61 protein-coding genes are annotated in these 55,013 nt (G+C 75.2%); 30 read left to right on the top strand and 31 right to left on the bottom strand.

From position 1 onward, the window contains the following. The first annotated feature begins 7 nt into the window (after positions 1-7). The 5 genes from ABD994_RS18625 (at position 8) to ABD994_RS18605 (ending at position 5,705) form a co-directional block, all read left to right on the top strand. Positions 8-1,036 (top strand): 3-oxoacyl-ACP synthase III, encoded by a 1,029-nt coding sequence (locus tag ABD994_RS18625; protein ID WP_345418224.1) that lies wholly within the window; start codon positions 8-10, stop codon positions 1,034-1,036. Then, complete coding sequence (locus ABD994_RS18620) at positions 1,033-1,929, top strand: alpha/beta fold hydrolase (RefSeq protein ID WP_345418221.1); 897 nt, start codon at positions 1,033-1,035, stop codon at positions 1,927-1,929. Before ABD994_RS18625 ends, ABD994_RS18620 begins: the two co-directional genes overlap by 4 nt. Further along, positions 1,926-3,566, top strand: a complete 1,641-nt coding sequence (locus ABD994_RS18615; RefSeq protein WP_345418218.1) for a fatty acid CoA ligase family protein — start codon at positions 1,926-1,928, stop codon at positions 3,564-3,566. The genes ABD994_RS18620 and ABD994_RS18615 overlap by 4 nt, the downstream gene beginning before the upstream one ends. Next, a complete protein-coding gene (locus tag ABD994_RS18610; protein WP_345418215.1) occupies positions 3,563-4,558 on the top strand; it encodes an NAD-dependent epimerase/dehydratase family protein in 996 nt (331 codons plus the stop codon). The genes ABD994_RS18615 and ABD994_RS18610 overlap by 4 nt, the downstream gene beginning before the upstream one ends. Before the next feature lie 127 nt (positions 4,559-4,685). Next, entirely contained in the window at positions 4,686-5,705 is a 1,020-nt protein-coding gene (locus ABD994_RS18605) for a DUF1206 domain-containing protein (protein WP_345418212.1), read from the top strand. Here ABD994_RS18605 and ABD994_RS18600 read toward each other — a convergent pair. From ABD994_RS18600 to ABD994_RS18590, 3 genes are all read right to left on the bottom strand, one after another. After that, positions 5,702-5,875 (bottom strand): hypothetical protein, encoded by a 174-nt coding sequence (locus tag ABD994_RS18600; protein WP_345418209.1) that lies wholly within the window; start codon positions 5,873-5,875, stop codon positions 5,702-5,704. The two genes, ABD994_RS18605 and ABD994_RS18600, sit on opposite strands and share 4 nt — an antisense overlap. 17 nt (positions 5,876-5,892) lie before the next feature. After that, entirely contained in the window at positions 5,893-6,432 is a 540-nt protein-coding gene (locus tag ABD994_RS18595; protein WP_345418206.1) for a DUF6790 family protein, read from the bottom strand. A gap of 420 nt (positions 6,433-6,852) precedes the next feature. Continuing rightward, positions 6,853-7,383, bottom strand: a complete 531-nt coding sequence (locus tag ABD994_RS18590) for a hypothetical protein (protein ID WP_345418204.1) — start codon at positions 7,381-7,383, stop codon at positions 6,853-6,855. 195 nt (positions 7,384-7,578) lie between these two features. Between ABD994_RS18590 and ABD994_RS18585 the strand changes: the two genes are divergently transcribed. Genes ABD994_RS18585 through ABD994_RS18575 form a run of 3 tightly spaced genes read left to right on the top strand, consistent with a single transcriptional unit; the run spans position 7,579 to position 8,815 of the window. After that, the gene (locus tag ABD994_RS18585; protein WP_345418201.1) at positions 7,579-7,794 is read left to right on the top strand and encodes a DUF7455 domain-containing protein; all 216 of its coding nucleotides are present in this window, start codon (positions 7,579-7,581) and stop codon (positions 7,792-7,794) included. Positions 7,795-7,817: 23 nt separating this feature from the next. Continuing rightward, positions 7,818-8,351, top strand: a complete 534-nt coding sequence (locus ABD994_RS18580) for a glutathione peroxidase (RefSeq protein WP_345418198.1) — start codon at positions 7,818-7,820, stop codon at positions 8,349-8,351. A 47-nt stretch (positions 8,352-8,398) separates the two neighbouring features. Next, positions 8,399-8,815, top strand: a complete 417-nt coding sequence (locus ABD994_RS18575; RefSeq protein ID WP_345418195.1) for an SRPBCC family protein — start codon at positions 8,399-8,401, stop codon at positions 8,813-8,815. Positions 8,816-8,821: 6 nt separating this feature from the next. Here the strand turns inward: ABD994_RS18575 and ABD994_RS18570 are convergent, their stop codons facing one another. Together ABD994_RS18570 and ABD994_RS18565 are read right to left on the bottom strand one after the other, a co-directional pair. Then, positions 8,822-8,953: an SbtR family transcriptional regulator gene (locus ABD994_RS18570; RefSeq protein ID WP_345418299.1), complete on the bottom strand. Its 132-nt coding sequence runs from the start codon at positions 8,951-8,953 to the stop codon at positions 8,822-8,824. 47 nt (positions 8,954-9,000) lie between these two features. Further along, entirely contained in the window at positions 9,001-9,585 is a 585-nt protein-coding gene (locus ABD994_RS18565; protein WP_345418192.1) for a TetR/AcrR family transcriptional regulator, read from the bottom strand. Between the two features lie 109 nt (positions 9,586-9,694). Here ABD994_RS18565 and ABD994_RS18560 point away from each other — a divergent pair, with 109 nt between their 5' ends. Continuing rightward, on the top strand, positions 9,695-10,249 hold the full coding sequence (locus tag ABD994_RS18560) for a hypothetical protein (RefSeq protein ID WP_345418189.1): 555 nt from the start codon (positions 9,695-9,697) through the stop codon (positions 10,247-10,249). A 1-nt stretch (position 10,250) separates the two neighbouring features. Here ABD994_RS18560 and ABD994_RS18555 read toward each other — a convergent pair whose 3' ends face one another. From ABD994_RS18555 to ABD994_RS18535, 5 genes are all read right to left on the bottom strand, one after another. Next, positions 10,251-11,429 (bottom strand): RNA polymerase sigma factor, encoded by a 1,179-nt coding sequence (locus tag ABD994_RS18555; RefSeq protein WP_345418297.1) that lies wholly within the window; start codon positions 11,427-11,429, stop codon positions 10,251-10,253. A gap of 9 nt (positions 11,430-11,438) precedes the next feature. Further along, positions 11,439-11,786 (bottom strand): YciI family protein, encoded by a 348-nt coding sequence (locus ABD994_RS18550; RefSeq protein ID WP_345418186.1) that lies wholly within the window; start codon positions 11,784-11,786, stop codon positions 11,439-11,441. Between the two features lie 114 nt (positions 11,787-11,900). Further along, the gene (locus ABD994_RS18545) at positions 11,901-12,215 is read right to left on the bottom strand and encodes a hypothetical protein (RefSeq protein WP_345418184.1); all 315 of its coding nucleotides are present in this window, start codon (positions 12,213-12,215) and stop codon (positions 11,901-11,903) included. Between the two features lie 49 nt (positions 12,216-12,264). Then, positions 12,265-12,675 carry an NUDIX domain-containing protein gene (locus ABD994_RS18540; RefSeq protein ID WP_345418295.1) on the bottom strand — a complete coding sequence of 137 codons (411 nt, stop codon included), beginning with the start codon at positions 12,673-12,675 and terminating at the stop codon, positions 12,265-12,267. 17 nt (positions 12,676-12,692) lie between these two features. Then, positions 12,693-13,634, bottom strand: coding sequence for an NADP-dependent oxidoreductase (locus tag ABD994_RS18535; protein ID WP_345418181.1), 942 nt, complete (start codon positions 13,632-13,634; stop codon positions 12,693-12,695). A 96-nt stretch (positions 13,635-13,730) separates the two neighbouring features. On the opposite strand from ABD994_RS18535, the gene ABD994_RS18530 reads away from it, so the two are divergent. The 7 genes from ABD994_RS18530 to ABD994_RS18500 all read left to right on the top strand — a co-directional run bounded on the left by ABD994_RS18530 (position 13,731) and on the right by ABD994_RS18500 (position 20,414). Continuing rightward, positions 13,731-14,225 (top strand): MarR family winged helix-turn-helix transcriptional regulator, encoded by a 495-nt coding sequence (locus ABD994_RS18530; protein ID WP_345418178.1) that lies wholly within the window; start codon positions 13,731-13,733, stop codon positions 14,223-14,225. Positions 14,226-14,329: 104 nt separating this feature from the next. Beyond that, the gene (glnT, locus tag ABD994_RS18525; RefSeq protein WP_345418175.1) at positions 14,330-15,685 is read left to right on the top strand and encodes a type III glutamate--ammonia ligase; all 1,356 of its coding nucleotides are present in this window, start codon (positions 14,330-14,332) and stop codon (positions 15,683-15,685) included. A 24-nt stretch (positions 15,686-15,709) separates the two neighbouring features. Further along, positions 15,710-16,579: a class II glutamine amidotransferase domain-containing protein gene (locus tag ABD994_RS18520; protein WP_345418170.1), complete on the top strand. Its 870-nt coding sequence runs from the start codon at positions 15,710-15,712 to the stop codon at positions 16,577-16,579. After that, complete coding sequence (locus ABD994_RS18515) at positions 16,567-17,244, top strand: glutamate synthase (protein WP_345418167.1); 678 nt, start codon at positions 16,567-16,569, stop codon at positions 17,242-17,244. Before ABD994_RS18520 ends, ABD994_RS18515 begins: the two co-directional genes overlap by 13 nt. Continuing rightward, positions 17,244-18,584, top strand: coding sequence for an FMN-binding glutamate synthase family protein (locus ABD994_RS18510; RefSeq protein WP_345418164.1), 1,341 nt, complete (start codon positions 17,244-17,246; stop codon positions 18,582-18,584). Before ABD994_RS18515 ends, ABD994_RS18510 begins: the two co-directional genes overlap by 1 nt. Then, the gene (locus ABD994_RS18505; protein ID WP_345418161.1) at positions 18,577-19,755 is read left to right on the top strand and encodes an NAD(P)/FAD-dependent oxidoreductase; all 1,179 of its coding nucleotides are present in this window, start codon (positions 18,577-18,579) and stop codon (positions 19,753-19,755) included. The genes ABD994_RS18510 and ABD994_RS18505 overlap by 8 nt, the downstream gene beginning before the upstream one ends. Beyond that, positions 19,752-20,414, top strand: a complete 663-nt coding sequence (locus tag ABD994_RS18500; RefSeq protein ID WP_345418158.1) for a helix-turn-helix domain-containing protein — start codon at positions 19,752-19,754, stop codon at positions 20,412-20,414. The genes ABD994_RS18505 and ABD994_RS18500 overlap by 4 nt, the downstream gene beginning before the upstream one ends. A gap of 9 nt (positions 20,415-20,423) precedes the next feature. Here the strand turns inward: ABD994_RS18500 and ABD994_RS18495 are convergent, their stop codons facing one another. Next, entirely contained in the window at positions 20,424-21,707 is a 1,284-nt protein-coding gene (locus ABD994_RS18495; RefSeq protein ID WP_345418155.1) for a hypothetical protein, read from the bottom strand. A 410-nt stretch (positions 21,708-22,117) separates the two neighbouring features. Between ABD994_RS18495 and ABD994_RS18490 the strand changes: the two genes are divergently transcribed. Continuing rightward, the gene (locus ABD994_RS18490; RefSeq protein ID WP_345418152.1) at positions 22,118-22,273 is read left to right on the top strand and encodes a DUF6131 family protein; all 156 of its coding nucleotides are present in this window, start codon (positions 22,118-22,120) and stop codon (positions 22,271-22,273) included. Positions 22,274-22,316: 43 nt separating this feature from the next. Here ABD994_RS18490 and ABD994_RS18485 read toward each other — a convergent pair whose 3' ends face one another. The 8 genes from ABD994_RS18485 to ABD994_RS18450 form a co-directional block, all read right to left on the bottom strand. After that, positions 22,317-23,060, bottom strand: coding sequence for an LLM class flavin-dependent oxidoreductase (locus ABD994_RS18485; RefSeq protein ID WP_345418149.1), 744 nt, complete (start codon positions 23,058-23,060; stop codon positions 22,317-22,319). A 4-nt stretch (positions 23,061-23,064) separates the two neighbouring features. Then, positions 23,065-23,886 (bottom strand): LLM class F420-dependent oxidoreductase, encoded by an 822-nt coding sequence (locus ABD994_RS18480; RefSeq protein ID WP_345418145.1) that lies wholly within the window; start codon positions 23,884-23,886, stop codon positions 23,065-23,067. 60 nt (positions 23,887-23,946) lie between these two features. Continuing rightward, positions 23,947-24,378: a DUF6069 family protein gene (locus ABD994_RS18475; protein WP_345418138.1), complete on the bottom strand. Its 432-nt coding sequence runs from the start codon at positions 24,376-24,378 to the stop codon at positions 23,947-23,949. Positions 24,379-24,476: 98 nt separating this feature from the next. Next, positions 24,477-25,118 (bottom strand): DNA-3-methyladenine glycosylase family protein, encoded by a 642-nt coding sequence (locus ABD994_RS18470; RefSeq protein WP_345418132.1) that lies wholly within the window; start codon positions 25,116-25,118, stop codon positions 24,477-24,479. Then, positions 25,115-26,077: a molybdopterin-dependent oxidoreductase gene (locus ABD994_RS18465; protein WP_345418129.1), complete on the bottom strand. Its 963-nt coding sequence runs from the start codon at positions 26,075-26,077 to the stop codon at positions 25,115-25,117. Before ABD994_RS18465 ends, ABD994_RS18470 begins: the two co-directional genes overlap by 4 nt. After that, complete coding sequence (locus ABD994_RS18460) at positions 26,074-26,709, bottom strand: response regulator transcription factor (RefSeq protein ID WP_345418126.1); 636 nt, start codon at positions 26,707-26,709, stop codon at positions 26,074-26,076. Before ABD994_RS18460 ends, ABD994_RS18465 begins: the two co-directional genes overlap by 4 nt. Continuing rightward, positions 26,685-27,815, bottom strand: a complete 1,131-nt coding sequence (locus tag ABD994_RS18455) for a GAF domain-containing sensor histidine kinase (protein WP_345418122.1) — start codon at positions 27,813-27,815, stop codon at positions 26,685-26,687. The genes ABD994_RS18460 and ABD994_RS18455 overlap by 25 nt, the downstream gene beginning before the upstream one ends. After that, positions 27,812-29,326, bottom strand: a complete 1,515-nt coding sequence (locus tag ABD994_RS18450; protein ID WP_345418118.1) for a class I adenylate-forming enzyme family protein — start codon at positions 29,324-29,326, stop codon at positions 27,812-27,814. The genes ABD994_RS18455 and ABD994_RS18450 overlap by 4 nt, the downstream gene beginning before the upstream one ends. 85 nt (positions 29,327-29,411) lie before the next feature. Between ABD994_RS18450 and ABD994_RS18445 the strand changes: the two genes are divergently transcribed. From ABD994_RS18445 to ABD994_RS18435, 3 genes are all read left to right on the top strand, one after another. Next, complete coding sequence (locus tag ABD994_RS18445; protein WP_345418115.1) at positions 29,412-30,866, top strand: linalool dehydratase/isomerase domain-containing protein; 1,455 nt, start codon at positions 29,412-29,414, stop codon at positions 30,864-30,866. Further along, the gene (locus ABD994_RS18440; protein ID WP_345418112.1) at positions 30,863-31,366 is read left to right on the top strand and encodes an SCO family protein; all 504 of its coding nucleotides are present in this window, start codon (positions 30,863-30,865) and stop codon (positions 31,364-31,366) included. The genes ABD994_RS18445 and ABD994_RS18440 overlap by 4 nt, the downstream gene beginning before the upstream one ends. Positions 31,367-31,561: 195 nt before the next feature. Further along, on the top strand, positions 31,562-31,924 hold the full coding sequence (locus ABD994_RS18435; protein ID WP_345418109.1) for a hypothetical protein: 363 nt from the start codon (positions 31,562-31,564) through the stop codon (positions 31,922-31,924). A 6-nt stretch (positions 31,925-31,930) separates the two neighbouring features. Here ABD994_RS18435 and ABD994_RS18430 read toward each other — a convergent pair whose 3' ends face one another. Both ABD994_RS18430 and ABD994_RS18425 read right to left on the bottom strand, forming a co-directional pair. Then, the gene (locus ABD994_RS18430; RefSeq protein ID WP_345418106.1) at positions 31,931-32,869 is read right to left on the bottom strand and encodes a cytochrome c oxidase assembly protein; all 939 of its coding nucleotides are present in this window, start codon (positions 32,867-32,869) and stop codon (positions 31,931-31,933) included. Between the two features lie 43 nt (positions 32,870-32,912). Next, positions 32,913-33,509 (bottom strand): hypothetical protein, encoded by a 597-nt coding sequence (locus ABD994_RS18425; protein WP_345418103.1) that lies wholly within the window; start codon positions 33,507-33,509, stop codon positions 32,913-32,915. Between the two features lie 112 nt (positions 33,510-33,621). Between ABD994_RS18425 and ABD994_RS18420 the strand changes: the two genes are divergently transcribed. Next, on the top strand, positions 33,622-35,673 hold the full coding sequence (locus ABD994_RS18420; protein WP_345418101.1) for a transglycosylase domain-containing protein: 2,052 nt from the start codon (positions 33,622-33,624) through the stop codon (positions 35,671-35,673). A gap of 30 nt (positions 35,674-35,703) precedes the next feature. Next, a complete protein-coding gene (locus ABD994_RS18415) occupies positions 35,704-36,462 on the top strand; it encodes a YhjD/YihY/BrkB family envelope integrity protein (protein ID WP_345418098.1) in 759 nt (252 codons plus the stop codon). A gap of 306 nt (positions 36,463-36,768) precedes the next feature. Here ABD994_RS18415 and ABD994_RS18410 read toward each other — a convergent pair whose 3' ends face one another. The 3 genes from ABD994_RS18410 to ABD994_RS18400 are packed head-to-tail and all read right to left on the bottom strand — an operon-like array spanning position 36,769 to position 39,285. Continuing rightward, a complete protein-coding gene (locus ABD994_RS18410; protein ID WP_345418095.1) occupies positions 36,769-36,969 on the bottom strand; it encodes a hypothetical protein in 201 nt (66 codons plus the stop codon). A gap of 28 nt (positions 36,970-36,997) precedes the next feature. Then, on the bottom strand, positions 36,998-38,761 hold the full coding sequence (locus ABD994_RS18405; protein ID WP_345418092.1) for a BCCT family transporter: 1,764 nt from the start codon (positions 38,759-38,761) through the stop codon (positions 36,998-37,000). Continuing rightward, positions 38,758-39,285, bottom strand: a complete 528-nt coding sequence (locus tag ABD994_RS18400) for a nitroreductase family deazaflavin-dependent oxidoreductase (protein WP_345418089.1) — start codon at positions 39,283-39,285, stop codon at positions 38,758-38,760. The genes ABD994_RS18405 and ABD994_RS18400 overlap by 4 nt, the downstream gene beginning before the upstream one ends. Positions 39,286-39,491: 206 nt before the next feature. Here ABD994_RS18400 and ABD994_RS18395 point away from each other — a divergent pair, with 206 nt between their 5' ends. The 3 genes from ABD994_RS18395 (at position 39,492) to glxA (ending at position 43,449) form a co-directional block, all read left to right on the top strand. Further along, positions 39,492-39,671 carry a hypothetical protein gene (locus ABD994_RS18395; RefSeq protein ID WP_345418086.1) on the top strand — a complete coding sequence of 60 codons (180 nt, stop codon included), beginning with the start codon at positions 39,492-39,494 and terminating at the stop codon, positions 39,669-39,671. Positions 39,672-39,983: 312 nt separating this feature from the next. Further along, positions 39,984-41,330, top strand: a complete 1,347-nt coding sequence (locus ABD994_RS18390) for a DUF1996 domain-containing protein (RefSeq protein WP_345418083.1) — start codon at positions 39,984-39,986, stop codon at positions 41,328-41,330. 259 nt (positions 41,331-41,589) lie between these two features. Beyond that, the gene (glxA, locus tag ABD994_RS18385) at positions 41,590-43,449 is read left to right on the top strand and encodes a radical copper oxidase GlxA (protein WP_345418080.1); all 1,860 of its coding nucleotides are present in this window, start codon (positions 41,590-41,592) and stop codon (positions 43,447-43,449) included. Positions 43,450-43,456: 7 nt separating this feature from the next. Here glxA and ABD994_RS18380 read toward each other — a convergent pair whose 3' ends face one another. From ABD994_RS18380 to ABD994_RS18370, 3 genes are all read right to left on the bottom strand, one after another. Continuing rightward, positions 43,457-44,068 (bottom strand): MmpS family transport accessory protein, encoded by a 612-nt coding sequence (locus tag ABD994_RS18380; RefSeq protein WP_345418077.1) that lies wholly within the window; start codon positions 44,066-44,068, stop codon positions 43,457-43,459. Between the two features lie 201 nt (positions 44,069-44,269). Then, positions 44,270-45,985 (bottom strand): glycosyltransferase, encoded by a 1,716-nt coding sequence (locus ABD994_RS18375; protein ID WP_345418075.1) that lies wholly within the window; start codon positions 45,983-45,985, stop codon positions 44,270-44,272. Between the two features lie 137 nt (positions 45,986-46,122). Further along, complete coding sequence (locus tag ABD994_RS18370; RefSeq protein ID WP_345418072.1) at positions 46,123-47,118, bottom strand: LLM class flavin-dependent oxidoreductase; 996 nt, start codon at positions 47,116-47,118, stop codon at positions 46,123-46,125. Between the two features lie 192 nt (positions 47,119-47,310). On the opposite strand from ABD994_RS18370, the gene ABD994_RS18365 reads away from it, so the two are divergent. After that, positions 47,311-48,372: an alcohol dehydrogenase catalytic domain-containing protein gene (locus tag ABD994_RS18365; RefSeq protein ID WP_345418069.1), complete on the top strand. Its 1,062-nt coding sequence runs from the start codon at positions 47,311-47,313 to the stop codon at positions 48,370-48,372. Here ABD994_RS18365 and ABD994_RS18360 read toward each other — a convergent pair. Genes ABD994_RS18360 through ABD994_RS18350 form a run of 3 tightly spaced genes read right to left on the bottom strand, consistent with a single transcriptional unit; the run spans position 48,369 to position 52,084 of the window. Further along, the gene (locus ABD994_RS18360; protein WP_345418066.1) at positions 48,369-49,193 is read right to left on the bottom strand and encodes a sulfite exporter TauE/SafE family protein; all 825 of its coding nucleotides are present in this window, start codon (positions 49,191-49,193) and stop codon (positions 48,369-48,371) included. The genes ABD994_RS18365 and ABD994_RS18360 overlap by 4 nt on opposite strands. 18 nt (positions 49,194-49,211) lie before the next feature. Beyond that, positions 49,212-50,288: a glycosyltransferase gene (locus tag ABD994_RS18355; protein WP_345418063.1), complete on the bottom strand. Its 1,077-nt coding sequence runs from the start codon at positions 50,286-50,288 to the stop codon at positions 49,212-49,214. Between the two features lie 20 nt (positions 50,289-50,308). Beyond that, positions 50,309-52,084 carry a diguanylate cyclase domain-containing protein gene (locus ABD994_RS18350; protein WP_345418057.1) on the bottom strand — a complete coding sequence of 592 codons (1,776 nt, stop codon included), beginning with the start codon at positions 52,082-52,084 and terminating at the stop codon, positions 50,309-50,311. A gap of 138 nt (positions 52,085-52,222) precedes the next feature. On the opposite strand from ABD994_RS18350, the gene ABD994_RS18345 reads away from it, so the two are divergent. Together ABD994_RS18345 and ABD994_RS18340 are read left to right on the top strand one after the other, a co-directional pair. Then, on the top strand, positions 52,223-52,537 hold the full coding sequence (locus tag ABD994_RS18345) for a hypothetical protein (RefSeq protein WP_345418054.1): 315 nt from the start codon (positions 52,223-52,225) through the stop codon (positions 52,535-52,537). Between the two features lie 67 nt (positions 52,538-52,604). Next, the gene (locus ABD994_RS18340) at positions 52,605-52,928 is read left to right on the top strand and encodes a putative quinol monooxygenase (protein WP_345418051.1); all 324 of its coding nucleotides are present in this window, start codon (positions 52,605-52,607) and stop codon (positions 52,926-52,928) included. A 10-nt stretch (positions 52,929-52,938) separates the two neighbouring features. On the opposite strand, the gene ABD994_RS18335 is transcribed toward ABD994_RS18340, so the two are convergent. Continuing rightward, positions 52,939-53,697 carry an SDR family NAD(P)-dependent oxidoreductase gene (locus tag ABD994_RS18335; RefSeq protein WP_345418048.1) on the bottom strand — a complete coding sequence of 253 codons (759 nt, stop codon included), beginning with the start codon at positions 53,695-53,697 and terminating at the stop codon, positions 52,939-52,941. Between the two features lie 53 nt (positions 53,698-53,750). Between ABD994_RS18335 and ABD994_RS18330 the strand changes: the two genes are divergently transcribed. Together ABD994_RS18330 and ABD994_RS18325 are read left to right on the top strand one after the other, a co-directional pair. Then, a complete protein-coding gene (locus ABD994_RS18330; RefSeq protein WP_345418044.1) occupies positions 53,751-54,176 on the top strand; it encodes a MarR family winged helix-turn-helix transcriptional regulator in 426 nt (141 codons plus the stop codon). 100 nt (positions 54,177-54,276) lie between these two features. Then, complete coding sequence (locus ABD994_RS18325; protein ID WP_345418041.1) at positions 54,277-54,924, top strand: hypothetical protein; 648 nt, start codon at positions 54,277-54,279, stop codon at positions 54,922-54,924. The last annotated feature ends 89 nt before the right edge of the window (positions 54,925-55,013 follow it).

The following is a 55,013-nucleotide window of genomic DNA, read 5'->3' as shown; positions in this document are numbered from 1 at the left end:
CGATCCCATGAGGGCAGCGCGACGGTACGACGACGTGGTGATCACGGGGCTGGCGCACGTCGACGCGCCGCACGTGGTGACCTCCGGGGAGCTCGAGGAGCAGCTCGGGGCCATGTTCGCCCGGCTGCGGATCGCTCCCGGGCTGCTCGAGCGGCTCTCCGGCATCCGCGAGCGACGGGTGTGGAACGCGGGCACGATGCCCAGCGAGGTCGCCGCCGAGGCCGGGGAGGCGGCACTGGAGCGCAGCGGCGTCCCGCGCTCGGAGATCGGCGCGCTGATCAACACCTCGGTGAGCCGGGACCACCTCGAACCGTCGACGGCGAGCATCGTCCACGGCCGGATGGGTCTGCCCCCCGAGGCGGTGAACTTCGACGTCGGGAACGCGTGCCTCGGATTCCTCGACGGCATGAACGCCGTGTCGGCGATGATCTCCCACGGCGAGATCGACCACGGCCTCGTCGTCGCCGGCGAGACGAGCCGCGCGGCCACCGAGGGCACGGTCGCCCGGCTGGCCTCGGACGCGGCGACCCGGCAGATGTTCCACGAGCAGTTCGCCACGCTGACCGTCGGCTCCGGCGCGGTCGCCATGGTCCTGTCGCGCGCCGACGGGCCGGGCGGGCACCGCTACCTCGGCGGGCTCGGCCGCGCGAGCACGGTCGGCAACGCCGGGCTGTGCGTCGGGCAGGGCGACGAGATGCGCACCGACAGCAAGGGCCTGCTGATGGCCGGCATGGAGCTGGCCGGGCGGGTGTGGAAGGAGGCCGTCGCGGCCTTCGACTGGGACCCGACCTCCTTCGACGCCTACTGCCTGCACCAGGTCAGCAAGGTCCACACCCAGGCTGTCGCCGACCAGTTCGGGCTCGACCGCGACCGGTTCCCCTCGCTCTACCCGCACTTCGGCAACATCGGCCCGGCCGGGGTCCCGACGGTGCTGAGCAAGGCCGTCGAGGACGGCACGGTCACCGAGGGCTCCTCGGTGATGCTCATGGGCGTGGGCAGCGGCATCAACGCCGCCGCCGCGGAGGTGCGCTGGTGAGCACCGCGACGGCGCTCGAGGGCTACCCCTTCGCCCCGCACGCGCTCGACGTCGGCGGGCACCGCATGTCCTACGTCGACGAGGGCGAGCGCGACGCCCCGCCGGTCCTGCTCGTCCACGGCAACCCGACCTGGTCGTTCTACTACCGCAGCCTGCTGCAGGCCCTCCCCCTGCGCGGGCGGCGCGTGATCGCCCCCGACCACATCGGCATGGGCCTGTCGGACAAGCCGGCGGAGGACACCTACCCGCACACCCTGGCGCGGCGGGTGGCCGACCTGACCGCGTTCGTCGACGCGCTGGACCTGCGCGAGCCGGTGTCGCTCGTCGTCCACGACTGGGGCGGGCCGATCGGCCTCGCCTGGGCCGCGGACCACCTCGACCGGGTGCGCGACGTCGTCGTCATGAACACCGGCGCGTTTCCGCTGCCGCCCGACCACGGCCTGCCGTGGATGCTGCGCGCGGCGCGGCTGCCCGTGGTCGGGGATGTGCTCGTGCGGCGTCTCGGGGCGTTCTCGCTCGGGGCGCTGGTGCTGGGCACCGGACGGGCGTGGCTGCCGGCCGAGGCACGCCGCGGCCTGCTCGCGCCCTACGACCGCCCCGAGCACCGCGTGGCGGTCAACGCCTTCGTCCAGGACATCCCGCTCGGGCCCGGCGACCCCGCCCACCCGGTGCTCGCGCGCCTGGCCGAGCGTCTGCCCGCGCTCGACGCGCTACCGGTCCAGGTGCACTGGGGCATGAAGGACCCGGTGTTCGACGCTGACATCCTCGCCCACGTCGAGCACCACCTCCCCCACGCCGAGGTGCACCGCTACCCGCACGCCGGCCACTACGTCCTGGAGGACGCGACGCCGGCCATCGTCGACCGGGTCGGCACGTTCCTGGACCGCCGGTGACGGCCCGCACGGCGCCTCCGACCGCCCTCGACGGGTGGCTCGCCGAGCACGCGCGGGCGCGGCCCGACGCCCCGGCGCTCGTGCTGCCCACCGCGGGCCGGTCGTGGCTCGAGCCGCTGCTCGCCGACCGGGCCACCCACGAGGTCACCTTCGGCACCCTCGAGCGGCGGGTCAACGACGTGGCGGCCGGGCTGCGCAGTGCGGGCGTCGGCCCCGGCACCCGCGTCGCCCTGCTGGTCCCGCCGTCCGACGACTTCTTCGTCGTCGCCTACGCGCTGGTGCGGGTCCGGGCCGTGCCCGTCGTCGTCGACCCCGGCATCGGCCTGCGCCGCGTGGGGCGCTGCCTCGAGCAGGCCGCCCCCGAGGTCTTCGTCGGCACCGCGCAGGCGCACCTGGCCCGGCGGGCGCTGGGCTGGTGCCCTGGCGCGCGCCTGGCGGTCGGGATCGGTCCGGTGCCCGGCACGACATCGCTGCGCCGCGTCGAGCGCGCGGGCCGGCGGTACGGTCCGGCGGACCCCGTCGAGCGGCCCGCCGGCTGCCCCGCCGCGATCGTCTTCACCAGCGGCAGCACGGGCCCGCCCAAGGGCGTCGAGCACGACGACGAGGGGCTGCTCGCGCAGGCCGCGCTCGTCCGCGACCTCTACGGGCTGGTGCCCGGGGACGTCAGCCTGGCCACGTTCCCGCCGTTCGCGCTGTTCGGCCCCGCGCTCGGCATGACCACCGTCGTGCCCCGGATGGACCCGACCCGGCCGGCGCGCGTCGTGCCCGCCCGGCTGGTGCGGGCCGCGCGCCGCACGCGGGCGACGGTCATGTTCGGCTCGCCCGCGGTGCTCGACCGCCTCGGGCGCGGCGCGCCGCGGGGCACGATCCTTCCCGACCTGCGCCGGGTGATCTCCGCCGGCGCACCGGTCCCCCGCGACGTCCAGCGCCGGGTGCTCGCCCTGCTGGGGGCCGGGGCCCAGGTGCACACCCCCTACGGCGCGACCGAGGCCCTGCCGGTCACCACGATCGGCAGCGACGAGCTGCTCGCGCTGCCCGACGACGGCATCTGCGTCGGGCGCCCCGTGCCCGGGGTCGACGTGACGCTGGTCCGGGTGGTCGACGGGCCGATCGGCGCGCTGACCCCGGAGCTCGACGTCCCGGACGGGGAGGTCGGCGAGGTGGTGGTCCGCGGCCCGGTGGTCAGCCCGCGCTACGCCGACCGCCCCGACGCCACCGCGGCCGCGACGGTCGACTGGGACGGCGTCCCCGCGCACCGCATGGGCGACCTCGCCGCGGTCGACGCCGACGGGCGGCTGTGGTTCGCCGGGCGCGTCGCGCACGTCGTCGCCACCGAGGACGGGCCGCTCTACAGCGTGCCGTGCGAGGAGGTCGTCAACCGGCACCCGGCGGTCCGGCGCAGCGCGCTGGTCGGGGTCGGGCGCGAGCCGGTGATCGTGGTCGAGCTCGCCGACCGCACCCGGCTCACCGACGACCTGCGCGCGGAGCTCGTCGAGCACGCCGCCACCGACGCCCGGACGCGCACGATCACCACCGTGCTCGCGCACCCGCGCCTGCCGGTCGACCCGCGGCACAACTCGAAGATCGACCGCGAGGCGCTGGGCCGGTGGGCGGCGACGCAGGGAGCCGTGCGGTGAAGGCGCTGGTCACCGGCGGCGGCGGGTTCCTCGGCGGTGCCGTCGTCGACGCCCTGCTCGCCCGCGGCGACGAGGTCACCAGCCTCGCCCGCGGCGACTACCCCGCCCTCGCGGCGAAGGGCGTGCGGGCGCTGCGCGGGGACCTCGCGGACCCGGACGCGGCGACCGCGGCGGTCACGGGCCAGGACGTCGTCGTGCACGTGGCGGCGAAGGCCGGGCTGTGGGGCAGCGACGCGGAGTTCCACCACAGCAACGTCACCGGCACCCGCACGCTGCTCGCGGCCTGCCGCGAGGCCGGCGTGGGGCGGTTCGTGTTCACCAGCACGCCGAGCGTGGTGCACCGCGGCGGCGACATCGCCGGCGGCGACGAGTCCCTGCCCTACGCCGAGCACCACGACTCCGCCTACCCGCGCACGAAGGCCGAGGCCGAGCGCCTGGTGCTGGCCGCGGACGGGCCGGATCTCGCGACCACCGCGCTGCGGCCCCACCTCGTCTGGGGACCGGGCGACACCCAGCTCGTCCCCCGCATCCTCGCCCGGGCCCGGGCGGGCACGCTGCGCCTCGTCGGCGACGGGTCCGCGGTGATCGACACGACGTACGTCGACGACGCCGCGGCCGCCCACCTCGACGCCGTCGACCGCCTCGCCCCCGGCGCGGCGTGCGCCGGGCGGCCGTACTTCGTGACCTCCGGCGACCCGCGGCCGGTGCGGGAGCTGATCAACGGCATCCTCGCCGCCGGCGGCCTCGGCCCCGTCGACGCGACCGTGCCGCGTCCCGTGGCCGTGGCCGCGGGCGCCGCGGTCGAGGCGACCTGGCGGGTGCTGGGCCGCGTCGTCGACCTGGGCGAGCCGCCGATGACGCGCTTCCTCGCCCGGCAGCTGGCGACGACGCACTGTTTCGACATCTCCGCGGCCCGCCGCGACCTCGGTTACCGGCCGCGGGTCGACCTCGACGAGGGCTTCGCCCGCCTCGCCCTCGCCCTCGCGGGCTGAGCGCGATCTTCAGCAACGGCTCAGCCCGGTCGCACGGCCGGACTCGGCCCCGCGTGCGACGCTGCTCGCGGCGACCGCGAGGGCGCCGCCGGCCCGACCGGCCCGCCGTGCCCACGCCCGGAGTGTCATGCCCGAGCCCACGCTGCCCCGCCCACGCCTGCCGCGCCGGCGCGTGGTGACGCGGCTCCCGGCGGCCCCCGCCGCCCCGGCACGCCCTGTGACGCCGACGCCGGTCCCGGAGCCGGTGACCAGCCCGCCGGCGGCGGCCGAGCCCGCCCCGGCGACCGCGCCGGTCGCCCGCCGGCTCTGGGCCTGGGCGACCCGCCGCGGCGGCGGCGCCGGCGCCCTCGGCGTCGAGGTCCTCGGCCGCGCCGGGCTCGTCGCCTACGGGGTGCTGCACCTGCTCCTCGCCGGTCTGGCCGCGCGGCTGCTGTGGGGCGCCCGCGGGGTGCGGGCCGACCAGGACGCGGCGATCGCGGTGGTGGCGGGGATCGGACCGGCGGGGGCGGCCCTGCTCGGGGTGGCCGTCGTCTGCCTCGTCGCCTTCGCCGTCTGGCAGATCCGCGCCGCCTGCTGGGGCTTCCGCTGGACGGGCGGGGGCGAGCGGTTCCGCAAGCGGGTCGGCGCGGCCGCCAAGGCCATCGCGATGCTCTCGGTCGCCACCCTGGCGTTCCCGCCCGCCGTCGGCCCCCTGCGGACGCCGCCGCCGGGACCGCCGCCGGCCCCGCCGCAGAACGGCACCCGGACCCTCGTCACGACGATGCTCGGGCTCCCGGAGGGCCGTCTGCTCGTCGCCGCCGTCTCGCTGGTCGCCCTCGTGATGGCCGCCGCCATGGTCTACACGGGCGTGCGGGCCACCTTCCTCGGCGACCTGCACCACGGGCACCTCACCCCCGCCTGGCGGCGCGTCGCGGTCGCGTGCGGCAGCTACGGCAACCTCGCCCGGGCCGTCCTCGTCGGCGCCGTCGGGCTGTTCTTCGGCGCGGCCGCGGTCACCGACGACGCCCGCCGGTCCGGCGGCCTGACCCAGGCCCTGCGGCTGATCGACCACGGCCCGGTCGGGGTCGTCGGGATCGTGCTCATCGCCGGCGGCACGGCCGCGTACGGCGTCTACTGCTTCATCGACGCCTACGCGCGGCGCGCCTAGTCCTCGGCCGGCTCGGACGGCTCGTCGGGAGCGGGCCGCCGCGCCGGGCGGACGCGCACCACGCCGCTCTCGAGGTCGAGCCCGACGAGACGGGCGCGCTCGCCGCTGTCGTCGGACTCCTCGACGCCCTCGAGCTTCGGGGAACGGAAGATGCCGCCGAACGCCGTCACGGGATCGAGGGTAGCCCTCACGAGGCGACGTAGAGCGCGATCACCCCGAGCGGGGCGAGGACGTCGAACCAGAAGATGAAGCCGGTGTTGCCCGGCGAGACGTTGTGCTCGCGCACCATCGCGCGCACGTGCCCGACCGCCGCCCCGAGGTAGAAGATCGAGAAGGCGATGACGACGGCGAGCGCGAAGTCGCCGTCGAACGCCGGCGACAGCACGCCGAGCACCCCGAGGGCCAGGCCCGTCAGGCCGACCTCCCACTGGAACGGGCTCCCGCGCGGCCAGCCGATGGAGTCCGCGATCGGGTCGGGCATGACGAGGTGGCCGGAGCCGATGATCAGCGCGTTGACCCCGACCACCCACACGAGCGCGTTGGTCAGCGACGCGGCGACCAGCCCGTCGGTGCCCCGCTGCGCGATCTGGACGATCTCGGCGACCACGAAGCCGATCAGGCCGACGTAGGTCGTCAGGCTCAGCAGGCGCAGGACCAGGGTCGGCGGTCCGGACGAGCGGTCGGTCGTCGCCGCCGGTCCCCGCGCGTCGCTGGTGGACTCGGCCATGGGGGAACGATAGGGACGGCCGGGGTCGGCCGTCACCACTCGTCCCGACGATCCCGCGGATCTCCGCGGACCCCGTGCGGCCGGACGCCGGCCCCGCGCCGCACCGGGCGGATCGGGGCCGGCGTCCGGCGACCCGCGGCCCTGGGCGACCCAGCGTGCAGGACACCGTCCGAGCGGGTCTCGGCGCCACGCACCGCCCACCGGCGCGTGCACGCAGACCCACGGCGTCGACCTCGCGCGGTCGTGGGCTCCGCGTGGGGCGCCCCGGCCCCGGGCCGGTCCACCGCGAGGGGGGACGGCGTTTCTCCTCCACGCCGACCGTGGCCCCGCGGTGCACCCAGCGACGACGGTGGGGCGGCGGGCCGGTCCGGGGCAGGACCGAAGGTCCCGATCCGTGGGCCGCCGGTCCCGCGGCCGAGGTCACCCCCGCCGCATCGCCGCCAGCTCCCGCCCGAGACGGCGCGGCAGACGCGCGCCGACCTCGCCGCCGAGCTCGCCCGGCCGCGGGAGCGTCTCGAGGAACCCCGTCGCGATCACGGCGCGCGTCGTCCCGTCGCCGTCGCGGAACGCCTCGGCCAGCCCGACGGCGACCCGGTCCGCGACGGCGCGCGAGCCCGTCACCGGGCCCGTCACGGCGGCGACGTACCAGCGGGCGAGGTCGGCCAGCAGCACCGTGGGCAGCAGCTCGCCGAACCGCTCGGCGTGCTCGCGCGCCAGCGCGGCGGTCGGCGCGCCGGCGTCGACGAGGACGCGGGACAGGACCTCGGCGGTCCCCTCGTACCCCTCGCGGCCGGGGCGGTCGAGGGCGTCGAGGAGCGCCTCGAGCTCGAGGCGGGCGATGCGGCGGTCCTCCGGCGTGGCGTCCGGGGAGGTGTGGAGCCGCGAGCGCAGGGCCCGCACGTGGTCGTCGATCTTCGGTCGCGGCGTGTGCCGGCGTGCGCGCAGCCGCATCACCCCGATCCCCCTCCCGCCGTCGTCGTGCCCAGGACGATGCCGTGGGTCGGGGCGCGGGCGCATCCGACTTCTGCTCGCCCTGCGCGAACAGGGGGGCCGGCCCCTCCCACCCCGGGGGCCGACACCCTGCCCGCCGGTGGCGGCGTGGCCCACGCTCGACCCCTCACCGACACCCGAGACGAGGCGAGCACCATGACCAGCCCGATCACCGCTCCGCTCACCACCCCGCAGCGCTGCGACCGCTGCGTGGCCCGTGCCGCGTTCGTCGCCCACGTCCCGGGCGGCGGCGAGCTCCTGTTCTGCGGCCACCACCACCGCCGGCACCGGGAGGGCCTCCTCGCGAGCGGCGCGCTCGTCTGGCCCCTGCCGGTGGACGTGGCGGTCGACACCCGCGACGACGCCGCATGATCCGCGGGGCGTAGAACGAGGGCATGACCACCGTCCACGACTTCACCGTCCCGGACGCCGCGGGCACCGCGACGCCGCTCTGGCAGTACGCCGGGCGGGTGCTGCTCATCGTGAACGTGGCGAGCAGGTGCGGGCTCACGCCGCAGTACGAGGGCCTCGAGGCCCTGCACCGCCGGTTCCACGAGCGGGGCCTGACGGTGCTCGGCTTCCCCAGCAACCAGTTCATGGAGCAGGAGCCGGGTACGGACGCGGAGATCCAGGAGTTCTGCCGCACCACCTACGACGTCACGTTCCCGGTCCTCGCGAAGGTCGACGTCAACGGGCCGGAGGCCACGCCGCTGTTCGGGTTCCTGCGCGCCGAGGCACCGGGTGACTTCGGCCCGGCCTACGGCGGGTTCTACGACGCGATCTCCCGGTTGCGGCCCGACGCGGCGGCGGACGAGGTCGCGTGGAACTTCACGAAGTTCCTCGTCGACCGCGAGGGGCGCGTCGTGCGGCGGTACGAACCGCCGGTGCCGCCCGAGGACATCGCCCCCGACGTCGAAGCGCTGCTCTAGCGACCGGTCGGGCGGTTGAGCGCCGGGCGAGCGGCCAACCCCGTGCCATGGCCGATTTCACGGGCACCACCACCGTCGACGCCGCCGACGACGTCCTGTTCGCCTTCCTCTCCGACGTGCACAACCTCCCGACGTACTTCGCGCGCATGACCTCGGCCGAGCCCGGCGAGGGCAACGAGGTCCGCACCACCGCCGCGCTGCCCGACGGCTCGCAGGTGGAGGGCCGGGCGTGGTTCGAGGTCACCGACGACAGCCGCCACCTCGCCTGGGGCTCGGAGGGCGAGAACGGCTACCACGGGTACCTCGACGTCCGGGCGGTCGGCGACGACCGCAGCGAGGTCGAGGTCCACATCCACACCGAGCGCGTCACCGAGGACACCGACGGCAGCATCCAGGGCGGCATCGACGAGACGCTCGCGTCGATCAAGCAGCTCGTCGAGCGGGCGGGCGCCCTCGACGCCTGAGCGCGGTCACGCCCGGAGGCCCTCCACCACCAGGTCGAGCAGCCGCTCGGCCTGGTGGGCCCCCTCGGCCCCCGCCGGGACGCGCCACACCGCGCCCATGAGCAGCAGGACGTCGTCCGGGTCGAGGCCGGCGCGGATGCTGCCGTCGGCCTCGCACCCGCCTGGGGTCGGTGCGGGCCCCCGAATCAGTGCAGCATCGTCAGGAGGCCCTCGAGCCCCCGGCGGAAGGCCTCGCCCACCTCGCCGGCCCCGTCGAGGTCGGCGCCGGTCATGGCGCCATCGCGCATCATCGCGAGGTGCCGCGCCGCGTCCTCGGGACGGCCCCGCCGCGGAGAGCCGCCGAACACCTCGGCGAACAGTTCGGTCAGCGTGGCCACGTACCAGGCCCGGTGGTCGAGGACGAGCCGGCGCACGGGATCGGCGGGATCGGGGTACTCGGCGGCCGCCTTGAGGAACGCGCAGCCGCGGAAGGCGGGGTCGGCCAGGTCGTCGGTGACGACGGCGCCGACGGCGCGCAGCGCGTCGGCCGGGGACGGCGCGCCCTCGACGGCGGCCGCCACGGCGGCGCGGGTGTGCTCGTCGACGCCGCGCAGGTACGCGAGGACGAGGTCCTCCTTCGACGGGAAGTGCCGGTAGAACGTCGCCCGCGTCGACGGCGTCTCGGCGAGGATGCGCTCGACCCCGACCGCCCTGATCCCCTCGCGGTAGAACAGACCGCCGGCCGTCGCCAGCAGCCGCTCCCGGGCCCCGGACCGCGTCGCCGTCGTCACGTGTCCACGCTAGCAGAAAGAACGATCGGTCTTGCTCGAACACCGGCGTCCGAGGCAACCTGCGGAGCGACAAGAGAGAACGGTCTTTCTGTTACCGAGGGGCACCCCGATGACCACCGCCACCCGACCCGCCGCCACCCCCGACGGCGGCCCCGCTGCCCCGGCGCTGCGCCGGCTCCACCTCGCCCGGGCCTCGTTCGCCGTCGCCTGGGCGGTCGCGCTCGCCCTGACCGCGTCGCCCCTGGGCGCCGTGGCCGCGGTCCTGCTCGTGCTCTACCCCCTGGTCGACGTCGGGGCCGCGGTCGTCGACGCCCGGGCCTCGGCGGCGCGCCGGTCGGCGCTGTGGGTGGACGTCGTGGTCGGGCTGGCCGCCGCGGGCGGGCTCGCCGTCGCGGTGACGTCGGGCGTCCCCGCGGTGCTGCGGGTCTGGGGCGCCTGGGCGGTCCTGGCGGGTCTGGTCCAGCTCGTGGTCGCGCTGCGGCGGCGCGGGCTCGGCGGCCGCGGCGCCATGATCGCCAGCGGTGCGCTCTCCGCCGTCGCCGGGACCGCGTTCGTCCTGCAGGCCGCGGGTGACCGCCCGACCGTCCTCGGGCTCGCCGGCTACGCCGCGCTGGGCGGGGTGTTCTTCGGGGTCTCCGCCCTGCGCCTGCGGGCGGCCCGCTGACTCACCCGAGGCGCTCGCGGCGGCCCGCGAGGAAGGCGCGCTCGGTGTCGTTGCCGGCCAGGGCGATCGCCTCGTCGTAGGCCGCACGGGCCTCCTCGACCCGTCCCGCCCGGGCGAGCAGGTCGGCCCGGGTGGCCGGCAGCAGGTGGTAGCCCGGGATGTCGAGGTCCTCGATCGCCGCGAGCGCGGTCTCCGGCCCCTGCACCTCGGCGACGGCGACGGCACGGTTGAGCGCGACGATGGGCGTCGGGGTGAGTGTCAGGAGCTGGTCGTAGAGGGCCAGGACCTGGTGCCAGTCGGTGGCCGCGCCGTCGGTGTGCACGGCGTTGATCGCGGCCTGGATCTGGTACGGCCCGGGGCGGCCGCGCCGCAGGCAGCGCCGCACGATCGCGTGGCCCTCGGCGATGAGCTCCCGGTCCCACAGGTCGCGGTCCTGGTCGGCGAGGGTCACCAGCTCGCCGTCCGCCCCGACCCGGGCGCCGCGGCGGGCCTCGACGAGCAGCATCAGCGCGAGCAGGCCGAGCACCTCGGGCTCGTCGGGCATGAGCTCGGCGAGCGAACGGGCCAGGCGCACCGCCTCGGCCGACAGGTCGGTGCGCAGCAGCGTGCCCGCGGTCGCCGTGTAGCCCTCGTTGAACACCAGGTACAGCACGGTGAGCACCGGCGGCAGCCGGTCGGGCAGCTCCGAGGCGTCGGGCACCCGGTACGGGATGCCGGCGTCGCGGATCTTCTTCTTGGCCCGCACGATGCGCTGCGAGATCGTCGCCTCGGGCACGACGTAGGCCCGGGCGATCTCGGGGACCTCCAGCCCGCCGAGCACGCGCAGGGTCAGCGCGGTCTGCGCCTGGGGGGAGAGCGCGGGGTGGCAGCAGGTGAAGACCATCCGCAGCTGGTCGTCGCGCACCGGGCCCACCTCCTCGTCGTCGCGTCGGTGCAGCAGCAGCGCCTCGGCGTGCCGGGCCTCGCGGGTCGACTCGCGGCGCAGGCGGTCGATCGCCCGGCGGCGGGCCGTGGTGACGATCCAGGCCCCGGGGTTGTCCGGCGGGGTGTCCCACTTCTCCATCGCGACCGCGAACGCGTCCTGGACGGCCTCCTCGGCGAGCCCGATGTCGCCGAGGAGGCGGGTCAGGGTCGCGACGCAGCGGCCGTACTCGGCGCGGTGGACGTCGGCGAGGTCCATGGCCACCGGTCAGGCGATGCCCTCGAAGGGACGGACCTCGATCGGCACCCGGCAGGCCTCGGCCAGCCTCTCCGACCAGGCCAGGGCGGCGTCGAGGTCGTCGACCTCGATAACGTAGAACCCGCCGAGCTGCTCCTTGGTCTCCGCGAACGGGCCGTCGGTCATCTCGGTGCGGCCGTGCTCGACGCGGACGACCGTGGCGCTGTCGGAGGGTTGCAGGCCGCCGCCGAACACCCAGATCCCCGCCGCCTTCATCTGGTCGTTGACGGCGCCCACCCGCGCGAAGGAGGCCGCCATCTCCTCGTCGGAGTAGGGCAGGTCGTTCTCGTCGATGCGGACACCCAGCAGGTAGTGCACGGCACGTCTCCTTCGGTGCGGGGCGCGGCCCGGTGCCGCCCCCTCACCCTGGCGACGATCGGGATCGACGCGGATTCGACATGCCGCCGGAGAAATCTTGGGCGGGAAGCGGGATCACGCCACCGCCCGCCGCCGGCGGCCGTAGGCACCGGCGTGGGCGGAGATGTCGACCAGCACCGCCAGCACCAGCCACAGCCAGTCGAGGCCGACGACGCCGCCGGGGGCGACCAGCACGTAGACCAGCGTCGTCCACGGCAGGAACAGGAAACCGAGGATCGGCAGCACGATCCCGCCGCCGAAGGCGACGGCCCACTGCAGGGGGGCCAGGAGCCACCAGACGACGATGAGGGCGCGCGGTCCGAGGACCAGCAGGAGGATGAGCAGGCACACACGACCGTCGTAGCCGCCGGGCACCCGGCGCGTCCCCACCCGCGGGGGATGAACCCCGCCCGTCAGGTGCGCCGCCGGCGGCGAGCGCTCAGGCGCGGTCCAGGACCGGCAGCACCTGCCGGCGGAAGAAGCGCCCGTCGGCGGGGTGGGTGAGCATCCCCGCGACCGCGTCCCGCTCGACCCACCGGGCCTCGGGGTTGGCCGGGTCGTGGGGACGCAGCACGGCCTCGGGTCCCCGGAAGAGGAACAGCGTGATCGTCTTGCGCTCCGGGAGCCCGCCGCGGACGGCCCACCGGGTGATCGAGCCGAGCTCGCGCACCAGCTCGAGGTCGGCGAGCCCGCACTCCTCGTGGATCTCGCGGCGGGCCGCGTCGAGCACGTCCTCGCCGTCCTCGAGGTGGCCCTTGGGCAGTGACCACGTGCCGCCCCGTTGACGGACGACCACGACACGTCCGTGCGGATCGACCACCACACCGCCCGCCGCCCGGCTCCGGAACACGGCGACAGTCTGCCCGCTCACGCCTCCGGGACGACGACGACCTTCCCGCGCAGCGTGCCCGCCGTCGCCTCCGCGTGCACGGTCGCCAGCTCGGACAGCGGCACCCGGCGCGTGACGTCGATGCGCAGCTCCCCCGCGTCGACCAGCGCCACCAGCCGCGCGAGCTGCTCGGCGTCGCTGCGCACGAACACGTCGACCGCCCGCACCCCGCGGGCCTCGTCGGCGGGCGCGGGCGTCGCGGGCACCGTGTTGACCACGACGCCGCCGTCGCGCACGAGACCCACCAGCGCCGCCAGCCGCTCCGGGGTGATCGAGGCGAGGTTGAGCAGCACGTCGACGGGCTCGCCCACCGCCGTCAGCACGTCGGCGCTCGTGTGGTCGACGACCTCGTCCGCACCCAGGGCCCGCAGGTGCTCGGTGCTGCGCGGGCTGCCGGTGGCGACGACGTACGCGCCGGCGTGCTTCGCGAGCTGCACGGCGTAGCCCCCGACGCCGCCGCTCGCGCCGTTGACCAGCATGCGCTGCCCGGTGGTGAGCTTCGCGTCGTCGACGAGCGCCTGCCAGGCGGTGAGCCCGATCATCGGCATGGCCGCGGCGTCGGGCAGCGCGACGGTCCGCGGCGCGGCGACCAGGACCTCCGCCGGCGCGACGACGTACTCGGCCGACGCCCCGTCGGCCACCATCGGCAGGAAGCCGACGACCTCGTCGCCGACCGCAAGCCCGTCCACCCCGTCGCCCAGCGCGTCCACGGTGCCGGCCACGTCGATGCCCGGGACGTGCGGCAGCGTCACCGGGAAGGGCCCCTGGAGCCAGCCGCCGCGGATGCCGTCGTCGACCAGGTTGAACGACGTCCCGGCGACGCGGACCCGCACCTGCCCCGCCCCGGGGACGGGCGTCTCGACGTCCTCGTAGCGCAGGACGTCGGGGGCGCCGTACTCGTGGAACCGCACTGCCTTCATAGGGAGCCTCACTCGGGTCGTCCTATGCTTCGAACTCGAAGCAGCTGCGACCGACGCTAGACCCGCTTCGAATTCGAAGCAAGGAGGAGCGACCCGGTGTCCGACCCGCCACACGCCGTCGACCCCGTGCAGCTCGGGGCGTACTTCGCGCTGATCGAGGTGTCGGACCTGCTGCGCCACGCCATCGAGCAGCAGCTGCACGACGACGGCGGCCTGACGTTCGTGCGGTTCCAGGTGCTGATGCGCCTGCAGCAGACCCCGACGGGGAGCCACCGGATGACCGACCTGGCCGACGCGATGGTGATCAGCCGCAGCGGCCTGACCTACCAGGTGGGCCTGCTCGAGAAGGCCGGGCTGGTCACGCGCGCCCCCACCCCCGACGACGACCGGGGCGTCACGGTGACGATCACCGACGCCGGGCGCACCCTCGTCGCGCGGGTCCTGCCCGGCCACGAGGAGGTCGTGAGCCGGATGCTGTTCGACCCGCTCCCCCAGGACGACGCGCGCACGCTCGCGCGGCTGCTCACGCCCGTGCGCGACCACATGCGGACGGCCCCGCCGCGCTCGGCCGGGCCCCGGCGGCGCCGGTAGCGCCGGCAGGCGCAACACGACCGTCACGCGCCGGTGGTCTCATGGCGGTTCCGCATCTCCCCCGGGGAGATTAGGTTTCACCGTACGACCCGAAGGGACCCGTGATGACGACCGATGCCTCTCCCGCGACGCGGTCCGCGTCCGGCCTGCCCCTCGTCGAGCCCTCGCTGGCCGAGATGGCCCGCGCCGACGGCGTCCGCTTCCTGCTCGCGATGTTCGTCGACCTCACCGGCAAGCCGTGCGCGAAGCTCGTGCCGGTCGAGTCCGCCGACGAGCTGCAGGCCGAGGGCGTCGGCTTCGCCGGGTACGCGGTCGGCGCGATCGGCCAGCAGCCCTCCGACCCGGACCTGGTCGTGCTGCCCGACCTCGCCAGCTACACCCCGCTGCCGTGGGTGCGCGAGGGTCTCGCGCTGGTGCACTGCGACCCGCACGTCGAGGGCGTGCCGTGGCACTTCGCGCCGCGGGTGATCCTCAAGGCGGTGCTCGCCCGGGCGGCCGCCCAGCAGGTCGAGCTGTTCGCCGGCGCGGAGATCGAGTACTTCCTGGTCCGCCGCGGCGAGGACGGCACCCTGGCGCCCGCGGACACCCAGGACACCGAGGCGCGCCCCTGCTACGACGCCCGCGGGCTGACCCGCATGTACGACCACCTCACCGGCATCTCCACCGCGATGAACGCGCTGGGCTGGGGCAACTACGCCAACGACCACGAGGACGCCAACGGGCAGTTCGAGCAGAACTTCGCCTACGCCGACGCCCTGACCACGGCCGACCGCGTCATCACCGCCCGCTACCTGATCTCCGTGCTCGCCGAGCAGCGCGACATGACCGCCACGTTCATGCCCAAGCCGTTCTCCGACCGCACGGGCTCGGGCATGCACCTGCACCTGTCCCTCTGGCGCGGCGGCGACCCCCGCTTCCCCGACGACGCCGACCCGCGCGGCTTCGGGCTCTCGGACCTCGCCTACCGCTTCCTCGGCGGCATCCTCGACCACGCGTCGGGCCTGCAGGCCGTGCTCGCCCCGACCGTGAACTCCTACAAGCGCACCGGCGCGACCAGCACGCGCTCCGGCGCGACGTGGTCGCCGCGGCGCCCGACCTACGGCGGCAACGACCGCACCCACTTCGTGCGCATCCCCGACGGGCAGCGCATCGAGCTGCGGGGCGGTGACGGCGCGACGAACCCCTACCTGGCGCTCGCCGTGGCCCTCGCCGCCGGCCTCGACGGCGTCGCCCGCGAGGTCGACCCGGGCGCGCCCGGCGCCGCCGACCGGGCCGAGCTGCCCCCGACGCTGCTGCACGCCGTCGAGGCGCTCCGCGCCGACGCGGTCGTCACCGGCGCCCTCGACGCCGCGGGCCCCGGCGTCGCGGAGTACTTCGCCGGGGTGAAGCGCGAGGAGTTCCTCGACTGGCACGGCACCGTCGGCTCCTGGGAGCACGACCGCTACCTCACCGCGTTCTGAGCACGACCGAGAGAGGGACTCCAGATGTGCGGGATCGTCGGACTACACCTGCGTGACCCCGAGCTGTACCCGCGGCTCGGGACGCTGCTGGAGTCGATGCTGTGCGGGGTCGTCGAGCGCGGCCCCGACTCCGCCGGGGTCGCCGTCTACGGCGACACCCGCCGCGTGCCGGCGGGGCACGCGGCGGTGTCGGTGCTCCTGCCACCCGACGCGGACACGAGCGTGCTGGACGCGCTCGTCACCCGGGCCGGGGACACCACCGTCGTCGCCGCACCCGTCGCCCCCGAGGATCTGGTGGCGCGGGTGACCGCCGCCTTCCCCTCGGCGGTCGTCGTGGGCGCCGGCCGCGAGCTCACCGTCTACAAGGGCACCGGCCACCCGCGCGACCTGGCCGCCACCTACGACCTGGCGGGCGCGTCGGGCTGGCAGGGCCTCGCGCACACCCGGATGGCGACCGAGTCCGCGGTGGTCCCCGAGGGCTGCCACCCGTTCTCGGTCGGGCCGGACCAGTGCCTGGTGCACAACGGCTCGTTCTCCAACCACGCCTCGATCCGCCGGGACCTCGCGCGCGAGGGGGTGCGGTTCGACTCGGACAACGACTCCGAGGTCGGCGCCCGCTACGTCGCCTCCCGGCTGGCGCAGGGCGAGGACCTCGAGAAGGCGCTGCTGGGCCTGCGCGAGACCTTCGACGGCTTCTACACCCTGCTCGTCACCAGCGCGGACGGCTTCGCCGTGGTGCGCGACCCGATCGCGTGCAAGCCCGCGGTGATCGCCGAGACCGAGGCCTGGGTCGCCATGGCCTCGGAGTTCCGCGCCCTGGCGCCGCTGCCGAGCATCGACTCCGCCCGCCTCTACGAGCCCGAGCCCGGGAGGGTCTACGCATGGAGACGATGACCGTCGATCTCGCGACGAGCACCGTCCGCGAGCTCAACGCCGAGCTGCACGACCCGTCGGCGAAGGTCTACGAGGTCCTCGAGCCGGGCGGCGCGCACGCCGTCGCCGCCGGCGTGGACACCGGGATCACCGTGGACGTGCGTGGGCACGTCGGCTACTACGCGGCCGGGATGAACGACGGCGGCGTCGTGACCATCCACGGCAACGCGGGCACCGGCGTCGCCGAGAACATGATGTCCGGAACGGTGCGGGTCACCGGGGACGCCTCGCAGTCGGCCGGGGCCACCGCGCACGGCGGGCTCCTGGTGATCGGTGGCAGTGCCTCGATGCGCTGCGGCATCTCGATGAAGGGCGTCGACATCGTCGTCGGCGGCTCGGTCGGTCCGATGAGCGCGTTCATGGCCCAGGCCGGCCGGATGGTGGTCTGCGGCGACGCGGGCGACGGCCTCGGCGACTCGATCTACGAGGCGCGGCTCTACGTGCGCGGCACCGTGGCGGGGCTGGGCGCGGACTGCGTCGAGAAGGAGATGCGCGAGGAGCACCGTGCCGAGCTGGCCGAGCTCCTCGCCGCGGCGGGACTGGAGCACGACGTCGCGGAGTTCCGCCGCTACGGCTCGGCCCGGCTGCTCTACCACTTCCACTCCGAGCACGCGGGGAGCTATTGATGCGGGAATCGGCCACCTTCGACCGGTCGGTCATCGCCGACATCCAGCAGGCGGCCCGGACCGGCGTCTACGACATCCGCGGCTGGGGCGCCAAGCGCGCCGTGCCGCACTTCGACGACCTGCTCTTCCTCGGGGCGTCGATGTCGCGGTACCCGCTCGAGGGCTACCGCGAGCGCTGCGACACCGACGTCGTGCTGGGCGACCGGCACGCCCGGTACCCCCTGCACCTGGAGACGCCGGTGACCATCGCCGGCATGAGCTTCGGCGCGCTCTCGGGCCAGGCCAAGGAGGCCCTGGGGCGCGGCGCGAGCGAGGTCGGGACGTCGACCACCACCGGCGACGGCGGCATGACCCCCGAGGAGCGGGGCCAGTCGAAGCACCTCGTCTACCAGTACCTGCCCAGCCGCTACGGCATGAACCCGACCGACCTGCGCAAGGCGGACGCCATCGAGGTGGTGCTGGGGCAGGGCGCCAAGCCCGGCGGCGGCGGGATGCTGCTCGGGCAGAAGATCTCCGACCGGGTGGCGGGCATGCGGACGCTGCCGGCCGGCATCGACCAGCGCAGCGCCTGCCGGCACCCCGACTGGACCGGCCCCGACGACCTCGCCATCAAGATCCTCGAGCTGCGTGAGGTCACCGACTGGGAGAAGCCGGTCTACGTCAAGGTCGGCGCCACCCGCACGTACTACGACGTCAAGCTCGCCGTGGCCGCGGGCGCCGACGTCGTGGTGGTCGACGGGATGCAGGGCGGCACGGCGGCGACGCAGGAGGTGTTCATCGAGCACGTCGGCATCCCGACCCTGGCCGCCATCCCCCAGGCGACGCGGGCGCTGCAGGAGCTCGGCCTGCACCGCCACGGCGTGCAGCTGATCGTCTCGGGCGGCATCCGCACCGGCGCCGACGTCGCCAAGGCGATGGCCCTGGGCGCCGACGCCGTCGCGATCGGCACCGCGGCGCTCATCGCCCTGGGCGACAACGCCCCCGAACACGCCGCGGAGTACGAGGCGCTCGGGTCGGCCGCCGGGTTCTACGACGACTTCCAGGACGGCCGCGACCCCGCCGGGATCACCACACAGGACCCGGAGCTGGCGGCGCGCCTCGACCCGGTGCTGGGGGGCAGGCGGCTGGCGAACTACCTGCGGGTGCTGACCATGGAGGCGCAGACGATCGCGCGGGCCTGCGGCAAGTCGCACCTGCGCCACCTCGAGCCCGAGGACCTCGTGGCGCTCACCGTCGAGGCCGCCGCGATGGCGCGGGTGCCGCTGGCCGGGACCGAGTGGATCCCGGGGGACACGGAGCGGAGCGGAGCTGGACCGTGGACGGGGGTGCACGGTGCCTGAGGTCGTCGTCGTCGGTGGCGGGCTCGAGGGCTGCGCCGCCGCCTGGGCGCTGACGCAGCGCGGGGTCACCGACGTGGTGATCGTCGAGCGCGCCACGGTCGGCTCGGGGGGCACCGGCAAGTCGTCCGGCGTCGTGCGCTGCCACTACGGGGTGTCCTCGCTGGCCGCCATGGCCACCCGGGCCCTCGACGTGCTGGAGAACGCCGAGGACGTCCTCGGCGTGGACGTCGGCTTCCACCGGACCGGCTACGTCGTGGGCGTCGGCGAGCAGAACGTGGACGCCCTGCACGCCTCGATGGCCGACCAGCGCGCGGTCGGCGTGCGCACCGAGGACATCGACGTCTCCGAGGTGGCGAAGCTGTGGCCGGTCGCCGACCTCGAGCCGTTCGCCGCCTTCGCGTGGGAGGAGCGCGGCGGCTACGGCGACGCGTACCAGACGGCGCAGGCGTTCTCGGGCGCCGCGCGCCGCGCCGGGGCGACGCTGCGCCAGGGCACGACCGTCACGGAGATCCTCGCGGAGGCCGACCGGGTGCGCGGCGTCCGGCTCGCCGACGGCACGGAGATCGCCGCCGACCACGTCGTGCTCGCCGCCGGGCCGTGGTCGGTGCCGCTGCTCGCCGCGCACGGCATCGACCTGCCGATCACGGTGCACCGCGAGCAGATCGTGCTCGTCGACCCGGGGCAGGACCTCGGCGCGGTGCCCGTGTTCTCCGACCTGGTCTCGCTGCAGTACGTGCGGCCCGAGCCCGGCGGGGAGATCCTGTTCGGCAACTCCGACCTCTCGCGGCTGGAGCCCGCGGACCCCGACCGCTACTCGAACCGGGCGAGCGAGCACGCCGTCGACGTGGCGGTGGCGAAGGTCGGCGCGCGGTTCCCGGGCCTCGAGCACGCGGCGGTCGCCTCGACCTACGCCGGCTGCTACGACGTCACGCCCGACTTCAACCCGGCGATCTCGGCGACGCCGCTCCGGGGCCTGGTGGTGGCGGCGGGCTTCTCGGGGCACGGGTTCAAGATCTCGCCGTCGGTGGGGCGGCTGGTCGCCGACCTCGTGGTCGACGGCGAGAGCAGCGACCCGGACGTCCCCGCCTCGGACTTCCGGCTCTCCCGGTTCGCCGAGGGGGACCTGCTGACCAGCCCGCACCCCTACGTCGGCGCGGGACAGATGCGGTGACCGGGCCGGACATCCCCGACCACGGGCCGGCGACCCGCGAGGTCGACACTCGCGACATCGGGGCGGGGCGCACCCAGGAGGGCAAGCTCGAGCGCGCGATCGGCGCGCGCGTCCGCCGCCTCCGCCAGGAGTCGGGCGCGACGCTGGCGGAGATGGCGGTGCGGACCGGGATCTCCAAGCCGATGCTGTCGAAGATCGAGCACGCGCAGACGTCGTGCAGCCTCACCACGCTGGCCCGGCTGGCCGACGCGCTCGACGTCCCGGTGACGTCGTTCTTCCGCGGCGCCGACACCGAGCGCGAGGCGGTCTTCACCCCGGCCGGGGCCGGCCCGCGGATCGTCGCCCGCGGCACCCGGGTCGGGCACGACTACACGCTCCTGGGCTCCCTGCGCGGGCCGCACAAGCGCCAGGAGGCGCACCTCGTCACGCTCACCGAGCAGAGCGAGGAGTTCCCGCTGTTCCAGCACCCCGGCCACGAGCTGCTCTACATGCTCGAGGGCGAGATGGTGTACGCCCACGGCGAGTCGAGCTACACGATGCGCCCCGGCGACGCGCTCCAGCTCGACGGCGAGGGCCTGCACGGCCCGCAGGAGCTCGTGCGGCTCCCGATCCGCTTCCTCTCGGTCGTCGCGCACGGCGACGCCGGGAGCGACGCGTAGGCCCGCCCGTCACCGGGCCGGGATCGCGGGCACCGACGTGACCGGGCCGGGGGCGCGGGTCTCGGCGGTGGCCGGGCTGGTCGGCTGCGCCTGCGGCGTCGGGGACGACGACGGCGCGACGAGCTCGGGCAGCAGCGGCTGGCGCGGGGTGCCGCCCCCGCCGATGCTCGAGGGCCCGTTGTTGTCGACCACCTGCAGCGCCTGGCGCAGGCGCTGCACGTCGCGGCCCCAGGCGTTGGTGTTGTTGGCGTAGACCTCGAAGTCCTGGCCGTAGTCGGCGCGGAACTGGGTGCGCACGTTGCCCGCGGGGCCGTTCTCGGCGTTGAACGCGAACGACGGGCCGTAGGTGTCGTCGACGACGTAGGCGCCGTAGTTCTGCAACGTCCAGGCGATCTGGCGTCCCGGCTCGGTCGTCAGGCCGAGGGTGGTGATGTCCACCGACGGGGGGATCGCCAGCAGCGCGCCCATGCGCATCGCGGCGTTGGTGTTGTTGCCGACCGAGCCGTACCAGCCCACCGCGTACCCGTCGGCCTTCACCGCGGGCCACCGGAAGCACTGGCTCTGCGTGGCGCACGTCGCCAGCTCGGCGCGGGCGTAGAGGTTGATCTTCAGGGAGTGCCGCGGGCCGGTCTGGCCGGGCCGCAGCTCGCCGATGCGGATCGAGCCGCCGAGCCCGCTCATCCCCGACCCGCCGTGGGCGCCCTGGATGCCCGCCCCGTAGATGTCCTGGTCGGGGTAGCGGACGTAGCTGGTCGCCGGGCCACCCGCGGCGCAGCGGGCCAGCGGCTGGGTTGACACGATCGTCCGGCCGTCGGCGGACAGGAACGACGCGCTCTCGTTCTTGTTGTTGCTGGGCAGCACGTAGCCGGACGGGATCGGCACCGTGGCGAGCACCGTCCGCTGGGTCTTGCACCGGTCGCCGCCCCAGCCGCCCGAGCTCGCGAGGACCTGGGTCAGCGGGGCGGTCGGCGTGAGCACGATCGGCTCGTCGTCGATCTGGGGCACCCGCGAGGTCGTGTCGTTGCCCGGGATCGCGGGGAGGTTCGCGGGCACGAACTGGGCGCCGCTGCCGAGCGGCATGTTCCAGATGCTGGAGGAGGCGAAGGGCTGCTGCAGCGGGTCGCGTCCGCCCGGCGGCGTGGTGGGCGTGGTGGGCGGTGCGGTGGTGGTGGTCGTCGTGGTGGTCGTCGGGCGGGGCTTGGCGGGGTGGCCGGCCGCGCCGGGATCGGCACCGGCGCTCGGTGCCGACGTGATCGACACGATCGCCAGCGCGACCGTCGCGACGACCGACATCGCCGCCAGACAATGCGCCCGGTGACGGCGGGCAATGGTCGGTCTCCGGATCACGATGCTTTTCCTCCCGCGCGATCACGACGCCCCGGGACGCGCACCGGGCCATGACGTCTCTCACCATCGTGGCGGGTTTGGACGGCGTTACGGGTCCGACACGCGGAGGACCTGACCAGCATCGACGCACCTCAGGAGGGTCGCCTGCTCTTTCCTCCGCGCAAACGGCCGACGCACGCCGGCCATTCTTGTCTCGCGCGGAGACACATGTCGAGATCATTCCGACCGCGTCACGGACCGGCGTGTCGCGGCCGCACCGCGCACCCCGGTGAAATCGTTGAGCTGCACACCGACCCGGTACCGGAATCTCCGGAACGGGCCGGTGCCCCTCGCTCCCCCGACCATCGGAGAATCACGTGATCATTCTCGGGATCATCCTCATCGTCCTCGGCTACGTGGCCCCCGTGCCGGCGTTCGTCGCCACCATCGGCTGGATCCTCCTCGCCGTGGGCCTGATCCTCACCATCCTCGGCGCCGTCGGCCGGCCGGTGGGGCGCAAGACGTACTTCTGATCGGCCCGGGGGGGACGCGGCAGCGCGTCCCCCCGCACGCCGCTCACGACAGCAGTGCCCGGACGCTCTCGGGGTCCGGGCCGCCCGGGTCGATGACGACCACGGCCTCGTCGACGCCCGCCTCGGCGTAGCGGGTGAGCACCTCGCGGGTCGGTCCGAGGTCGTGACCCACCGGGATCGCGCACACGACCGCGCGGTGGCCGCCCGCAGCCCGGTAGCGGTCGTGCGCGGCGAGGATCTCCTCCGGCGTCCGCCGGTACCCGGAGGCGAGCCAGCCGTCGAACTCCCGCGCGGCCCGCTCCACGTTCGCGCCCCACGAGCCCAGCAGCAGCGGCGGGACGGCGAGACCGGTCACGTCCGCCAGGTCGGCGCGCTCGTCGCGGCCGTGGGTGACCAGGTCGCGCACCCGCACGACGTCGCGGCGGAAGGCGCGGAACCGCTCGGCGTGGTCGCGGTCGAACGTCGCGGAGTCGACGGCCGTGGAGCCGGGGCTCACGCCGAGGCTCAGGCGGTCGCCGCAGACCGCCACCAGCGACAGGACCCGGTGGGCGAGCTCGGCGGGATGGTGCAGCGGGACCTGCACGGTCGCCGTCCCGAGGGCCACGTCCTCGGTCACCGCCGCCGCCACCGCGAGCGTCACGAACGGGTCGGGCACGAGCGATCCGCGCCCCACGATCTCGGGGGTCCACAGGCTCGCGAAGCCGGCCCCGGCGAGGCGACGGGCCCACGCCGCGACCGGGTAGGGCGGCGCGGCCCCCAGGTGCACCAGCGTCGCCCCGAGCCGCACGGTCTCAGCGGATCCAGCGCTCGGCGATCGCGTCCAGCCGGGTGAGCACGTCGCGCTCCCCGCCCGGGTCCACCCAGAACGCGACGCGGTCGACGCCGACGTTGGCGAACCCGGCGGGGTCGAACGTGTCGGGGTCGGCGCCGAAGGCGGTGAACGGGACGTCCGGCCGGCCCTGCTCGCCCAGCCACGAGCGGACCCGGCGGTAGGTCTCGAGGTCGAAGGTGTCGGGCATCCACGCGTCGCCGTGGTCGCGCAGGCGGCGCAGGGCGGCCTCGCTCTCGCCGCCGACGTAGATCGGCGGGTGCGGCGACTGCACCGGCTTGGGCCAGAGGTACGCCGGGTCGAAGTCGACGTACTCGCCGTGGAACTCGGCCTCGTCCTGCGTCCAGAGCCGGACCATCGCGGCCAGCTTCTCGTCGAGGATCCGCCCGCGGCGACGCGGGTCGATGCCGTGGTCGGCGGCCTCCTCGCGGTTCCACCCGGCGCCGACGCCGAACAGCGCACGCCCGCCGGAGACGAGGTCGAGGCTCGCGACCTGCTTGGCCGTGTGGAACACGTCCCGCTCGGCGGGCAGCGCCACCCCGGTGGCGAGCCGGAGCCGGGAGGTGGTCGCGGCCACCACCGCGAGCGTCACGAACACGTCGACGGTGCGGTGGAAGTGCCGCGGCAGGTCGCCCCCGGTGGGGGCGGGGCTCTCGCGGCGCACGGGGATGTGGGAGTGCTCGGGCACGAACAGGGAGTCGAAGCCCCGCTCCTCGAGCGCCGGTCCCAGGGCCGCCGGGGCGATGGTCTCGTCGGTGACGAACAGCACGACTCCGTACTCCACGGCGTGATGATCGCGGGTCGGTCGGTGGTGCGCCACCGTTCTCCTCCGACGGCGTCCGGCTCAGGCCGCGAGCCGGCGCGCGATCGTCGGGATGACGATCACCGCGGCGACGACGTGGGTGAGCATCAGCAGCGCGGCGGTCGTCGCGGCGGCGTCGGCGAGCACGTCGGGGACCAGCGACAGCACGGTCAGCGCGACCGTCGTGCGGACGAACGTCGTGCGCGGGCGGCGCGCCACGCGGCGCATCACCAGCGCCATGACCAGGCCGACGACGGAGAAGACGACGGTGAGGACGGCGAACCCGGGGACCGGGATCGGCGCGCCGGCGACGTCGAGGCTGATCCCGGCGGCCCGGCCGCCGGCGGCGACGGCCGAGGTCGCGATGCCGGCGCCGGCCGCGGCGAGCAGGCCGTACCCGATCAGCGGGAGGACCCGGGTGCCGGTCGCGGTCGCGGTGGTGGTGGGGGCGGGGGTGGCGGTGGTGACGGACATGGTGACCTCCGGGGTGCGGGACCGGCCCGATGCCGGTCTCTCACCCCTGCGTCGAACGGCGCCGGGCCGGATCGACACGGCCCCCGAACTTTTTTTCCTCAGCCGATGCCGGGTCCCGGGGCCTGCCCGAGGACGGCCCAGCAGTACCAGGCCGCCACGGTGCGGACCGGCCGGAACGCCTCGCCCAGGACGTCGAGCTCGCGGGCGCTCGGCACGGCGGTGCCCCACCCGGCGGCGTAGCCCTTGCGGATCGCGAGGTCGCCCGTCGGCCACACGTCGAGGCGCAGCAGCTGGAACAGCAGGAACATCTCGGCGGTCCAGCGCCCGATGCCGCGCACGGCGGTCAGCGCGGCGACCACGGTCGCGTCGTCCTGCGCGGCCAGCACCGCGCGGTCGAGGGCCAGCGCGCCCTCGTCGACCCGCGCGGCCAGGTCCCGCAACGACGCGATCTTGGCCTGGGACATGCCGACCCGCCGCAGCTCGTCGTCGGGCAGCGCCCGCAGGCCGGGTGCCGTGACCTCGCCGCCGAGTGCCGCGAGCAGGCGCCCGTGGATCGCCTCCGCGGAGCGGGTCGAGAGCTGCTGGTGGGTGATCGACCGCGCGAGGAACGCGAACGCCGTCTGCGACGGCGCGGTGAACGTCGGGAGCCCGTAGCGCTCGGCCAGCCGCGCGATCGTCGCGTCGCGGGCGGCGAGCCCGGTCGCCGCGGCGCGGTGGGGCTCCGACAGCAGCGTGGTCACCGGACGCTCACCGACACGGCGTGCACGGCGTTGCGGGCGCCGCCGTCGGGCTGGACCCGCCCGGCGGCGTCGGTGGCCCGGGCCGCGAGGACGTGCTCGCCGGGCGGGAGGTCGACGGCCAGCGCGAAGCGCTGCCACGTGCGGTGCTCCCCGCGGGGCTCCAGGTCGGCGCGCCCCCACGCCCCGTCCACCCCGACCGCCACCGCCGCGACGGGCTCCGCGCCCCACGCCCAGCCGGTGACGGTGACGGCCGTCCCGACGGCGGCGCCCTCGAGCGGGGCCGTGACGACGCTGGTGACGTCGAGGTCGCGGACCGGCTGCGGGCCGTCCGCGCCGGGCACCGGCCGCTGGTAGAGGCGGGTGGTGAACAGGTGCTCGGGGCGCCGGTCGGCGACGGTGAGCGCGGTCAGCCACTTGACGTTGTTGGTGCCGAACCAGCCGGGCACCACGAGCCGCGCCGGCCCGCCGTGCTCGTCGTCCAACGGCGCCCCGTTCAGCCCGAACGCCACGATCGCCCGCTCGCGCGCGACAGCCAGCGGGACGTCCTTGCGGTACTCGGTGCAGGCGACGCCCGCGAACTCCCCGGCGTCGGCGCCGGTGGCCCACAGCGACGGGCCGGGTCCCGCGCCGGCCGCGTCGAGCAGCGCCGCGACCGGGACGCCGTGCCACACGACGTTCGCCGCCCGGCGCACGAGCTCGCCGGGCACCAGGGGGTTGCCGAAGCACTCCAGCACGGCCGGCACGTCGACGCCGGGCAGCGCGCGCAGGTCCGCCAGGTCCAGGTCCAGGGGCGTCGCGACGTCGCCGTCGACCCGCAGCCGCCAGGTCCCGGGGTCGACGTGGGCGATCCCGAAGTGACCGATGACGTAGACGTCCTGCACCGCGGTGACGCGCGCGGCCAGCCGCTCCGGGCCCGGGATCCACTTCGTCGTGGTGGCCGGGTCCATCCGCGCGGTCACAGCAGGCCGTGGGCCCGGGCGTTGGTGATCACCTGGGCGCGGTTGCGGGCGTCGAGCTTGCGCATGACGTTGTGGAGGTAGGTCTTCACGGTGTTCGGCGAGAGCCGCAGGCGCTCGCCGATCTCGCCGTTCGTGTGCCCGGACGCGACGAGGCGCAGGACGTCGTACTCGCGCGGGGTGACCGGGGCGCCGGACGCGTCGGGGCCCGCGCCGGGGTGGACGCCGGGGTAGGCGCCGGTGCGCGCGACCTGCCGGATCGCCTCGCCGAGCTCGCGCCCCGACGCGTCCTTGACCAGCAGCCCGACCGCGCCGGCGGCGAGGGTCGGTGCCACCGCCGAGTGCTCGGGGAAGGCGGTGAACAGCAGCACGCGGCTCGACGGGCAGGCCGCGCGCAGGCGGGGCACGACGTCGGCCGCGTGGGCGTCGGGCAGGCGCAGGTCGAGCAGCACGACGTCCGGGCGCTCCCGGGCGCAGGCCGCCACCGCGTCGGCGGCGTCGGCGGCGTGCCCGGCGACCTCGATGTCGCTGTGCCGGCCGAGCGCGGAGACGACGCCGTCGCGGACCACGGGGTGGTCGTCGACGACCAGCACCCGGACCGCGCCCGCCCTCAGCACGGCAGCTCGAGCCGCCACGCCGCGCCACCCTGCGGGTCGGCGGCGACCGTGAGCCCGCCGCCGAGCCGGCGCACCGCGTCGCCGGTGGTGGCGAGCCCGACGCCGGGCCGGTGGTCGGGCGCGAGCCCGGCGCCGTCGTCGGTGACGGCCACGACCAGCCCGTCGCCGGGCCGGGCGGCCACGCTGACGACGACCGCCGACGCGCCGGCGTGCTTCTCGACGTTGAGCAGCGCCTCGCGCACGGCGGCGAGGACCACCTCGGTGCGCGACGGCGGCAGCGCGGGCGGGTCGTCGAGCACCACGAGCTCGGCGGGCACGCCGGTGCGGTCGCCGAACGCCGCGCAGTCGGCGCGCAGGGCGACCGCCAGCGCCAGCGCCGCGGGTGAGGCCCGCAGGGTCCGCAGCGAGTCGCGCAGCGCGGCCGACGCCTCGCTCGCCTGCGCCTGCAACCGGCCGAGCCGCGCGGCGAGCTCCGGGTCGGCGCCGAGGGCGTCGCTCAGCCCCGCCACCCCGGAGCCGATCGCGAACAGCAGGGCGCCGACGCTGTCGTGCAGCTCGGCGGCGAGCCGGCTGCGCTCCTCGTGCACCGCGACCTCGCGGGCGAGCCGCGCGCGCTCGGCCACGGCGACGGCCAGCGCCACCTCGTCGGCGACCGCCTCCGCGTGCTGCGTCGCCCGCCCGCCGAACGTGCCGTCGGCGCGGGCGCCGACGGCGAGCACCCCGAGCAGGCGGTCGTCGCGCCGGACCGGGACGGCGAGCAGGCGCCGCACGCCCTCGGCGTCGATGACCCGGTCGAAGGTGTGGGTGATCTCGGCGGAGCCCAGGTAGTCGTCGACCCAGGCCGGGGTCCCGCTCCCGTGGACCTTGCCGGTGAGACCGAGTCCGCGGGACACCGCCAGGCCGCGGAGCAGCCCCGTCCGGTCGCCGGTGACGTGGGCGAGCGTCAGCTCCGGGGCCGCGTCGCCGGGCGGCTCGGCGAGCCACGCCACGTCGCCCTCGGTCGCGAGCAGGTCCAGGGCCGCACGGACCGCGGCGCGGCGGTCGAGCAGGCCGACGAGCTCGGCGTGCTCCCGCGCGATCCCCTCCACCCGGTCATCCAACGCCCGCGTCCGCGCTGCTGTCACGGGGTGAACTGCTTGATGAGCTCGCGGCGCATGATCTTGCCGGTGGACGTGGCCGGCAGGGCGTCGACGAACCGCACCAGCCGGGGCCGCTTGTAGGGCGCGAGGTGCTCGCCCGCGTAGGCCACCAGCTCGTCCTCCGTCGGGTCGGTGCCCGCCACCGGCACGACGTAGGCGCAGGCCAGCTCGCCCTTCACGGCGTCCGGCACCGGCCCCGCCGCCACCATCGCGACCTTCGGGTGCGCGGCGAGCACCCGCTCGACCTCGGCCGGGTAGACGTTGTAGCCACCCGTGATGATCATGTCCTTGAGCCGGTCGACGACGAAGACGTGCCCGGTCGCGTCCATCGTCGCGACGTCGCCGGTGTGCAGCCAGCCGTCGGGCTCGATCGTCGCGGCCGTCGCCTCGGGGTTGCCGTGGTAGCCCGACATGACGATGGGGCCGCGCACCATCAGCTCCCCCGGCTCCCCCACCGGCGCGTCGCGGGTGACGTCGTCGAGGTCGGCGATCCGCAGCTGGACACCCGGCAGCGCGACGCCGATCGAGCCCGGCACCGGCGGCGCGTGGCGCGCGTGCGTCGTGCCCAGCCCCGCGACCTCGGTCATCCCCCAGAGCTCGATCAGCGGGGCGCCGGAGCGCTCCTCCCAGCGCCGGATCGTCGAGACCGGGATCGTCTGCCCGCCGACCGTGCAGCGCGTCAGCGACGACAGGTCCGCGCCGGCGAGGTCGGGGTGGGCCAGCAGCATCGCGTACATCGCGGGCACGCCCTCGAACAGCGTCGCCCGGTGCTCGCCGATGAGCCGCAGCGCCGCGCCCGCGTCGAAGCGCTCCATGAGCACCACGGTGCCGCCGGCCAGGAACGTCCCGTTGATCACCACGTTGCCGTAGACGTGGGGCGCCGGCAGGGCGGTGACGACGACGTCGTCCTCGCGGCGGCCGTGCATCGTCGCGGTGAGCGCGCAGTTGAGCAGCACCGCGCGGTGGCTCTGCACCGCGCCCTTGGGGTGGCCGGTGGTGCCCGAGGTGTAGCCGATGGTCGAGGGGGCGTCGGGGTCGGCGGTGATCTCCGGCACGGGGCCGTCGGCGCCCAGGAGCTCGTCGAAGGAGACCGCTCCCTCGACATCGCCGAACGCGACGACCGTGATCGGCTCGGGCAGGTCCCGGGTCAGCTCCAGCACCGTCGGGGCCTGCTCGGCGCTGGTGAACACCGCCGCCGCGCCGCAGTCGCGCAGCACGAACGCCAGCTCCTCCGGGGTGAGCATGACGTTCACCGGGTTGACGACCGCGCCCGCCTTGAGCGCGCCGTGGTAGGCGACGACCCACTCCCAGCGGTTCTGCGCGTAGAGCGACACCGGGCGTCCCGGCTCGACCCCGCGGGCGGCGAGGCCGGCCGCCACCCGGTCGCTGCGGCCGTCGAGCTCGGCGAAGGACAGCGTGCGCGTCGCCGTCACCAGGGCGGGCCGCTCGCCGAAGCGGGCACCGACCGTGCGCAGGATGTCGCCGGGACCGTTCATGCGGACAGCACAACGTGGCCTCACCGGGGGCGGCACACCCGAACGGGTGTGGTGCGCGTCGCGCGGCTGCGTAGCGTCGAGACGCATGACGGCGCTGCTCGACGAGGCCCAGCTCGGCCACCTGAAGCACTGGGACGACCTGTCCCGGCGGCTGCCCCACGACTGGTCGCTGATGCAGGGCAAGGGCGCGGGCGAGGACGACTTCGGCAGCTACCGCTTCCAGCTGGCCTACATGGTCTACGGGCTGGCCCTGACCCACCGCCACCGCCTGCCGGCGGCGCCCGGGCTGTTCCGGCCGACGATCCAGCGGCTGATCGAGAAGCTGCTCATGCCCGACGTCTGGCTCTACTGGCGCGACGTCTCCCGCGGCGGCATGGTCATGAACGCGCACCTCTCGGACGGCTACCACGAGGAGTGGGACCCGGTGGTGCGCGACAACATCATGTACTCGGCGTACGTGCAGTCGTGCGCGCTCCTGCACGACCACCTCTTCGCCGACGACCGCTACGCGCAGCCGGGCGCGCTCACCTTCGAGCACTGGTCGTTCTTCTGGGGCGGCGAGCCCAAGCGGTTCGCCTACGACCGCGACTCGCTGAACGACCACATCTACTGGCAGATGGTCGAGAACGGCTACCTCGGCGTGGCGTGCGAGCCCAACTGCGTGTTCCAGATCTGCAACCAGCCCGCGATCATCGGCTTCCGGCTCCACGACGCGATCACCGGCGGCGACCGCGCGGACGAGGTGGTGGCCGGCTACGAGAAGGCCTGGGCGGACTTCGGCCGGCTCGACGACACCGGCCACTACAACCAGATGGTGCTCGAGGACTCGAAGGTCGTCCGCCCGAACGCCCTGCAGGCGCCGTGGGTGGACGCCTGGTGCGGCGCGCTGATGAACACCTGGAACCGCGACTTCGTCCGCGAGCACTACCCCCGCCAGGTCGCGGACTTCCTCGAACACGGCCCCGCCGGGACCATCGCCGTGCGGTCGACGCCGGCGATGGAGGTCATGGGCCAGACGGTCGTCAACGACACCTGCGACCTCGGCTGGGTCGCCGCCTGGGCCTCGGAGATGGGCGACCGCGCCACCCTCGACGGCATCCTCGCCCACGCCGACCGCTTCATGGCGCCCACCTGGAACGGCGGCGCCCTGTACTACCCGCGCAACGACACGAAGAACGACGCCGACGGGAACCGCACCGAGATCGAGCCGATGACCGGCAACGTCCTGCTCGGCTACGCCCGGCTCAACGTGCCCGACGGGCTGCACGAGCTCTACCAGCGCCCCTGGGGCCCCGAGCACCACGCGCAGCCGGCGCTCACCGAGGTCGGGCGCGACGTCGAGGTCAGCCGCGCCGAGGTCGTCGACGGCGTCCTGCACGCCCGGCTGCGGCGCACCGGCGACGACGCCGCCGTCGTGGTCGGGCGCGTCCCGGACGGAGCGCGGCTGCGGATCGACGGGCAGGAGGTGCCGACCACCGCGGGGGACGTCCGCCTGGACGTCCCCGCGGGCCCGGCCCACGACGTCGAGCTGGTGCCGTGACCGCCCCCGCCGACGTCGCCTTCGACCTCGTCGACCACCACGGACGGGCCGTCGACGCCGGCTCCTACCGCGGCGAGTGGCTGCTCGTGCAGTTCGGGTTCACGTCCTGCCGGGTGGTCTGTCCACGGACGTTGACGAAGCTGAGCGCGGCGCTCGCGGAGATCGACCCCTCCGCACCTCTCCGCCCGCTCTACGTCAGCGTCGACCCCGAGCGGGACACGCCGGAGGTGATGCGGGCGTTCCTGGAGGCGAACTACCCCCGCTTCACCGGCCTGACCGGCACCCCGGAGCAGGTGGAGGCGGCGAAGCGGGCGTTCCGCGTCTTCGCCCGGCGCCGCCCCGACCCCGACGACCCGGACGGCTACGCCGTGCCCCACACCGCGATCACCTACCTCGTCGGCCCGGACGGCCGCCTCGCGCACCACTGGCCCGACACCGCCGACGCGGCCACCGTCGCCGCCGGCCTGGCCGAGCGCGTCGGTCACCTGACGATCGGCTGACGGAACGCGGGGCGGGCCGCGGCCCCGGCCACGGTCGGCGGCGTCGTCGCCGTGCGGGACGTGGCTCCGGACGTGGGAGCCCGCCCGACCGTCAGGTGACCGCAAGGTCGTGCACCTTCCGTGCGGGCATCCCGTGGCGTTGGCTGTCGGGCGCCCGGCACGGCGCGCGGGCGCGATCGGAGGTGGGCCCGGCCCGTGGGTGAGTTCGACGCCATCGACATCTCGTCGGTCGTCTGTCCGGAGACGGGCGTGACGGCGCGCGAGGCCGCCGTCAGCGCGGTCATCGCCCGCGACCACCTCGGGGCCGAGGCGGTCGCCACCCCGCTCGCGCCCACCCGGACCCGGCGCCTCGCGATGATCGAGGACATCCGGGTCCTCACCGGGGTACTCGTGCTGGACCTCGACACCGCCGCGCCGCCGGCCGGCCCGTACGACGCGGCGCTGCGCGCCCGGCTCGTGCACCGGGCGACGCTGCGGTCCGACGCCTTCGCCCTGTGCGCCGCGCTCGCCCTCGACGAGCTCGACGAGGACATGCGCCGCGGGCGCCGGGACGGCTGACCGCCCTCAGCGCCCGCCCTGGTGCAGGCGCGCCAGCATGCGGTTGTAGGCGGCGAGCGCGTCCTCGTCCCGGTCCACGTCGCCGTCCACGTCCCCGTCGCGGTCCGGCGCGAGACCCAGCGCGCTGCGGCGTGCGGACTCGAGCCACGGCCCGAGCTCCGGCCCCTGGCCGGCCGCGCGGACCCACCACCGGGCCAGCACCACGATCAGCAGCATCATCAGCGCGTCACCGCCGGCCCACATGATCGCGCCGCCCACCCGCACGTCGGCCAGCTCGTAGGCGGGGAACGGCGTGCGCGGCGCCAGCAGCAGCACGACGCCCACCAGCGTGTCGACGCCCATCGCGAGCATCATCAGCGCGAACCGGCCGAGGAACGACGGCCGCGACGGCGTCGCGTCGGCCCCGAGGGCGGTGGCGAAGAACAGCAGACCCGCGCCGAGGTAGAGCACCTGTTCGAGGTGGTGCAACGCCGGGCTGCCCGCCATCGCCTGCATGAACGTCGTGAGGTGGGTCAGCACCACCACCAGCGTGTAGACGACGAACACGGTCGCGGGGTGGAACACGGCGCGACCGATGCGCCCGGCGAGGGAGTCGACGAGGACACGCACCCGCGGCGATCCCACCCGGCGGGCGAGCTCGAGCGGCCCGCCCGCGACCCAGAGCGCCGGGACGACCATGATCAGCATCAGGTGCATGATCATGTGGACGCCGAACGAGTCGTGGCCGTACACGGCCACGCCCGAGTCGAACGTCACGACGAGGCCGGCGAGCGCCGCACCGAAGGCCGCCGTGCGCCCGAGCGGCCACGGCTCACCCGCCCGCGCGGCCCGACGGACCCCGGCCGCGTACGCGAGCGCCGCGACGAGCACCAGGACATCGACCACCCACGACGGCCGCCACGTCGTCAGCAGCACGCCCCACCCGGGCCAGCCCATCGGTGTCATCCCCCGACGATGACACCGACACGGGGCCGCTGCTCTCCGTGGCTCATCCGGCCCCACCGCCGGCGCCGACCCCGACACCGAGCGCGCGGCAGGAGGGCACCGTCGCCGCCGGCCCGGCCAGCGACGGGGGCAGCGCCAGGTCGGGCAGGACCACGGTCGGCCCGGCGAGCACCAACCGGTTGCGGACGTTGGTCAGCGTCTGGGCCAGGGTCGCGTCGGCGACGGCCGGCACGGCGTCGAGCTCCTCACGCAGTCCCGCCATCGACGCCGACCGTTCGCGCAGCAGGCGCACGACGGGCTCGGTGACCTGCTGGCCGTCGTCCACCGGCGCCGGACCGGCCCGGTCGACGCCGTCGGCGGCGGCGTCGAACGCGGCGATGCGCTGGTCGAGGTAGGCCAGCATCTGTTCGCGGGCCGCGGGCAGGTCGTCCGGACGGGCCTCGGGCACCGGCCCCGCGGCGCGCACGGCCGGTGTCACCGCCGTGCACACCTGCGCCAGCCACGTCTCGGGCGTGGGGTTGCCGGACGGTGTTCCGGGCCCCATCGGGCGGGGCTGCGGCGGGGCGGCCTCGGCCCCGTAGGAGCACCCGGCCAGGACACCGACGAGGAGCACGACCAGCGGCAGCAAGAGACGACGCACACCGGATCCGTACCCGCTTCCCCGCGTGGTCGGTGGCGGCCCACCGGTGTCGTCAGACGATCGTCAGCCCCGCAGGGCGGTCTCCGGCCCGCGCCTGTGATGACGTGGACGGGTGGGCAGACGCGGCGGCGAGGAGGACGCGGACGATCACGACGAGGCCCCGGAGGACCGTGTTCTCCTGCTGCTGCGCGGGGCCGCGGCGGTGGCCGTCGCCGGCCTGCTGGTCGCCGGTCTGCTGGCCCCGGTGGCGATCGGGGCCGGGACGGTGGTGGCGCGTGCCTCGAGCAACGTCGCCGTCACGGCTGCCGACGTCGTCGACCGGGACCCCGCGGCAGCGTCGGTGATCACCGATACCACCGGAGCGCCGATGGCAGTGATCTACCGCCGCTACCGCCTCCCGGTCGGGCCCCGCGGGATCGCCGCCCCGATGAGGGCGGCGATCGTCGCGATCGAGGACCGGCGCTTCTGCGAGCACGGTGGCGTCGACGCCCGGGGCCTCGCCCGTGCCGTAGGGACCAACGCGGTCGCCGGCACGCCGTTCGAGGGTCAGGGCGGCTCGACGATCACCATGCAACTGGTCAAGAACCAGCGCCTCTACACGCTCGCCGACGGTGAGCAGGAGCGCCGCGCCGCGACGGCCGACACCCTCGGGCGCAAGGCGACAGAGGCGCGCCTCGCGCACCGGGTGGAGCAGCGGCTCGACAAGGACGAGATCCTCACCCGCTACCTCGACCTCGTCTACTTCGGCCGCGGCGCCTACGGGGTCGAGGCCGCGGCCCGTACCTGGTTCCGCACGGGGGCCGCCGACCTGACGGTCCCGCAGGCGGCGCTGCTGGCCGGGATGGTGCGCGCGCCCGGGACCTACGACCCCGTCGACCACCCGCGGGCGGCGAGGGACCGGCGCGGCCAGGTCCTCGCCGCCATGGTCGACACCGGGGCGCTCACCCCCGCCCGCGCGGCGGCCGCCGCCGCCGCCCCGCTCGGGGTGGTGCCGGACCCGTCGCTCCCGGTCGAGGGCTGCGCCGGGGCGCGCCCGGGTACCGGCTTCTTCTGCCGCGAGGTCGTCGACCGGCTCGCCGCCGCCGGACTCGACCTCGCCACCGGCGGCTACACGGTGCGGACCACGCTCGACCCCGAGGTGACCGCTGCGGCCCGGGCGGCGACGCGGGACGCCGTCGGCCCCGACTCCGACGTGGCGAACGTGACCGCGGTGGTGGCACCGGACCGCGGGCGCCGCCCGGTGCTCGCGCTGGCGGCGAACCGCACCTACGGCGTGGACGGCGACGCCGGCCAGAGCGCGCTGCCCCTGACCACCGCTCCCCTGCGGGGCGCCGGTTCCGTCTACAAGATCTTCACTGCGGCCGCGGCCCTCGAGGAGGGCCTGGTCTCGCCGGGCAGCGATCTGGACGTGCCCGAGCAGTACAGCTCGGAGCTCGCCGCCGGCTACACGGTCGAGAACCTCGGCAGCTACCCCGACGAGTTGACCCTGCGGGAGGCCCTGGCGACCTCGCCGAACACCGCCTTCGTCGAGCTCGTGGACCGGATCGGGTCGACGGCGCCGATCGTCGACGTCGCCCGCCGGCTCGGCCTGCGCACCACCCTGGCCGCGCCCGGTCGGCACGGGCGCCCGCTCGCCGAGCGGATCGGGGCGGCCCAGGCGTCCTTCACCCTCGGCCCCGACCCGACGAGTCCCCTCGACCTGGCGAACGTGGCCGCGACCGTCGTCGCCGACGGCACGTGGTGCCCACCCACCCTCCTCGGCGAGGTGGCCGACCGCCACGGCCGCCCGGTGACCCCGCCGGGTGCGCCGTGCGAGCAGGCCCTCGCCCCGGACGTCGCCGAGGAGCTGCGCTCGGCGCTCTCGGAGGACATCGAGGACGGCACCGCCGCCGGCGCGGCCGACGACGCCGGCTGGGAGCGCTCGATGATCGCCAAGACCGGGACCACCCAGCGGTCGGCGTCGGCGGCCTTCCTCGGGGCCACCGAACGCTACGCCGGAGCGGTCATGACGTTCGCCACCGCGGGCGCCGAGCCGGTCTGCACCGATCCCGTCCGGACCTGCTCCGACGGCGACCTCACCGGCGGCTCCGTCCCGGCCGACACGTGGTTCGACCTGATGACGCCGTTGCACGGCGGCGACGAGGGCCGGAGCGAGGAGGACTGAGCCCAGGACCCGAACGGGCACAGGCCGCTCATGGTCCTGCTCCGCCGTCGCCGCACGAACCGGTCCCGGGCGGGCCGCGTCCTGGCGTCGGCGATCGCGCACCGCGTGCCGGCCCTCGCGGCGGAGTCGGCGTTCTTCACCGCGCTCGCGGTCTTCCCGGCCCTGCTCACCGTCGTCGCGATCCTCCGCGCGGCCGGGCCGGCCCTGGGGGCGGGCGCGGACGTGGCCGCGGTCGCCGGGATGACCCGCCTGCTGGAGGTGGTGCTCACCACCCGGGGCAGCGCGGCCGCCGAGGCGGCCACGACGCTGCTCTCCACGAGCACGGGCGGGCTGCTCACCGGGGGCACGATCGCCGCGCTCGTGCTGCTCGTCCGCGCCCTGCGCTCGGTGCTCCACGCGCTGGCCACGATCTCCGGACGAAGCCCACGCACGTGGCGCGCCGCCCTCGTCCTCGCCGTCGTGGTGCTGGTGGGCGGTGCGACCGTCACCGCGGCGGCGGTGCAGGACCCGTTGCTCGTCATGGACGTCCCGGCCGGCGCCGTGCTGTGGCGGGTCCTGCGGTGGCCCGCCGTCGCGATCGCCCTGCTCGGCTGGGCCGTCCTGCTGCTGCACCTCGGGATGCGCCTGCGCCGCCGTGCGGTACGCCCGATCGGGATCGGGGCGGCGCTCGCCGTCGGCGGATGGTTCGCCGCCAGCGCGGTCTTCCCGCTCTACGTCGCGCTGACCGCCCGCGTCACCGCGAGCCTCGGGGCCCTCGGGGGCGGGCTGATCCTGCTGGTCTGGCTCTAACTGCTGATGCTCTCGCTCCTGCTGGCCGCGGAGCTCGTCCGCGACCTCACCGCACCGCCCGGGACGGACGGGCCACCGCCCGCACCCGCCTGAGCCCGACCGCACGACGGCGCCTCCGCGCGCAGGCGGGGGCGCCGTCGGGGTCCGTGGCTGCGGGCGGTCTCAGCGGGGGGGAGAGGCCGGCGCCCTTGGTCGCGCCGGCTCCGGCCCCCGCGCCCGAGGACGGCCGCGCCGAACGCGACGCCCGAGCCACCGCGCCGCCCGGCCGGCACCGTTCTGCCGCGCTCCGACGGCCGGGCCAGGGCTTCACCGGCCGTCGGTCGGTCGCCCACCCCGACGGGGGCGGTCCGGCTCGTCCCGCTCGGTGTCCGGGTCGGCCGGCTTCGGCGCGTCCACGATGTGGTCCCGGGCGCGGGCGGCCGCCGGACGACCCTCGCCGTCGTAGTCCTCGGCGGGACGGTGGGCGTTCTCGTGGGCGCGCTGGGCAGCGCGCTGGTTCTCGGGCATCGCTCCTCCTCGAGCGGTCTCGCGTAGATCAGGTCGAGCTCGACGTGCGGGCGGTGGAGAACTCGGCGACGGTGGTCTCGCCCAGCGAGGGGTCGAGTTCCTCCTCCTGGTCGTCGAGGCCCGACCCGTCGGCGGGTTCACCGTGCTCCGAGGTGTCCTCGCCCTGGCTGTGCTTGCCGTTGCCGTTGCCGTTGGCCGTGAGCACCGAGCCGGCCGGCCGGGCCGCGGCCCGCAGGCCCGGCATCGGCGAGAGCTCCGGTGCTCGCACGACGAAGCGTTCGGTCGACATCGCCTTCATCAGACCCACGCACATGGCGATGAGCACGAGGCAGAACGGCAGGCCGGCAAGGATCGACGCCGTCTGCAGGGCGCTCAGGGCGTCGGCACCGCTCGCGGCCCCCGCGCCCAGGAGGACCGCCGCGATGACGCCCTCCATCACCGCCCAGAACAGCCGCTGCTGCCAGCGCGGATTCGGGTCGCCGCCGTTGGTGAGGATGTCGACGACGAGCGAGCCGGAGTCCGACGACGTCGCGAAGAACAGCACGACGACGACGATCGCCACCACCGAGGCGAGCACCGAGGCGATGGCGCCGACCGGCAGCTGCTGGAGCAGCACGAACATGCCCGTGTCGGTGGACGCCTCGGCCAACCGGTTCGCCGGGTTCAGCAGGATGGCGGACAGTGCCGACTCGCCGAAGATCGTCAGCCAGAGCATCGACGCCCCGACCGGCGCGAACAGCGCTCCGCCGATGAACGAGCGGATCGTCCGGCCGTAGGAGATGCGCGCCAGGAACATGCCGACGAACGGCGACCAGGAGATCCACCAGCCCCAGTAGAAGAGCGTCCAGCTCGCCTGCCATTCCTGGGCGGCCGGGTTGCCCGGGTAGGTCTGGAAGCTCTGCGCGGGCAGGTTCTGCAGGTAGTTCCCGAAGTTCGCGACGGTCGTGTTGAGCAGGTCCCGCGTGGGGCCGAACACGAAGACGAAGACCATCAGCGCGAACGCGAGCCACAGGTTGATCAACGACAGGTTGCGGATGCCCTTGTCGATGCCGAGCATCACGGAGACCACTGCGATCGACGTGATCCCGAGGATCAGCCCGATCTGCAGCGGGGTGGTGTTGCTGATGCCGAAGAGCGTCTCGAGCCCGGCGCCGACCTGCTGGGCGCCGAGCCCCAGCGACGTCGCCAGGCCGAAGAGGGTGCCGAACACCGCGAGCACGTCGACGACGAACCCCGGCCAGCGGTTGATGCGCTCGCCGAGCAGTGGATAGAGGGCCGACGCCGGGCGCAGCGGCAGGCCCTTGCGGAACGCGAAGTACCCGAGGGCGAGGCCCAGCACGATGTAGATCGCCCACGGGTGCAGGCCCCAGTGGTAGAAGGTCAGGAACATCGCGTTCTGCGCGGCCTCGGGCGTGCCGCCCTGGCCGACCGGCGGTTCCTGCAGGTAGCTCACCGGCTCGCTGACCGCGTAGTAGACGAGCCCGATCCCCATGCCCGCGGTGAACAGCATCGCGAACCACGACATGGTGCCGTACTCGGGCTTCGAGTCGGCGGGCCCCAGGCGGATGCGGCCGTAGCGCGACGCCATCAGGACGACGACGAAGATCAGGAATCCGGTGGCGCTGAAGATGTAGAGCCAGCCGAAGTTGGTGACGATGAACGAGTTCACCGCGCTCGCGGCGGTGGAGAGCCCGGCCGGCCCGAGCACCCCCCACAGGACGAGGGCCAGGGCGACCACCGCCGAGGAGATGAACACCGGCGGGCTGGTGTGCTCCCGGAGATATCGGGTCACGACGTCCTCCTCCGGTCGGGCTGACCGGTGATCGAGGGCTGGGGCGTGGGGGTGATGACGACGAGGGGCACGCCGTGCTCGGCGTCGGCGCCGACACGCTCGTAGGCGGCACGCGAGCCGTCGACGTCGCGGTCGAGCATCCTCATGAGGGCGGCCGCGGTGCGGGGCCGGCGTGCGGCGTAGTCGGCGAGGAGCCGGCCCGATTCCGCGGAGGGCAGCGGGTACGCCCAGCCGTCCCGGCGCCGGCGTCCCACCCGGTAGCTCACCTCGGGATGCGCCTCGATGTTGCGGAACCACTGCGCCCGCGCGCCGTAGCCGGCCGCGACGACGTACGAGCCGGTCGTCGGGCCGTGGCAGACGACCTCGAGGACCGCGTCGCGCGGTCGCCCCGTCCTGCGGCCGACGTGCGTCAGCAGCAGCAGGCGGCCGCCGAAGAGCCGCCCCAGGCCGCACCGGAAGACCGGGATCGGGGCGCGGACGAGGGCACGCGTGAGCCGGTGTCGCGCGGGGCCGGCGGTGCGCATGCGTGGGTCCTCCCTCGATGTCCGTGACGAGTCCACCGGCGCCGCGCCCGTCGCGCCAGCGTCCGCGGGCCCTCGTCAGGGGATCGCAAGACGTCGGCACCGGCGCGCGTGACCGATCGTCAGGTCCCGGCAAGGCCGTTCCCCGGCCGGCTTCACCCGCCCCGTGGTGTCGTGGGTGCGGCAACCGTCGACGAGGAGGGCAGCCGATGAGCCTGCTCGGCAACCTGCGTGCCCTGATGGGCGACCTGCCTGACGACGCGCTCGCGTGCCCGCCTCCCGAGCCCCCGCCCGTGGACCCCGGGACGGCCCCGGCCGCGCGGCGGACCTCGACGCCGCCGTCCTCCGTGCATTCCTCCGAGGACGGTGCACGACGCCTCGACGCCTGAACCTTGCGATGTCCTGACGAGCGCCGAGCGTCCGCCTGAGAAATCCACGGACGACACTTCCCGGCGATTCCGCTGTTCGCCCCACCGAACCACCGCTGATCGCGCTCGACGAACTCCCGACCGCGGTGACGGACCTTTTCCTCTCAGGTCCCGCCCGTCGGTCCGGGCGCGTTCCTACCGTCGCTCCCCGTCGGACACCCGGGCCCCGAGGCACGGTCCCGACGACCGAGAAGGACAACCACGATCTCGAGCGCGGGACGGGCTCCCCGGCACGTCGCGCCGTGCCCGCGCCGAGACGGCCAGGAGGTTCCCGTGCCCCGACGCGGAAGACACCGCACCACCGGACCCGTTCGCATCGTCGCGGCGGTCGCCGCCCTGCTCGTGACGGGCGGCATCGTCGTCGCCGCGGGCTCGGCGTCCGCCCATCCCCGAGCGGACTCCGAGGACGGCTCCGGCCTCGTCAGCACGCTCACGAGGTCGCTCGGCAACGGCGACGAGGAGGAGCAGAGCCCGGACGACTCCGACTCCGACTCCGAGGACCAGGACGCCGGCGACGAGAGCGCCGAGTCCGGGTCCGACACCGAGGACCAGGACACCGACCGCCAGGCCGACGACCAGGGCGACGACCAGAACGACGACCAGGCCGAGGACCAGCCTGACGACCGGCCGTCAGGTGACGACGGCGGTCAGGACGGCGGTCAGGACGCCGGTCAGGACGCCGGTCAGGACGCCGGTCAGGACGCCGGTCAGGAAGAGGAGCAGTTCAAGGGCCGCGACGAGGCCGCGCCGCCGGACGCCGAGGACTTCGTCGACATCCGCGAGGTCGAGCCGGGGTCCGGCGGGGGCCGGGGCGGGCGGTTCTCCGAGGCCGGCACGTTCCGTGTCGACTGCGGCACCAACGCCAACGGCGCCCACCGCAACAGCGACAACATCGTGCTCGGCCCGGGCAAGCGCAACGCTGCCCAGCACGTGCACGACTACGTCGGCACGACCGCCACGACGTTCTCGTCCTCGGACGAGGAGCTGCGCAACGCCTCGACGACCTGCACCGACGGTGACCGGTCGACGTACTACTGGCCCGTCATCCGCGACCTCAACGGCACCGGACCGGACGTGTTCGACGACGGCGGCGGGCTGGACGGGAACTTCGGCTCGGTCCTGCCCGCCACGTCGGTGGACCTGACCTTCCACGGCAACCCCACCGAGGACGTCACCGCCGCCCCCGACGGTCTGCGCCTGGCCACCGGCGACGCCAAGGCGGCGACCAACGGTGACGCGAACGCCAACGCGCGGTGGACCTGCACCGGCTTCGAGGACCGGACCACCACGCGCTACCCCCTCTGCCCCGGCGGCAGCAGCCTGGTGCGCATCCTCGACTTCCCGAGCTGCTGGGACGGGCAGAACACCGACTCCGACGACCACCGTTCGCACATCGCGTTCCCCGAGGAGGACGGGTCGTGCGCCGCGGGCACGCAGCCGGTCCCGGCGCTGCGGATGACGCTGACCTACGACCGCCCCGACGGCCGTGCGTTCGCGCTGGACTCGTTCCCCGACCAGCAGCACGCCCCGCAGACCGATCACGCGAGCTCGATCAACCTCATGCCCGAGGCTCTGATGGACCGGGCCGTGAGCTGCATCAACGAGGGCCGGACCTGCTGAGCCGGGACGGCGTCAGGGGATCGCAAGGCGCGCACGGCTCACACGCGGCGGTCGGCGAGCGTTGATCCCCGAGGAGCGGTGCGCGGCCGGCGAGGGGGCGGCCGGCGCACCGCTCCGCCGTGTCCACATCCCCCCGATCCCCCGGCCCCAGGAGGAAAGCGTTGCCGCGGTCCCCGCGTCGTCGACTGCCCACGGTGCTGATGGGGGTGGTGGTCGCCGCGGTGCTGCTCGGCGTGAACCTCCCCCGGCGCTGTCGTTCGTGCAGCAGTGGCGCCACGAGCGCCTGGTCAACAGCCCGGCCTACATGGCGGAGCACGGCCGCTGGGACGTCGTGTCGGTCCCCTCGTCGGAGCGGGTCAACGCCATCCACGCGGCGCTGCTGCCGAGCGGCAAGGTGCTGCTCATCGCGGGATCGGGCAACAAGGAGGACCTGTTCGCCACGAAGGCGCTGAAGAGCCTGCTCTACGACCCGCGCGACGGCTCCATGCGCATGATCCCCGTGCCCGACGACATGTTCTGCGGCGGTCAGACCCTGCTGCCCGACGGCCGGCTGCTCGTGGCCGGCGGCACCGCCCGCTACGAGAAGCTGTCGGGCGCGGTCACGCACGCGGCCGGTGCGATGCGGGTGAAGAACGAGGACCCGGACACCGCCCGGCCCGTCCCGGCCGGTACGGAGTTCGTGTCGCCCACCGGGCAGCGCTACCGCAGCGTGCGTGACGCGCTCGTGCCGGCCGCCGACAAGACCACCACCCGCACCGGGGCGACCGTCACCGCCAGCGAGGTCACCGTCTTCGTCGAGGCCGCCGCAGCGGGGCCCGCGGCGGTCAACCCGGACCGGGTCCAGTACGCGATCGCCGGGCTGCCCCCGGAGCAGGCGCGTGACCTGTACGGGCTCGGCGCTCCGATGACGCTCGACAAGCAGGACTACCAGGGCACCGACAAGGCCTTCACCTTCGACCCGGAGACCGAGAGCTGGTCGCGGGTCGGCGACATGGTGTTCGCACGCTGGTACCCCACGCTCACCCCTATGCTCGACGGCCGTGTCCTCGCAACGGCGGGCCTCGACGGCGTCGGCGAGGTCCTCAACGGCCAGACCGAGGAGTTCGACCCCGCCACGAACACCTGGACCGAGCGCAAGGACCTCACCCACTACTTCCCGACCTACCCGGGTCTGTTCACCACCGCCCGACCCGACGAGCTCTTCTACGCCGGCACCACCGCCGGGTACGGTCCCGCCGACCAGGGCCGGGTGCCCGGGCTGTGGGACATCGAGGACAACACCTTCCTGCCGGTGCCGGGGCTGCGTGACCCCGACCTGCTGGAGACGTCCGGAGCCGCCTGGGTCGGGCCCGTGCAGGACGGGCGGATGGTCGTCGTGGGCGGCGGCGGTGTCGGCGAGAGCGCGCGGTCGACGGCGCGCATCGACGTCGTCGACCTCGACGACCCGTTCCCGCGCTTCACCCCGGGACCGGAGCTCGCGGCACCGACCCGCTACCCGAACCTGGTGACGCTGCCCGACGACTCGATGCTCATCAGCAACGGGTCGGGCGACCACCGCGGCAAGGGCGCGTCGGACCACCTGCTGGCCCGGCTCTACCGGCCGGGGCCGAACGGCGGGACGCTGCGCGTCGCCGCCGACCCGGAGGTCGGGCGGAACTACCACACGGAGGGCCTGTTGCTGCCCGACGGGCGCGTGCTCACCGCCGGGTCGGACCCGCTGTTCGACGACGAGCAGGACACCGTGCCCGGGACCTTCGAGCAGCGTCTGGAGATCTACTCGCCGCCCTACCTGTTCCGGGGGCGGCGCCCCGGGATCACCGAGGCACCGGACACGGCCGACCGCGGCGAGACCCTCGCCGTGGCGACGCCCGACGCCGCCCGCGTGCAGCGTGCCCGGTTGCTGCGGCTCGCCAGCTCCACGCACGTCACGAGCGTCGACCAGCGCTCGGTCGCGCTCGACCTCCGCCGGACCCCCCGCGGCGTCGACCTGGACGTGCCCGCCTCGATCCGGACCGTGCCGACCGGGCGGTACCAGCTCGTCCTGGTCGACGACCGCGGCGTGCCCTCGACGGGCCACGTCCTGCGGGTCGGCGGCGAGGACACCCGACGCTCGGAGTGACGCCGATTCAGGAGACCGGCGACGTGCCGACGCAGGTCGTGACCGAGTACCGCGCCGAGGACGTCTGCTCGGCGATCACCGTGCCGTCGACGGAGATGCGGCAGGTGATGCGGCCGGCGTCGTCGGACGACGACTGCGCCGTGAGCGTGTACGTGGCGGCGTCCTCCGCGGCCGGGCGGGTGCGCTGCCACGGCAGACCGACGCCGTTCTCCTGCGACACGGCGCTGTCGGTCCCGAAGGTCACCAGGGCGCGGGCGGCGTCACCCGTGACCTCGTAGAGGACGCCGGGCGTCGAGGCCCCCGACAGCTCCACCGGCGGCGGGCTCGCCGGTCCCCGGCCGAGGACGGCGAGGGCGGCGCCGGCCAGGAGGCCCACCAGGACCGCGCCGACGGCCCAGAGGAGCCGGCGGACCGGAGCCGGGCGTGGGGGTGGGGGTGTCGGCGCCGGGGGCGTCTCCAGACGGGGCACGAGGTCGACGTCCCGGGGGACGGGCGGGACCGGCCGCGTGCGCGCGGGTCCGGGGACGGCCGGGTTCGACCGCGCCGCGGGCCACCGGACCGGGTCGCGGTCGGGCGGTCGGGTCGCGGGCGCCCCGGGGCGGGCGGAAGGGTCCGTCACGTCCGCACCCTCCCAGCGGTGGGGCCCCCCGGGGTCCGCGACGACCTTGCGACCTCCTGACGACGACCACCGATCGGTGGTTCGTGGCTGCGTCCCCGCGCGGCCGGCCTGCTCGACCCCGACCGGGCGCACCGACCTGCGCCGGGTGGGTGCCGCACCCGACACGGGTGACGCGCGGCCCGGCCCGCGACCCGGGCCCACTCAGCGCCGGACGAGTCCCCGCCGCACCGCCCGGGCCGCGGCGAGGTACACGTCCTCGGTGTGGCCGGCGAGCACGTCCCGGTCGTGGGGCCGGGCGAGCGCCGGCCCCCGGGCCGCGGCGGCGGCGTGCCGCGGCCGGTCGGCGTGCAGCGCGACCAGGGCTCCGGCGAGCGCCGCGGCGTCCGCGTCGTGGTCGCCGGCGGGGGTGACGAGCGCACCGAGCGCCGGCGGCACCACGTCGCGCACGCCGGCGGTGTCGCCCGCGAGCACCGGAGTGCCGACCGCGAGCGCCTCGAGCGCCGCGACCCGCGCGAGCGCGTCCGGGATCCCGGGCACCACCACGGTCAGGCGCGCCGCGGCGACCCGAGCGTGGACGGTGTCGGCGGGGGCCGGTTCGACCCGGTCGGCGAGGCCCAGCCGGGCGAACCGCGGGCGCAGCTCGTCGGCGAGGCCCTCGCCGCCGAGGAGCACGAGCCGCCCCGGGACCCGCGGTGCGGCCTGCGCCCAGGCGTGCACGAGCAGGTCGCGCTGCCCGGCCCCGAGGTGCTCCACGCGCACCACGATGTCGTCGGTGCGCTCCTGGGGCGCGGTGCGGAGGGCCGCGGGGTCGATCCCGGTGCCGACGACGGTGACGTCCGCGCGCGACCCCGCGGCGGCGAGGGCGGCGGCCGCGGCCGGGGACCGGGCGATCACGGCGCGGTGGGTGCGGATCGCCCACCAGCGCAGCCGCCGCAGGGGCGCGCGCTCCCCGGCCGGGACCGGGTCGGGCAGGCGGGACACCACCGCGAGCGTCGGGCGGCGGGCCCGGTGCGCGACGGCCAGCGAGCCGAGCGGCGCGGTGATCTCCTCGACGACCACGTCGGCCTCGACGCGCCGCACGGCGACGAGCGCGCCGAGGACGTACGCCGCCCGCCGCAGGGCCCGCGGCCGGGCGGGACCGGGGTGCGTCCAGTGCACCCAGCCCGTGCCGTGGTGCTCGACACGGTCGGCCAGGTGGGGGCGTCCCGGCGTGAGCACGGTGATGCGGTGTCCCGCGGCGGCGAGGCGCCGGGTGAGCTCGACCGCGGGGGCCGGGGCCGCCCCCGGGTCCGGGAGACCGAGGTGCAGCACCCGCAGCGAGGTGGTCGACGCGGCGCCGACCGGCCGGCCGGCGGTGACGCCCGCGGTGACGCGGGCCACCAGCAGCGGCACGGCCACGAGGACGAGCGCGACGACGGCCAGGACGCCGGCCCACGCGGGCACCGAGGCACGCGTCGCGGCGAGCAGCACCACCACCGCGACCGCGGCGAGGAGCCGGCCGCGCACGGGCGTCCCGGTCGGGGGCAGGTCCCGGCGGCGCCACGCCACGAGCACCCCCAGCAGGCCCGCGGCGGCGACGGCCCCACCCGCGGCGCCGTAGACGTGCCCGAGCGGCGCCGCGCCCAGCTCGGCGCCGATCGCGACGCCCTCGTAGAGCAGGACGGCCGCCCCGGCCAGGCCGACCAGCACCGCGGCGCGGGCGCCGTCGGCGTGCAGGCGCCACGCCGCGAGCGCGACGAACCCGACACCCGCCAGCGCCAGGGCGACACCGGGCGGCAGCCCCAGCTCGCTCACCGGCACCGACGGGGCGTCCAGCCCCACCAGCGCCGGCGGCACCGTCGCCACCGCGGCGGTGACGACCCCGAGCCCCACCAGCCAGGGGGTCGGCCGTTCGATCGGACGTGTCTCGATCCCCACGCGCCGGGGGTCCTCTCGCCGGGGACACGGTCGGCCGGCGCCCGCGGTGACGGGCACCGGCCTCCCGGTACAACGACGGGGTCACCCGTGGGTGTCGCCTCCGGGACCACGTCGCGGCCCCCGGCGGAGGAGCGGCCTCAGACGGCCTCGACCTTCGGCATGATGTCGTTCTTGATCCGCTTGAGGTCGTCGAGGGTCTTCGACACCGGGACGTCGGTGAACGGCGGCCAGATGAGCGGCATCGTCATCCCGGCCTCCTTGTAGGCCTTGAGACGGTCGGTGAGCTGCTTCTCGGTGCCCACCAGCAGGTTCGACGCGACACCGCCCGCGGTGCTCTGGTCGGTCTCCTCCTCGGTGATGACCGTCCAGATCATGCTGCAGATCTCGAGGTCCTTCGACCGCTTCGGGCTGCCGATCTCCTCGAACTGCTCGTCGATGGCGGTGAGCCACTTCGCGAGACCCTCCGGCGAGTCCTGGATGCCGATCCAGCCGTCGAGGTCGTACTTCGTGATGCGCTTCGCCGAGCGCAGCGGGTCCTTGAGCCCGCTCATGAAGATCGGCGGGCGCGGCTGCTGCAGCGGCTTGGCACCGAACCCGCAGCGGTCGAAGTCGGCGAACTCGCCGTGGTACTCGAACAGGTCGTTGCCCCAGACGCCCTGCAGGACCTCGATCGTCTCGCGGACGTGCTTGTGCCGCTTCGGGAAGATGTTCGACGCGCTCGCGGCGGCGAACTCCTCGGGCATCCAGCCGGCGCCGAGGCCGACGTTGAGCCGCCCGCCCGAGAGGTGGTCGATGGTGGCCAGCTCCGCGGCGAGGACGCCCGGCGCGCGGAACGGGGTGTCGATGATGCTCTGCCCGATGCGGACCTTCGAGGTGCGCGCGGCCAGCCACGGCAGCAGCGGGTAGCCCTGGAACCACTGCCCCCGCGCCTGCACCGGCAGGGCGTGCGGCAGGTTGTCCATCATGCCGAACGTGTACTGGAGCTCCTCGCGGTCCGAGGCCTCCGGGACCACGATCCGGTCCAGCGTCCACACCGAGTCGAAGTCGAGCTCCTCGGCGAGGTCCGTCAGGTCCTCGAGCTCCTTGATCGTCACCTCGGTGCGGAAGTTCGGCAGGTACAGAGCGAGCTTCATGGGGGTGCGGCCTCCTCGCCGTGCGTGTCAGGCGTCACAGTCGTCCGGGAAGACGCTCCCGCACCCGCCGAACAGGCGCAAGCAGGTGGCGCACAACCGGTCGACGGATTGCGATCACGAGAACCCGCCAGCTGTGATGTGACTCTCACACCGTCGTGCAGCAGCGCGCGGCGGGCCGTCGGGAGGTGGCTCATGGCCGACACGATGAAGGCGCTCGCGATCCTCGGGACCGGGAAGTTCGGGATGGTCGAGCGCCCGGTCCCGACCGCGGGGCCGGGCGACGCGGTCGTGAAGACCACCCGGGCCCTCATCTGCACCTCCGACGTCCACACCGTCGCGGGCCTGCTGCCGGTGCCCGACGGCCGGCTGCTCGGCCACGAGAGCGTCGGCGTCGTGCACGAGATCGGCGAGGGCGTGACGTCGGTCCAGGTCGGCGACCGGGTCGCGGTCAACGCCGTCACCCCCGACGGCACCTGCGACAACTGCCAGGCCGGCTACACCTCGCAGTGCCGCGGCGCGCTCGGCGGCTACCGCTTCACCGTCCAGAAGGACGGCAACATGGCCGAGTACTTCCACGTCAACGACGCCGACTACAACCTCGCGCCGATCCCGCAGGGCCTCTCCGACGACGCCGCGGTCTACGCCTGCGACATGCTCTCCACCGGGATCATCGGCTCGGAGAACGCGAACATCCCGGTCGGCGGCACCGTCGCGATCTTCGCGCAGGGCGCGGTGGGCCTGTCGGCGACGATCGGGGCCAAGCTGCGCGGCGCCGGGCTCGTGATCACCGTCGAGGGCATCCCGAACCGGCAGGAGATGTCCCGGCGCTTCGGCGCCGACGTCGTCATCGACCCGGCGTCGGGCAACGTCGCCGAGCAGATCATCGAACTCACCGACGGCGGCGCGGACTCGACGGTGGAGGCGCTGGGCAACCAGGCCACCTTCGAGGGCGCCCTCTACGCCACCCGCCCCGGCGGCACGCTGTCCAACGTCGGGTACCACGGCGAGTCCGGCCCGACGGTGACGATGCCGCTCGACGCCTGGGGCCTCGGCATGGCCGGCAAGAAGATCGTCACCGACCTGTGCCCCGGCGGGCGCCTGCGCATGGAGCGCCTCATGCGGCTGATGGTGAACGGCAAGATCGACCCGACGCCCATGACCACCCACCGGATGGGCATCGACCAGGTCGAGGAGGCCTTCGACATGATGACCCACAAGCGCGACGGGATCATCAAGCCGCTGATCACGTTCTAGCCCCTCCGGATCAGCGCGACGATCTCCCGCACGGCCATGAGCAGGGCGAACGTCGCGAACACGAGGCCGAGCACCGCGGCGTCGAGGGCCAGCCCGAGCAGCGCTCCGGCGATGACACCCGGCGCCGCGGTCAGCCCCAGGAGCCAGCCCCAGCGCGCCGACGCCGTGCCCTGGCGCACGTGCACCCAGCCCCCCACCACGGAGTTGGGGATGAACATCAGCAGGGAGGTCCCGGCGGCGACGTGGAGCTCGACGCCGAAGAGCAGCACCATCGCCGGGACGGCCAGCAGGCCGCCGCCGAGCCCCATCGCGCCCGACCACGCCCCGACGACGACGCCCACCGCCACCGTCGTCGGCACGACGAACCACGGGTCGGCGAGCAGCGCCGGGGACACCAGCGCGTGGGTGAACAGCGGCGGGCCGAACGCGTCGAGCGCGAACTTCGCCGCGGTCAGCACCAGGATCGCGATGAGCAGGACCCGCAGCAGCGTGTCCGACGCCCGCGCCAGGAGGCGCGGGCCGATCCAGCCGCCCAGGGTGCCGCCGACCATCATGCCGAGCCCGACGCGCAGGTCGATCGCGCCGCCGCCGACGGCGTAGGTGAGCGTGCCTGCCACGCACAGCCCGATCTGCGACAGCGTCGACGTGCCGTGCACCCGGGCACGGCTCATGCCCGTGAAGCGGTCCAGCGCCGGGACGTAGAGCACCCCGGCGCCGCCGCCGATGAGGCCGCCGACGATCCCGCCGACCACGCCGACCGTCCCGATCGCGGCCGGGGACCCGCGGTCGGCCCGCTCGAGGTCGGTCCCGGTGGCGCTCACGGGGCGCTCACGGGGCGCTCACGGGGCAGCGGTCGCGCGGGCGTCGAGCCACCACGCGACGACGTCGCGCTTCGTCCAGCCCGCCGGGGGTGCGGCGGTGTCCGGCCGCGGACCCGGCTCGGTCGCGCGGCGCAGGCCCTCGGCCAGGTCGGCCGCGTCGCCGGGGGTCGTCAGCGTCACCAGCGGGTGCCCGCGCAGGTCGTCGGCGAGGCCGGTCTCGGTGGTGGTGACGACGCGGCAGCCGTGCGCGAGACCCTCCACCAGCGGCAGCCCGATCTGCTCGCGCCACCGGCGGCGCCGCACCGAGGGCATGGCGACGACGGCGCTGCGGCGCAGCAGCTCGTGCACCTCCCGGCGCGTCGGCGTCGTGATCGCGACGCCGGGGGGCACGGGCCGGTCGACGTCGCCACTCGGGTCGGCGACGACCAGGCGCCAGCCGCGCCCGGCCGCGCCCGAGCGTTCCCAGGCGTCGGTCAGCACGCCGAAACCCTTGCGCTCGCTGGGGGTGCCGAGGAAGAGCACGGTCCGGTCCCGCAGGTCGACCCCCGCCGGCACCGGACCGCAGACGCGGCACGGCCCGAGCCGCGGCGTCAGGACGGTGTGCCGGGCCCGCAGCGACCGGCCGAACGCCCGCCGGTAGTTCTCCGCCGCCCCGCTCGTGCCGAACACGACCACGTCGAGCGCCCGCACCGACAGCCCGACCGCGGCGAGCACGACCCGCGACACCACCGCGCCCAGCCGCGGGTGGGCGTCGAGCGACGGGAAGCGGCAGCGCTCGCGGGCGTCGAGGTTCTCGATGGCGTAGGTCGCGACGGCCACCCGCCGCCGGGGGCGCAGCAGGCGGGCCAGCGCGACGTGGCGCAGGGCCCGGACCCACTCCCCCAGCCACAGGGGCTCGGCCACCTCGATCAGCTCCAGGTCGGGGTCCCGCAGCGCCCGCAGCAGCCGCGGCCAGCTGAACGGGTGCACCGCCGGGTGCGCCAGGAGCTGGGGCTCGATGTCGCCGCGCTGCGAGGTGAACAGCAGCACCTGGCCCGCGGGCATCTCCTCGACGACCGAGCTGCGCACGTCCGGGACGATCCGCAGGGTCTGCACCGGCCCAGGGTGCCCGGCGCTCACACGGCGCGCTGCACGCGGTTGCGGCCCGCGTTCTTGGCCGCGTAGAGGGCGCGGTCGGCCTCGCTGAGCAGCGCGTCGGGGTCGGTGGCGTGGTCGGGGAGCCCGGCGACGCCGAACGAACCCGTGACCAGCTGCTTCTCGCCGCGGCGGAAGTCGTCCTCCACCCGCCGGCGCAGTCGCTCCGCCAGCGCGACCGCGTCGTCGACCCCGCCGCGGGTGACGAGCACGGCGAACTCCTCGCCGCCGTAGCGGTAGGCGGTCTCGCCGTCGCGCAGCGCGCGCCGCAGCGTCCCGGCGACCTCCTGCAGCACGAGGTCGCCCTGCTGGTGGCCGTAGCGGTCGTTGAGCTCCTTGAAGTGGTCCAGGTCCACCATGATCACGGCCATCGGGACGCCGTGGCGGCGGGCGTCGGAGACGGCGGCGTCGAGGTCGGCGCCGAGGCGGCGGCGATTGCCCAGCTGGGTCAGCGGGTCGAACTGCGAGAGCCGTTCGGTCGCGGCGTGCAGGCGGCTCGCCTCGATCGCCGATCCCGACAGCGTCGCCAGCATCTCGACGGTCGACAGGCGCTGACCCTCGACCTGGCCCTCGGGCAGGTCGCAGCACTCGAGCACGCCGATGACGCGCGCGCCCACGACCAGCGGCACCGCCACCGCCGCGTCCTCCCCCGCCGCGCTGTCGCCGCGCGAGATCTGGCCGTAGCTCGCCGAGCGGCCCACCACCCCGACGCCGAGCGGGCAGCGCACCTGCATCGGCGCCACCGCGCCGCGGTCGGAGTCGTGCACCATCTCGAGCCCGCCGCCCTCCTCGTCGAGCAGCCAGAGCAGCACGCGGCCGTCGGTGACGGCGACGGTCGCCTGCACCGTGGAGTCGAGCACGTAGCGGATGTTGAGGCTGCCCGCGATCTCGCGAGCCATGATCAGGATCGTGCGCAGCCGGTCGGTCTGGGCCTGCAGCCGCTCGGCCTGGGTCGCGGTCTGCTCGCTCTGGTGGCGCAGCGCCACGGTCATGTCGGCGATGCCGTCGCGCAGCGCCACCAGCTCGGCGGAGCCCTCGACGGGCTCGGGCGGGGTCAGCCGACCCTCGCCGATCCCGCGCACCGCGGCCAGCAGCCCGTCCACCGGCGCGACGACGTGCCGCAGCAACAGGCGCCGGCCCCGCCACGCCAGCGCCAGCGCCACCCCGGCCACCAGGGCGGTGACGACGATGAGCGAGCGCTGCAGCGCCCGGTTCGCGCCGTCGACCTCGTCGATGGTGTCGATCACGAGCGTGCGGGTCGCGGCGCTGGCCGCGCGGTAGTCGGCCAGTGACCCGTCGGCGCGGGCGACGGCGGTGCCGGCGACCGCGGACGGCCCGGCCGCGCCCGGCCCGCCCGGTGGTGCCGGGGCGGCCAGCTGGCGGGCCCAGTCGTCCTGCCAGCGCCGCTGCAGCGCGGTGAGCTCGAGGACGCGCGGGAAGATCTCGGGTGGGTCCAGGGTGTCCAGCATCGTCGACTCGGCCGCCGCGATCTGCGGCGCCAGCTCGGTGGAGCGGTCGAGGAAGTAGCGGTCGCCGGTGGCGACGTAGGCGCGCAGGAAGGAGTCGGTCGCCATCACCGCGTTGCGCCCGTCCTCGAGCGCGATCTGCCCCGCGCGCAGGTCGTCGGCCTCCGGGGCGGTGACGAGCAGCGAGTAGAGCAGCCGGCCGACGGAGATCATGACCACGACCAGGGCCGCGAGGGAGACGACGGTGCCGAGGCGCTGCACCTCGCTGATCAGCCGCAGCGGTTGCGCCAACGTGCTCCCCCGCCTCCACAGCGGCTCGTCGAGGCGGACACGCTACCGCTGCTCAGGCGTCCGGTCGACGGCGTTGCGCTGCCCGGCGCCGAGGGGATGGGCCTGACCCGCGAGGCCCGCGTGCGCCATGCTGTCGCCGTGTACCTCGCGATCGCCGACGACGGTGTCGAGCTCCTCGAGCCGGACAAGGTCAACGACCTGTACGCGTCCTACTGGCAGCGGCTGGGGTCCGACACCATCGCCCGGGTCCTGGCCGAGCACGACGCCGGCGAGCTCCTCCCGGACATGAACCACGTCATGATCCCGGTGGCGACCCTGCGGCGCCTCGCCGAGGGCCGCGTCGGCGACGACTGGGAGACGCGCTTCGCCGGGATGCTCGACGTCGCCCGCGAGCGGGGGTGGCTCGACGAGTCCGGCACGGCCGTCCGCGCCCACCTCGAGCGGGAGCGCTGACCCGCCCGTTCTTGCACGTCCGCGGCGGTTCTTGCCCCGGCACGTCCTTCCTGGCAGGAAGGACCCCGTGATCCTCATCAACATCGTCATGCCCATCCGGCCCGAGAAGACCGACGAGTGGCTGGCCCTCGCGGACTCGTACGCGAAGGACGTGAACGCCGAGGAGGGCTGCCTCTTCTTCAAGTTCTCGCGCAGCCTGACCGACGAGAACGAGTACGTCTGCATCGAGGGCTTCCGGGACGCCGACGCCGGTGCGGCCCACGTCGCGCAGCCGCACGTCAAGCGGTTCTTCGAGGCGGCCCCGGACGTCGTCTCGGAGACGCCCCAGATCATCTACATCGACACGCCGCACGACGGCTTCGGGCCGATGGGCGAGATCCAGCCGCGCTGACCCACGCCGCTCAGGTGGCGACGGCGTAGCCGGGCACGGGGAAGCGTCCGGCCATCCGGTCGAACAGCGCCTGCTGACCGTCGAGCTGGGCGGTGACCGCGGCCTCGGCCGTCGGACCGTAGCCGACGACCGGGCGTCCCGCGTCGATCCCGGCGACGGCGGCGTCGCAGAAGGCGTCGAGCGGAGCACCGTGGTCGCCGCCGAGCCCCGTCGCGACAGCGGGCGGCACGAGCTCGACCACGCGCAGCGGCGTGCCGGTGAGCGACGCGCGCAGGACCATCGCGTAGTGGTGGAGCGCCGCCTTGCTCGCGCTGTAGAGCGGGGCGAAGGGCTGCGGCACCACCGCCCCGCCCGAGGTGACCTCGACGACCGTCGCGGGCCGGCCGTGGGCGAGCATCGCCGGCACCAGCAGGTGGTCGAGGTGCACCGGCCCGGCCAGCAGCGTGTCGATCTCGACCTGGCGCTCCGGCCACGGCGCGTCGTCCTCGGCCAGCCCGACACGGCGCTGCACGCCGGCGTTCTGGACCAGGAGGTCGAGCCCGGGCATGACGGCGCGGACGTGGGCGGCGAGCGCCTCGCGGTCGCCGGCGCGGGCCATGTCGGCGACCACCGTCTCCAGCCCGGGGTGCCGGTCGGCCGCGGCGGCGAGCGCGTCGGCCGACCGGCCGGTGACGATCACCCGCGCACCGCGGTCGAGGTACCGGACGGCGAGGCCCAGCCCGATCCCCCGGCTCCCGCCGGTGACGAGCACCTGCCCGTGTGTTGTCATGACAACAGCATGCGCGTCCGTGAGTTGTCGTGACAACACCGGGAGGTCGGACCGTGCCCCTCGACGCCGACGAGCTCGCCCTGTGGCACGCGTTCAAGCGGGCCGGCGAGGCGGTGCGCGCGGCGATCGGCGAGGAGATCACCCGGGCGACCGGCCTGTCCGACCCGGAGTTCGGCATCGTCACCCGCCTCGACGACGCCGGGGGGCGGATGCGCCAGCAGGAGCTCGCGGCGTCGATGGGCTGGCACCGCAGCCGGCTCTCCCACCAGCTCACGCGCATGACGGATCGCGGTCTCGTGGACCGCACCGGCGTCGGGAGCGGGGTCGACGTCGTGCTCACCCACGCCGGGCGCGTGGCCGCCCGGCGGGCGCGTCCGGTGCACGCCGCCGCCGTGCGGCGCCACCTGCTCGCACACCTGCCCGACGGGCTCCGGGACGAGCTCCTGGCGGTGCTGACGACCCTGGCCGGGCCGCCCTGAGGTCGGGCTCGGTCCGTCCGGGCTCCGCACACCCTGCCGCCGGGCCGGGGGCGCCGTACGCTGCGGCGACGGCGCGACCGAGCGCCCGGGGGTGATGGCCGTGACGACACCGACGCCGGCGTCGGGTGACGCGGTGGAGCCCGCGCGGCTGTTCGACCCCGTGTTCACCGATCCCCCGGACGACGCGGTCGACGTCGTCGTGCCGGCCCCGCGCTCGCTCGCGGTGTACATGGACTCGCTGCAGCACACCGGCCACGCGGGCGTCCTCGCCGGGCTGCGCGACCTCTACTGGCGCGAGGCCGCGACGTGCGTCCGCGAGGTGCAGCGGCGCTTCGGGTGCGTGCTGACCGCCGACGGCCCCGCCCCGGCGCGCCTGGCGATCACGCACATCGTCGACGAGCGCGTCCCCGGCGTGGCCGGGCTGCGGCCGCACGTGCACGTCTACGTCGCCGCGACCGGCACCACCGTCGCCGAGGGCCTGCGCGCCCCGGTCGACCTCGAGGCGCTCGCGGCCCGCGCCGACGACCTCTACGACCACCACCGCGACCGCCTCGCCGCGGCCACGGCCGAGGGGTGGGGCCTCACCTGGGGCCGCCCGACGCCGTCGGCGCCGACCGAGATCGTCGAGCCGGCGTGGACGGGCCGCGCGGCGCTGGAGCTCCTGCGCCGCGAGGAGCCCTGGTGCCCGGGCGTGTGGGTGCGCCGGCAGATCGTGGCGGGCGCGGCACCGCGGCGCGAGGTCACCTAGGTCGGGACGAGGGGTCGTCCGCCGGGTCGTGGTTGTCGGTGGGGGTCGGTCCAGGCCGGTGGGGTGAACCAGGGTCGGCCGTTGCGGAT

Origin of the sequence: Actinomycetospora chlora (assembly GCF_039542135.1) — a bacterium.
In the GTDB taxonomy this organism is placed as follows: domain Bacteria; phylum Actinomycetota; class Actinomycetes; order Mycobacteriales; family Pseudonocardiaceae; genus Actinomycetospora; species Actinomycetospora chlora.
Note: the sequence above shows the minus strand (reverse complement) of the source record. Positions and strands in the feature narration are given on the sequence as shown.

What these genes read in the sequence shown, in the direction of transcription:
- ABD994_RS18605 (WP_345418212.1), top strand. Translation starts at nt 4,686, where the DNA reads ATGCCCGAGCCCACGCTGCCCCGCCCACGCCTGCCGCGCCGGCGCGTG.
- ABD994_RS18365 (WP_345418069.1), top strand. Translation starts at nt 47,311, where the DNA reads ATGGCCGACACGATGAAGGCGCTCGCGATCCTCGGGACCGGGAAGTTC.
- ABD994_RS18535 (WP_345418181.1), bottom strand. Translation starts at nt 13,634, where the DNA reads ATGAAGGCAGTGCGGTTCCACGAGTACGGCGCCCCCGACGTCCTGCGC.
- ABD994_RS18585 (WP_345418201.1), top strand. Translation starts at nt 7,579, where the DNA reads ATGACCAGCCCGATCACCGCTCCGCTCACCACCCCGCAGCGCTGCGAC.
- ABD994_RS18410 (WP_345418095.1), bottom strand. Translation starts at nt 36,969, where the DNA reads ATGCCCGAGAACCAGCGCGCTGCCCAGCGCGCCCACGAGAACGCCCAC.
- ABD994_RS18400 (WP_345418089.1), bottom strand. Translation starts at nt 39,285, where the DNA reads ATGCGCACCGCCGGCCCCGCGCGACACCGGCTCACGCGTGCCCTCGTC.
- ABD994_RS18590 (WP_345418204.1), bottom strand. Translation starts at nt 7,383, where the DNA reads ATGCGGCTGCGCGCACGCCGGCACACGCCGCGACCGAAGATCGACGAC.
- ABD994_RS18580 (WP_345418198.1), top strand. Translation starts at nt 7,818, where the DNA reads ATGACCACCGTCCACGACTTCACCGTCCCGGACGCCGCGGGCACCGCG.
- ABD994_RS18625 (WP_345418224.1), top strand. Translation starts at nt 8, where the DNA reads ATGAGGGCAGCGCGACGGTACGACGACGTGGTGATCACGGGGCTGGCG.
- ABD994_RS18370 (WP_345418072.1), bottom strand. Translation starts at nt 47,118, where the DNA reads ATGAAGCTCGCTCTGTACCTGCCGAACTTCCGCACCGAGGTGACGATC.
- ABD994_RS18560 (WP_345418189.1), top strand. Translation starts at nt 9,695, where the DNA reads ATGACCACCGCCACCCGACCCGCCGCCACCCCCGACGGCGGCCCCGCT.
- ABD994_RS18430 (WP_345418106.1), bottom strand. Translation starts at nt 32,869, where the DNA reads ATGACACCGATGGGCTGGCCCGGGTGGGGCGTGCTGCTGACGACGTGG.
- ABD994_RS18450 (WP_345418118.1), bottom strand. Translation starts at nt 29,326, where the DNA reads ATGAACGGTCCCGGCGACATCCTGCGCACGGTCGGTGCCCGCTTCGGC.
- glnT (WP_345418175.1), top strand. Translation starts at nt 14,330, where the DNA reads ATGACGACCGATGCCTCTCCCGCGACGCGGTCCGCGTCCGGCCTGCCC.
- ABD994_RS18395 (WP_345418086.1), top strand. Translation starts at nt 39,492, where the DNA reads ATGAGCCTGCTCGGCAACCTGCGTGCCCTGATGGGCGACCTGCCTGAC.
- ABD994_RS18445 (WP_345418115.1), top strand. Translation starts at nt 29,412, where the DNA reads ATGACGGCGCTGCTCGACGAGGCCCAGCTCGGCCACCTGAAGCACTGG.
- ABD994_RS18595 (WP_345418206.1), bottom strand. Translation starts at nt 6,432, where the DNA reads ATGGCCGAGTCCACCAGCGACGCGCGGGGACCGGCGGCGACGACCGAC.
- ABD994_RS18520 (WP_345418170.1), top strand. Translation starts at nt 15,710, where the DNA reads ATGTGCGGGATCGTCGGACTACACCTGCGTGACCCCGAGCTGTACCCG.
- ABD994_RS18575 (WP_345418195.1), top strand. Translation starts at nt 8,399, where the DNA reads ATGGCCGATTTCACGGGCACCACCACCGTCGACGCCGCCGACGACGTC.
- ABD994_RS18515 (WP_345418167.1), top strand. Translation starts at nt 16,567, where the DNA reads ATGGAGACGATGACCGTCGATCTCGCGACGAGCACCGTCCGCGAGCTC.
- ABD994_RS18415 (WP_345418098.1), top strand. Translation starts at nt 35,704, where the DNA reads ATGGTCCTGCTCCGCCGTCGCCGCACGAACCGGTCCCGGGCGGGCCGC.
- ABD994_RS18495 (WP_345418155.1), bottom strand. Translation starts at nt 21,707, where the DNA reads ATGTCGGTCGTCGCGACGGTCGCGCTGGCGATCGTGTCGATCACGTCG.
- ABD994_RS18555 (WP_345418297.1), bottom strand. Translation starts at nt 11,429, where the DNA reads ATGGACCTCGCCGACGTCCACCGCGCCGAGTACGGCCGCTGCGTCGCG.
- ABD994_RS18510 (WP_345418164.1), top strand. Translation starts at nt 17,244, where the DNA reads ATGCGGGAATCGGCCACCTTCGACCGGTCGGTCATCGCCGACATCCAG.
- ABD994_RS18335 (WP_345418048.1), bottom strand. Translation starts at nt 53,697, where the DNA reads ATGACAACACACGGGCAGGTGCTCGTCACCGGCGGGAGCCGGGGGATC.
- ABD994_RS18475 (WP_345418138.1), bottom strand. Translation starts at nt 24,378, where the DNA reads ATGTCCGTCACCACCGCCACCCCCGCCCCCACCACCACCGCGACCGCG.